The following is a 56159-nucleotide window of genomic DNA, read 5'->3' as shown; positions in this document are numbered from 1 at the left end:
CGGGTTGTGAACGGGCTGTGATTTCACGATTGTCGGAATTCCCGCGACGTACACGAGAATCTTCAAGCCTAGGGGGCCGATGCCAAGCCCGCGCAGAACGCCGGTAGAGAATATGGATCGCGCGCGTTTCCGCTGGGCAAAGGGCCGGCTGTTTTCTGAAAGGTGTGCAGAACCCGATCCGAGGCGGCGGTCAGGTCGTCTTTGGGGGTGTCCTACCGCCCGGTGGTCACGCTCCGTCGCGTCACGTTCGCGTGGCCCGGGGCGGTGGCAGAGCGATGATCTGCGCTTCCAGGGGGTCCGCCGGGACGGCCGCGCGCTGGTCCTCGGCGAGCTGGATCAGGCGGGCGGAGGTGTCGGCGAACAGCAGCAGCTGGCGGGCGATGGACGGGCTGAACGGTTCCGCGCCCGGCTGGCCGAGGACGGCGAGCACGCCGCGCGTGGCCTCGCCGGTGTCCAGCGGCAGGATCAGGATCGGACCTGCCGGCAGGGCGCTGAGCGTCTGGTCGGCGACGATCCGCGCGGACAGGGCCCGGCGGGAGCTGAACGCCCGGCCGAGCATCGATCGGCCCCGCCGTACGGTCAGCCCGTGTACCTGCTCGCGGCCGACGCCGACCGCGACGTCGATCCGCAGGATGAGGGCGTCGTCGGCGGGCAGGGCGATGAAGGCCAGCGGGACGCCCGCCATGACGCGGGCCTGCTCCGCCACCAGGGTCAGCAGTCCGGGCAGGGTGATCCCGTTCAGCACCGCCGCCATCAGGTCGAACGACGCGGCCAGGCGCCGGTTGTTCTGCGCGCTCCGCGGCTCGTTCGGCGGCCCCCAGCCGCTGATCGCCAGATCGTCAGTGTTCATGTCGTCATCCCGCTCTCCTCGTCCGCCGGGCGTCGGCCCGGTATCGGCCCGGCCGAGTTCGGCGCCGGACGGGTCCGCCCGTCGCGTTGGATCGCCCGCGTGGCCGCCGACGCCCGCGGTCAAGCCGCGGCCGACCGTGCGCCCGGGCCGGCGGTCCGCGCCGCGGCCACGGAGGAGCGGACGGTGAAGACGCGGAGGAGTCCGGTGGCCCGCAGCAGCCCCTCCATCCGGGGGCGCGGGGCGGCGAGGACCATGGTCCCGCCCTTGGCCTCCGTCCGGCGGCGTGCGCCGGCGAGCATGGCCAGCCCGGACTCGTCGCAGCGCGTGACGCCGGCCAGGTCGATGATCACGTACGCGCCGGCGTCACGCAGCGCGACGTACAGGCGTTCCCGGAGCGGCGTGGTCGAGGCGGCGTCGAGGTCGCCGCTGAGGGTGATGACGGTCTGGTCGGCGAGCCGTTCGCTGGTCAGCCCGGCCTTGTGCGAGACGTTCCCGGTGAGGGGACGGACCTCGGCGGTTCGGGTGGGCTGCTGTTGCGGCGTCATTGCGCCGGACCTATCTGGCCCCGAAGAGGACCGAGTATCGAGAAACAGGGGGACGCGGGCTTGGCCACCCGCATCGAGAAACCCTCGTCACGATGAGTCTACGCTCTCGCCTTGCCATCGCTCCATGACCGCGGAGCCCGTGCCGCCTGCCGGGGTGACCTGCGCATCCCGGCCGCCTTCCGGCGATGACCGGCCGGCGCCGTCAGCGCCCGGCATGGCAGGCCGATCAACTCCGGGTGCGCACATTGTGTGACGTATAATCGCGGGTGTCAGGGGCATTTCGCGCGCGGGCCGCCATGCCGGCGCCGTCCCCGGCGGTACACGATCCGGTTCCGCACGGACCGAGAACGGGGCCCATCCATGGCCCGCGACACCGGACAGCTCGTCTACCCGCCCCCCACGACCACGCCACCCGAACTCAAGGTGCCGCCGGCGCCACGGCTTCGCCTGGCCCCCGGCCAGGCGGGACGCGGGGTCATGGACGGTGGCTGGTGGCCGAGATCCCGCGACGCCGTTGCCGAACTCACCGACCTGCTGACCGCGCTGACCGGGGTGGGCGAGCCGCCGGCCGCGGCCACCCGCGTGACCATCGACTTCGACGACTGGGACGAGGTCCCGCTCCGCATCACCGTCCTCGGCCGCGAGGTCGGCGTGGGCTGGCTGGCCTACCGCGACCACATGGTCGCGATCACCCGCGGGCGTGCGACCCCGACCCTGCTTCTCGTCGTCCCGCCCGGAGCGCCGCCGTCGTCGGCGGAGGCCGCTCTGGCCAGATCAGCGGACGAGGCCGGTGACACGTTGCCGCAGGAGATCCTCGCCTCCTGCGACATCTCGCCCCGCCGCGGCTGAGCCGCCCGGCATCGACGACCGCGCCGGTGCCGCACCTGTGAAGAGTCCTCGCGACCTCGCCGCCGTCCCCGGTGGGGGCCTGCCGGCCGCCGCGCGGCCGGATCCGGTGCCCCGGGCGCGTCACCGGCCCGAAGCGTGACCCGTGCCCAGGGTGTCCGGGCGGAGCTGAAGGGAATGGGCCTGGTGTCCGATCCGGGGGGTGATGATGGCCGGACAGGTGGACGATCGACCGGGTACGACCCATGACCGTCTGGTGGAGGCGATGAACTCCGGGGTCCTCGCCACCGACGAGTCCGGCCGGGTCACGGCGTGGAATCCGCGGGCGCAGCAGCTTCTCGGCCACACCCGTGACGAGGTGCTGGGTAGGCCGGTGCACCGGCTTCTGCACCGGGACGCCGAGGGCCACGTCCCGCCCGAACGGGACTGCCGCCTCATGCGTGCGCTCCGCACCGGCGTCCCCGACCACGGGGACGCCGACAGATTCGCCCATCGCGACGGGCGGCTGGTGATGTGCTCGTGGTCGTCGGCGCCGATCTACGCCGGCGATCCGGACGGGCCGGGGGCGGGGCCGCCGGCCGGGCTGGTCCTGGTGTTCCAGGACGCCGCCGACCGGGTCGCGGTCGAGCGCGAGCGGCGCGACCGGCTGGCCCAGGTGCGGCGGGCCAACTCCCGGCTGAGGCTGGTCGCCGAGATCACGACGGTGCTGGCGTCCACCCTCAACGAGGAGGAGCTGCTGCGGCGGCTCGTCCGGCTGGTCGTGCCCGCGCTCGGTGACTGGGCCGAGGTCGACCTGCTGATCCCCGACGGCCGCGTCGAGCGGGTCACCACGACGCACCGCGAACTGTCCGCCGCCGACATCGCCGGGCTGGAGGGGCCGCTCCCGCCGCTACCGCGCATGCCACAGGGTCCGCTGGCGCGGGTGCTGCGCGGCGGTGGCACGGTCGTGGTCGGCGCCGGGGCCGACGTGCGCTCCGACGAACCGCTGGACGCGGCCCGGCACGAACTCTTCCAGGTCATGGACGCCCATAGCGCGATCATCACCCCGCTCGCCGCCCGCGGCGAGACCTACGGCGCGCTGACGCTGGGCTACTCGCGTCCGGGACACGGCTACGGGCCCGACGACAGGCTCGTCGTGGAGGACGTCGCGCGCCGCACGGGCCTGGTCCTGGCGAACGCCCGCCTGTACGCCGAGCAGCGCAACACGGCCGAGGCGATGCAGCGCAACCTGCTCACGCCGCTGCCGCAGCCGGGCGAGCTGCGGCTGGAGGCCAGATACGTGCCCGCGGCGCAGGTCAGCTGGGTCGGCGGCGACTGGTACGACGCGTTCGCGCTGCCCGACGGCGGCACCGGGCTGGTCATCGGCGACATCGAGGGCCACGACCTGCCCGCCGCGGCCCGCATGGCCCAGGTCCGCAACATGCTCAGGGCCCTGGCGTGGGACATGGCCGAGCCGCCCAGCGCCGTGCTGGCACGCCTGGACGGCGTCATGGCCGCCGTCAGCGATGCCGAACTCGCCACCGCGGTGTTCGGCCGCGTCGAAGAACAGCCGGGCGGGCGATGGCACCTGCGCTGGTGCAACGCCGGCCATCCACCGCCCCTGCTGATCACCCGCGACGGCGGTACGCAGTTCCTGGACGAGCACGGGGTCCTGCTCGGCGACCCCGACCTCACCGGGACCCGCCCCGACGGCACCCGTGACCTCCCGCCGTCCTCGACCCTCCTGCTCTACACCGACGGCCTCGTCGAGACCCGCGACTCCGACCTGTCCGACCGTCTCACCAGCCTCCGCCGCCACGGTTCCCACCTCGCCCAGCTCCCCTTGCCGGACTTCTGCGACAAGCTCCTGGAGCGGGTGGAGCCCAGCGGCGAGGACGATGTCGCGCTGCTGGCCGTCCGCATCCCGGACTGACGTCCCCGCGCGCCGTGCGCCGCCGTGCCGAGCAGTTCACAGGGAAGGCGTACTCCGGGGTCAGTCCGCCGTGGAGCCCGGGGTGACCTGGTCGGGTGTGGTGAGCCAGCCGAGTCGTGCGGAGATGGCGCGTGCGCAGCTGACGATGGCGGCGACCTGGCCGGAGTCGTCGTCGGCGCGCCACAGGACCGACCAGGGGTAGTAGGACGCCGGGTCGGTGAGCGGCCGCCACAGGGTGCCGGCCAGCGCGCCGACGCACGAGGACGGCACGCAGTACAGGCAGCGCCCCTGGGCGACCAGGTCGGCGGCGGCGCGGATGCTCTCGACCGTCCCCGCGTACACCGTCGGTGTGAACCCGGCGGCCCGGCACAGTTCGACCGTGAACTGGTTGAACTCCGGGGCTCGGACCTCCTCGGCGAGCAGCAGCGGTTCCCGGGCCAGGTCGGCGACCGGCACCGCGTCCAGGCCGGCGAAACGGTGTCCGCGCGGGATCAGGACGCCGAGCGGGTCGTGCCGGAACACCTGCGAGGCGATCCGGGGCGGGGCGAGCGCGGCGCGGCCGATGCCGACGTCCAGCCGGCCGCCGGCGAGCAGCTGGTACTGCTCGGGCACGCCCGCCTCGATCTGGTGGACGACCAGGCCGGGGTGGCGCGCCTGCGCCTCCTGGAGGATCTGCGGCATCGAGTCGTAGCTCGCGTCAATGATCCCCACACGCAGGGCGGGCGCCGCGCTGCCGGCGTTCCGGGCGGCCGCGACGGCCCGGTCCACATGCGCGAGGATCTGCCGGGCCTCGACCAGGAACGCCGTGCCGGCGGCGGTCAGCGCGACATGGTGCGTGCTGCGTTCCAGCAGCCGGACCCCCAGCTCACGCTCCAGCCGCTGGATCTGCTGGCTCAACGCCGACTGCACGATGTGCTCCTGCGCCGCGGCGCGGCCGAAGTGCAGCTCGTCGGCGACGGTCACGAAGTAGCGCAGCTGTCGCAACTCCACGACCGGCACCTCCCGCACGAGAGCATACGGACGCGGCCGATCGGCAGGAACCCTCCGCCGGCCCGCGCGGGTTATGGGCGCTGGTGATGGGTTCCGCTCGCCTTGACGGTTTCCGGCCGGCGGCGGCGGCGGTTGACTCGGCGATACCGGATCCGGGATCCACCGGCCGGACACGGAGATCGCCGGGAGGGCGGCGGAGAGGAGCACCTGCGATGGGCACTGACCGCCGCGACGGACATCTCCAGATGGCATCCGTCTTCCCGCTCGGCCCGAACGGATCGGCGCCGCGTTGCGAGCACCTCGACGGGCTGGCGCCGGTGACCCCGCGGTCGGACCGCTGCACGGGGTGCCGAGCGCTCGGCGCCGCCTGGACGAGGTTGCAGGTCTGCCTGAACTGCGGCTGGGTGGCATGCTCCGACGACTCACCCGGCCGGCACGGCCGAGCGCACTACCAGGAGACCGACCATCCCGTCGCCGGCGCCCTGGAGCCCGGATCCGCGTGGAGATGGTGCTACGTCCACCGGCGCGAGGTCTGACCCGCCCGGCGGGCCGCCGCGGGCATCGTCGATCAGGTCGTGCCGGGCCGGCCGATTCCAGGCCGCCCCCGGTCCGTGGCCGGGACGGCGCCGCAGGGGGCCAGCACGATCGCCCCTGTAGGACCGCGTGGACACGCTGGAGCGCCGTCCCGGACGGCCACGGACGGTTCGGCGGAGAAGCGGTGCCGCCGGACAGGCGGCGGCGTCGACGGAGCCGCACGTGAATCCGGTGCGGCGCCGGTGACGTGCTCGGCGATCAGGACGTCCTCCGATCCGGAGCGGGACGGCTGATCCGGAGCGGGACGGCCGAGCCAGGGCCGTCCGCCGCGGTGAGGGACTGCTCTCCGTGCATCGGACGGCCCCGGTGGATCAGCGCGGCCCCAGCAGTGACCGGCCACCGTCGAGCCAAGCCCGGTGACCTCTCCGGGGACACAGGCGATCGGCGAACGGCTCATCACGATGGCTGATCGGCGGCCCGGCGGGACGCCGCCGGGTCCGCGGACGGGCGGCGTGCGCGTACACTGCGGGCGTCCGGCAATGACGGCACCGCGCTCGCGGTCGACCCGCACTCCGGCGACCCCGGCCGCCGGAGCGGTCCTCCTCATCTGATCTTCGCAACGCTCGGAGACCGCATGCCCGCCCGAAGCCATGCCGGAGGGGACGCCTCATTCCCCCACCGCCTCGATGTCCTGACCGCCAAGTGAACGGCGGCGGAACGCCAACCTGGCCGACGCTGGGAATCACCGCGCGGTCGGGCAAGGAGAACGAGCGCCGGCAGCCGATCCACCCGCTGCACCTCGAACGCCTCGACCCCGCCCTCCGCTCGCGCGTCCATCTCGAACGCGGATACGGCGAACGATTCGGTGTCCCGGACGAGCAGCTGGCGCCGCTTGTCGCCGGGTTCCTCTCCCGCGATGAGCTCATCGCCCGCTGCGACGTCGTCCTGATCCTCAAACCCCAGCCCGGCGACCTCAAGCAGATGCGCCCGGGGCAGACCCTGTGGGGCTGGCCGCACTGCGTCCAGGACCCGGAGATCACCCAGCTCGCCATCGACGGGCGGCTGACGCTCATCGCGTTCGAGGCGATGAACCACTGGACGTCCGACGGCGGGTTCGCCCTGCACGTCTTCCACAAGAACAACGAGCTCGCCGGGTACTGCTCAGTGCTGCACGCCCTCGCGCTGACCGGCGCCACCGGCGCCTACGGGCGGCGGAGACGCGCCGCCGTCATCAGCTTCGGCGCGACCGGGCGCGGCGCGGTCACCGCCCTGAACGCGCACGGCGTCCACGACGTGGACATCCTGACGCAACGCGGCGTGAGCGCGGTCGGCTCGCCGATCCACTCGGCCCGGATCGTCCACTTCGATCGCCACCCCGAGGACCCGGCGCGCACCCGCGTCCTCACCGACGACGGCATGGTCCCGGCCGCCGAGTACCTCGCCCGGCACGACATCATCGTCAACTGCGTCCTCCAGGACCCCGGCAAACCCCTCATGTTCGCCGCCACCGACGACCTGCCGCTCTTCCCCTCAGGCGCCCTTGTCGTCGACGTGTCCTGCGACGCTGGGATGGGTTTCGAGTGGGCCCTCCCGACCTCGTTCGACGACCCCATGTACACGGTCGGCGGCAACGTCCGCCACTACGGCGTGGACCACAGCCCGTCCTACCTGTGGGACTCCGCGACCTGGGAGATCAGCGAGGCGCTGCTGCCCCATCTGCGCACGGTCCTCGACGGCCCCCCGGACCGCAGGACCGGCGAGATCATCGAGCGGGCCGTGGAGATCCGCGACGGCGTCGTCCAGAACCCCGACATCCTGTCCTTCCAGCACCGCTCGCCCACCTACCCGCACTCCCGGCTCTGACGGCCGCTCTTCGTGCGCTCGGCGGCTGACTAGCGGTCGCGGGCGTCGCGGATCAGGTCGCGGACGCGGTCGACCATGGCGGCCATCGGGCCCGCGAGCATGTTCTTGGTAGCGGTCTCGGTGCCCGGGTGCGGATGTGTGGGGGCGGTCGCCTCGGCGGCGCGGACGGCGGCGGCCAGGCCCTTCAGCTGCGCGGGAGTGAACTGGTCCTTGAGCCGGTCGAACTCGTAGCGTTCCTCGGCGCGTGCGTGGGTCAGGACGTCGAGGCGCAGCTGGTCGATCGATTTGAGAAACGCCGGGTCGCCGGTGTCCATGCCGTCCAGTTCCGACAGGACCTCCTTGGCCTCGCGCTCTTCGGCGAGGCGGTCGTCCACGATGCCGTCGCCGCCGGGGAGCCGTCGCGCCATCGGGTGGATGATCTCCTCCTCGGCGGTCTCGTGGACGGCCAGGAGCCGCCTCAGCTCCGCGAAGGCGTCCTTGCGGGCCTGCCCGTCGGAGTTCATCACCTGGTCGAACAGGTCGCGGATCCGGCCGTGCTGGGCGCGCAGCAGGTCGATCACGTCCTCGGTGGTCCGGGCGTCGGTGGGTGTGGTCTGCATGGGCCCTCCTGGTCGTCATGGCCGGCGCCGGCGCCGGGCCGGTCCGCGGGATCGCGACGCGGCGCCCATTACCCGCCGTCCGGTACCCGCCGTCCGGGCGGCTAAGCGAGCCGGATGCCAGGCGTCCGCAAGGATCGTGTCCACGATCCGGAAAGCGTGTGCGGAATCGAGATGCGGGGGTAGGGGCCGGATCCGCCGAGATGATCCGACCCACAAGGAGGGCGAGCCCGGTGGCGTTCAACCCGCTCGAACACCGCGGTATCCCGCTCGACGACCAGCTGCGCAACTGGAGCCAGCTGGACGTCGCACCCGTCGACCCCGACCATTCCGATCCCTACACCCGCTGCCGGATCATCACGATGAACGGCATCGAGGTGGAGGCGATCATGTTCAGCCACCACTTCAACCGGGTCTGCCCCGACATCGAGGTCAAGCAGCAGCTCGCGAGGGTGCGCTTCATCGAGCAGCAGCAGCAGAAGGTCGTGAACTGGCTGCTCCCCGGGCAGGCGTCGGTGCTGGAGACGACCATCGCCTACGAGCAGGTCGCGGTCGACCTGACCGGCTGGGTCGCGCGGCAGGAACCCGACCCCTACCTCAAACAGGCCTACCAGTTCGGCCTGCTGGAGGACTTCGACCACCTGTACCGGTACGCCAACCTGTACGAGATGATCGAGCACCGCAAGGCCGAGAAGATCGTCGACCAGCTCACCGAGGTCACCCCGGGACGGCCGACGCGGCTGCACCACCGCGACCCCGTCGACAACATCCGCGAGCCGTACGACCGGGAGGCGGCGGCGCCGATCTCGAAGCTGCACGCGCTGACGATCATGTCGGCCGAGCAGCAGACGATGAACTTCTACATGAACGTCGGCCCGATGTACATGGAGCCGATCGCGCGGCAGCTCTACCAGGAGATCGGCTTGGTGGAGGAGGAGCACGTCACGCACTACGAGTCGCTGGTCGACCCGGGCGAGACGTGGTGGGAACGGCTGGTCAACCACGAGTACAACGAGTGCTACCTGTACTACTCGTTCATGCAGACCGAGTCCGACCCGCGCGTCAAGGGGATCTGGGAGCTGCATCTGAACATGGAGCTGGAGCACCTGCGGATCGCCTGTGACCTGATGCGCCGCCACGACGGCCGCGACCCCGAGTCGGTGCTGGCCCGGGAGCTGCCCGAACCGGTCACCTTCGAGCCGAACAAGCAGCTCGTCCGCGAGCTGCTGGCCACCCAGATCGACTGGACCACCCTCGGCACCGGCTACGTCCAGGAGGCGCACCGCAGGTTCGAGGAGTACCAGGACAAGATCAACGCTGAGCGCCCGCCGTCGGAGCAGATCATCGACGACCACCGCGACAAGTTCGGCGACGAGTACCGCCTGGAGACCGAGGGGCCCCACCCCGTCGAGAGTCTCCGCGACAGGCCAAGGACGTAGATCCGGCGGACCTCCGGGCCGGGCCGCCCCGGCCGGCGATCCCGGCCGCCCTCGCGCGGACCGCGCGGCCGCCGTTTAGACCGGTGGGACCGGGTATCGGCCGCGCATGGGGGAATCCCGTTCCCGGAAGCTTCTGGGCATCTACCTGAACGACCATCTCGCGGCGGCGGCCGGTGGTGTGGGCCTGGCCCGCAGGGTCGCGCAAGGCCATCGCGGCTCGGCCAACGCGGAGCAGATCGAGCGGCTCGCCGACGACATCGCCGCCGACCGGGGCGCCCTGCTGGCGATCCTGAAGTCGCTCGGGCTGCCGGCCCGCCGCTACAAGAGCCTGGCGGTGTGGACGGCCGAGAAGGCAGGGCGCCTCAAACTCAACGGCGGCCTTCTCCGCCGCTCACCACTGAGCGACGTCGTGGAGTTGGAGGCGCTGACCCTGGCGGTCGAAGGGAAGAGCGCCGGATGGCGGACGCTGCTCGCCATCGCCGACCGGGAACCGGGTCTCGACCCGGAGCGGTTGCGGACGCTTCAGGCACGCGCGAAAGCTCAGCTCACCCTCCTGGAACAGCTCCGCACAGCCGCCGTCAAGGACGCGTTCGGCGAGGAGAGAGCCGCGGAATCCGGCGGCTTGGAGCGCTGAGCCGGGCGGGCCCGAGCCGCCATGGGGGAGGAATCGGGCGAATGGGGCGCGGGTGAGCGGGTACCGGATTTCGGACGCCCCCGAAATCACGGAGGAGACATGACCGTTGGACACGCTCTGGCCGAGCGGTCCGCGAAGCCCGCGCGGGAGACGACGCCCACGCTGCCCACCGCGCGCGGGCCGGTGTCGCGGGCAGTGGTGGAGGCGCTGGCGGCGGGCCCACCGGCGGAGACACCGCTGTTCGCCGACGCGATGCGCGCCATCCCGTCCGCCGACCCCTACGGGGAGGATCTGCAACTGGCCCTGCACACGTGTTTCGAGCTGCACTACCGAGGTTTCGCCGGAGTAGACCCCGACTGGGAATGGGACCCGGGCCTGTTGCGGCTGCGCGGCGCGATGGAAGCGGTCTTCCTGGACGCCCTGCGCCGCGACACCGCGCCGGGCGAAGACGTGGACGGAGCGCTGGAGGAACTGCTGGTCGAACCGGTCGACGGCCGCGGCGTCACCCACCACCTCCGGGACCACGGGGAACGGTGGCAGTTGCTGGAGCACGCGGCGCACCGCTCGGTGTACCACCTGAAGGAGGCCGACCCGCACGCGTTCGTCGTCCCGCGGCTGCACGGCCGTGCCAAGACCGCGCTGGTGGCGGTGGAGAACGACGAATTCGGCGGCGGACGCCCGGAGATGATCCATCAGGGCCTTTACGCCGACCTCCTCGACGACCTGGGCCTGGACTCGTCCTACGGCGCCTACGTGGACGCCGCGCCGGCGGTGACGCTGGCGACGGTCACGATGATGTCGCTGTTCGGCCTCCGCCGATCGCTGCGGGGCGCGCTCGTCGGGCATTTCGCGGCCGCGGAGATCACCACGGCGCCGTCCGCCCGGCGGATGGCGCGGGCCATGGAACGCCTGGACGGCGGCCCGCGGGCCCGCCTGTTCTACACCGAGCACATCGAGGCGGACGCCGTCCACGAGCAGGTGCTCCGCCACGACGTGGTCGGCGGGCTCCTCGCCGGCGAGCCGGGGCTGGCATCCGACGTGGTGTTCGGGCTGCGTGCCACGACCCTGCTGGAGGACCGGTTCGGCCGCCACCTCATGGACTGCTGGCGTTCGGGCCGCACGTCGCTGCGCCGCCGGCTCGACGCGGGGACGGTGGGCCGGTGATGCTCCTGTGCCCGCCCGGGGTGTACCGGCCCCAGACCGACACGCGCCTGCTGGCGGGGGCGTTGCGCCAGGTGGGCGTCCCAGCGGGTGCGCGGGTGCTGGAACTCGGCACCGGGTCCGGCGCGGTCGCGGTGACCGCGGCGCGCGCCGGCTGCGAGGTCGTCGCGGTGGACGTGTCCGCGCGGGCCGTGCTGACGGCGCGGCTCAACGCGCTGCTGCGCGGCGTCCCGATACGCGTGCTGCGCGGCGACCTGTTCGCGCCGGTGGCGGACGAGGTGTTCGACGTGATCGTCGCCAACCCCCCGTACGTTCCCGGCGACGCCGACCCGTCGGCGGCCCGGGGCCGGGCACGCGCCTGGGAGGCCGGCCCGACCGGCCGGGCCGTCCTGGACCGGATCTGCAGCGCGGCCCCGCGCCACCTGACCCCGTCGGGGACGCTTCTCGTGGTCCATTCGGCCCTGAGCGGAGTGGCGACCACGCTGGTCACGCTGCGCCGGGCCGGGATGCGGGCACAGGTGATCGCGCGGCACCGGGAGCCGTTCGGCCCGGTGATGCACGGCCGGGCCGAGACACTGACGGCGCGCGGTCTGCTGCGTCCAGGACAGGGGCACGAGGACCTGGTCGTGGTGCGCGCCGACCGGACGGAGGCGAGGCGGGACCATGGACGCGGACGCCGGGCGGCCTGACCCCGGCCCGGGAAGCCGGGAGCCGCGGCGGGTGCGGATCGTCCCGGGCGGTCCTGTGCTGGTCGAAGGCCCGGTCGAGATCGTCCTGGACGACGGCACGACGGTGACGTCGAACCGCTTCCAGGTAGCCCTCTGCACCTGCCGCCGCAGCCACGCCTACCCGTTCTGCGACACCAGCCACCGCCGCCGCACCCGCCCCCGGACTGGCGACGAATGAGCGGAGCGAGCGGTTCGTCCTAGGGGGCGTCGATGTAGGTGCGGATTTCGGCGGCGACCTTGCCGGGGGAGTCGAGGGTGGGGAAGTGGGTCGGGCCGTTCAACGTGCGGTACTCGAACCACGGGTGTTCGCTCTGGAAGTCGATGTGCGCCTGTTCGTAGGAGCGAGTGGCCGGCTGGGAGAACAGGTGCTTGACCGGGCGGTGCTCGCTCAGCCCGGCCATCCGCTGGAGGGGGGAGCCGAACTCGGCGTAGGCGCCGGCGATCACGCGGCAGGAGCGGGCCCACATCTCGAAGTCGAAGCCGGACATCTCCTCGTCGAGGTGGCGTTGGACGCGTTCGTGCTGATGGCCGTTGAGCCACACGTCGTACAGGCCCTGGCGGGCTTCGATCCAGCGGCCGGGATCCTGGATGGCGGCGAGCCCGGCGGCGAAGCCGGGCGACGGCGGCGTCATCAGCCAGTCGACGACGACCAGGCGGGGCACGCGAGCCGTGCCGGTCCGTTCGGCGATCTCCAGGTTGGCCCAGCCGCCGTGCGAGTGCGAGACGGGCAGGAACCGGTCCACGTGCAGTGCGTCGAGGACGGCGAGGGTGTCGGCGGCCTGTTCGGCGTAACCGAACTCGTCCACGGGTGAGCGGTCCTCGCCGTGGCCGCGCCAGTCCACGCACAGGACGCGCAGGTCTTCGGCGAGGTGGGGGACGAGCCGGTCGAACAGCCGGTGGTCGTGGCACCAGCCGCTCAGCAGGACGACGACCGGCGCGTCCGGCGGGCCCTGATCCTGGTAGGTGATCGGGTGGCCCGCGACGTGGACGGTCTTGAGGTCGGTCATGTCTTCCTTTCAGCGGGGCGCCCCGGCGAAGCGTCCCACGCCGGTCGGAATGGTCAGGGCCGCGCGCATGCGGGACGCGCCGAGGCGCGGCAGGAGACGGCTCCCCCTGAGCAGGGACGAGCGTGCGGCGTCGGGCAGGTTGTTCAGGTGGCCGAGGCGGTGGGACCAGCGCTGGGTGTGCTCGATGGTCGGGCGCTCGGTGTACTCCCAGTCGCGCAGCAGCTGGTCGACGGGCGCGGACGGGTCGCTGAGAGCGTCGGCCAGGCCGAGGGCGCTCATCATCGCGCAGCCGCCGCCCTGGCCGAGGTAGGGCGGCTGGGCGTGCGCCGCGTCGCCGAGGAACGCGAGCCTGCCCATCGACCAGCGGGTGAGCGTGAGGAACTGGAAGGTGTCCCAGCGTCCGCCGGCGTCGGCGCAGGCGCCGAGCAGCGCCTCCAGGTGGGGGAAGGACCGGATCCAGGACGCGGTGTCGACCGGGATCCGGCTGGCGGGGCGGTCGTCCTCGTCGGCGACGAGGGCGACGTAGAGGCTGGTCTCGCTGCCGGGGGTGTAGAGGACGCGGCGGCGCCCGCTGAAGTACTCGATGTAGTTGCCCTGGTCGGCCGCCGGCACGAACTCCGCGGAGCGGGGGACGGTCAGCCGGGTCGCGCCCTGCTTGATGGCGGCGCGGGAGGCCACGATGTCGTACTGGCGGCGGATGCGGGAGTTGACCCCGTCGGCGGCGAGGACGGCGTCGGCGCGGGCCGTCTCGCCGGACCGCAGCAGGACGCGGCCGTCCGGGGTCGCCTCGACGGCCTCGGAGCCGGTGCGGATCTCCACGCCGGCCTTGCGCGCCCCGCCGATGAGGGTGCCGATCAGGTGGTCCCGCATGATGGTGAGGACCCGCGGCTGCCCGGGCCCGTTGATCGGCAGCTCCTCGACGGTGCGGTTTCGGTGGTCGCGGGTTTCGAGCGCGGCGCCGACATGGGCGCCGGCCGCGGCCTCCTCGTACAGGCCGAGCGCCTCCAGGGTGGCGAGGCCGTTGCCCCAGACGTAGATACCGGCGCCGATCGCGCGGATCTCCGGCTCGCGCTCGTGCAGCCGGACCGACCAGCCGCGCTGGGCCAGCGCGGTGGCGGCGGTGAGCCCGGCGAGACCCGCTCCGATCACTTCCGCGGTCCTGGTCGGTGGCACGGTTCGCGTTCCTTCCGGTCGGCGGGTGAGGTGGACGGTGGTCAGGCCGGGAGGCCGTCGGCGTAGGCGTCGCTGAAGTTGCGGCTGGCCATGCGCTCGGCGGCGCCGAACCACCCGGCGATCTCGCCGGCGCCGCGCTCGGGCAGCTTCGCGTGGCCCTCGTTGATCCGGTCGAGCGCCGCGTTCGCCCGCGCGCGGACGGCCGCCAGGTCCTGTCCGACGAGCGTCCCGTTGCGCTTGCGGAAGGCGCCGTCCACCAGGACCGTGTCGACGTCGGCGGCCGTGGACTGCAGGACGACCGTGCCCGCCATGTGGCTCGGCCGCACCAGGTCCATCCGCGGCTTGACGACGATCACGTCGGCCTTCTTGCCGGGGGTCAGCGACCCGATGCGGTCCTGGAGCCCGAGGGTGTGCGCGCCGTTGACGGTCGCCCATTCGAGCGCGTCGCGGGTGGTGAGGTCGATCGTCCACGGCATGGTGCCGGTGGCGTGGACCTTCGCGTTGTCGAGCATGCGCTGCGTCTGGAGGCCGAGGCGCATCTGCGAGAACAGGTCGCCCGAGCCGACGCACACGATGTCGGTGGACACGCCGGGGCGCAGGCCGTGGTCCATCGCGGCGCGGAAGGGCGGGATCCCCATGCCCATCTGCATCTCGGTCTCGGGCGCGATGGTGACCCGCTGGTCGTGCCGGGCCATCAGCCGCCATTCCTGCTCGTCCAGCGCCGGGCAGTGGATGTGCACGTGCCCGGGGATCAGCAGGCCGTGGTCGGCGAGCTCGCGCAGCCCCTTCAGCAGGATGGACGTCGTCGCCGCCGCGGTGTGCGAGGCGCGCAGCACGCCCAGCTCGCGGGCCAGCCGGATCTCCGCCGCGATCTCGCCGAACGGCAGGATGCCGAAGTCGGTGAGCAGCATCCCCATCGTGACCAGCGCGTCGTCGGCGGACAGCCGCTCGCGGCGCAGCCGGGCGGCGTCCTTGAGCCGGTCGCCGTGCGAGGCGAACGCGCGCGGGAACTCGTAGGCCTGCATCCCGTAGTTGTAGACGGCGCGGATCCCGGCGGCCTGCAGCGCGTCGACGTTGGCGTCGGCGTGCTCGGGCGTGTTGACGCAGTCGTTGCAGTCCATGATCGTCGTGACGCCGGCGTCCAGCGCCTCCAGCGCGCCGACCGTGGACGCCGCGCCGAGGTCGGCGGCCTCCAGGAAGGAGCCGGTGCCGTAGAAGGTGCCGGCGAGGAACTCCGGCAGCGACTCGTCGGCGGAGACGGCCCGCATCAGCGCCATCCAGGTGTGCCGGTGGCTGTCGATCATGCCGGGGAGCACGATCCCGCCGGACGCGTCGACGATCTCGGCGTCGACGGTCTGGAACTCCGCCGCGTCCCGCGCGACCGCCGTGATCCTGTCGTCCTCGATCAGGACCGCGCCGCCCGGCAGGTCGCCGAGGCCCGGATCCATCGTGATGACATGCCCGCCGGTGATCACCATACGTGAGACGCTCATGAGCTGACCTCCGGAAACGTGGTCCTTGGGTGTCCATATCTTGAGCACACCGGAGCGGGCGATGCCCAATGCCGGTTACGGAGGGTGCTATATCCGGACCGTCATAGCGCTAGGTCAGCCGACGTGACCGCGGTCACGAAACGCCCTGCTCGACGGCGGCCAGCAGGGCGCGGGCGGCGCGCTCGGAGATCACGTCGCAGTACTTGGCGCGCAGGTCGGTGAGCGCGGCCTCCGCCTGGACGGCGTCGCGGTCGGCGCAGGCGTCCGCGACGACGCGGGCCGCCAGGTCGCTCTGAATCAGGTCCACGGCGGTCGCACGCACGCAGCCGCTGGTGGACGCGCCGCACAACAGGACGGTGTCGACCCCGCCCGCCGGCCGCCGCGTTCTGCCGCGACGCGCAAGCAGTGTGGCCGTTCCTGCGCCCCGCCCTGGACGAACGAGTCCTCGCGGGCGCCGCCCGCTTGGACCTGCCCACCGACCCGGCCGCGCTGGCGCCCCTCGTCCCCGCCGACCGCCTGGCGAGGCTCGCCGACGCCCTGGTCCGCGTCGATCTCGACAAGGACCTCGCAGCCCGCGTCCTGGCCGACGCGCCCTGACCCAGCCGAGTTCGATGGCTCACCAGCGGAGCGGGCCGCTCAGAAGGGCGGCGGACCACTTCCGACCAGCGAGATGACGTCGGACCATGCTGCCGAGCCGCCGAGCTGGACCTGTCCTTCACGGCCGTCCGGAAGCCTCAGCGTACGGTCGTGGAGACCGGTGGCGTCGAAGTCGCCGATGGTCGCGGTCCCGGACCACTCCCGCTGCTTGGCGCGCAGATCGACGTAGACCTCGACCTCGTCTCCGTCACTGCTGATCAGGGTGGCCGGCCCCCGGTAGCGGCTCACGCTCGGGTCGTCTCAGGAAGGCAGGTGTGGAAGGTCGTCATGAAGACGCACCCTAGCCCCCGGTGCCGACGTTCTCGTCGCAGGTCGTGTCGTGAACGGCAGGACGAGGCGGGACGGGTGGGCCGCGTCGCGGTAGATCTTGTGGGTGACGGGGCGGCCCACCGGGAGGTGGAAGGCGTCCGGCAGCAGCGCGTTGTGCGCGTCGGCGAGCGGCTCGTTGTTCGACAGCTCCACGACCAGGCGGTGGCCGGGCCGGAACGTCGCCGCGAACGGCTAGAGCCGCAGAACGTACTCCTCGATCTTCCCGGGTTCGACGGGGACGGCGCGGGTGTGCGGGTGATACGGGTCGCCCTCGGTGGTGCGCTCGTCGAGTTCGCGATGCGACGCCTTGAGGTAGCCGGTCGAGTTCGACGCCGTAGGCGGCCCCTTCCGCGCGGCGGTACGGGTGCCCGAGGTACAGGTGCTCCGGGCGGATCTCGTCACACAGGTGTCGCGGTAGGCGGCCGGGTCCTCGTACCCGGGGAATCCGTTGCCGCGCCGTGGACCTGGACCGCGTCGCCGACGAACACGGTGACGTCCCCGCCGAGGGAGAGGGTCTCGCCGCCCTTGAGCAGCGTGGTCGGCTCCATCTCGCCGGAGATGACCGCCTCCGCCGCCGCCGTCTGCTTCGCCTCGCCCTCGGGGTCGCGCAGATACTTCTGCCGGACGTCCAGGTAGTCCTGCACGTGGGCGCGGCGCGAGCGCAGCAGCGGCGCGTCGGCCTCGTGGATCACGACCTCCGCGCGGCGGCCGGTGAGCTCCCACAGGGCGTGCGCGCCGCCGACGGATGGACCCTGACGTCGTGCGTCCCGGCGCTCGACCACGTCGCGCGCACCTGGACCCGGGGGAGCCGGGGCATCGACCGCGACGAGATGCTGGACGTCCTCACCGAGAACTGGTTCGGCACGATCGGCCGCCACTGACCCGCGCTCGTCCCGCCCTGGCTGGTCAGGGCCGCGCCGCGTCGAACAGCAGCTGGCGCAGCCACGCCATGAGGTGATGATCGCCGAGATGCGGGTTCCAGACCATGTCGATGCCCAGCCCGGGAAGAGCGAACGGGAACTCCTCGATCCGCAGGTCGAGCAGCGTCCGCATCTCGGCGGCGACCCGGTAGCGCAGCAGCGCGACGCCGCCCGCCCGGCCGACCAGGTACGGGACGAGCAGGAAGTCGGAGATCAGCCGGCCGACGCGGTAGCCGACCCCCTTCTCGTCGAGCACCGAGTACGGGAAGACGCGCCGCTCGGTGTCCACGACGACATGGGGCTGCGTGGTCAGCAGGTCGAGCGCGCTCGCCTCCGGCGGCGTGTCCGCCGAGGCCACCACCACGATGCGGTCGTCGTACAGGCGCTCGCGCGGGTGCACCGACGCGAACCCCTCGGAGATCAGGACGACGTCGACGCCGTGCTCGGTGAACGTGGACTCGGTCGGCACCGTGATCGTGCGCAGCCGGAGCGTCGCGTTCGGGGCCCGCTCCGCCACCAGCCGCCCGAGCCGCCCGCCCAGCACGAAGGCCGTGCTGGAGGTCATCGCGACCGTGATGACGCGGCGGTCGGTCGCGGGATCGAAGGTGGGGAAGTCGACCACGCCCGCCGCCTGCTGGAGCGTCGCCCGCAACGGCGGGATGAGCTCGATCGCGCGCGGGGTCAGCGTGACGGCGTTCCCCTCCCGGACGAGGAGGTCGTCGCGGAACAGACGTCTCATGCGCGCCAGCGCATGGCTCATCGCGGACTGGGTGAGCCCGACCCGCTCGGCCGCCCTGGTCACCGAGCGCTCCTCCAGCACCGCGAGGAGCGGCACCAGCAGGTTGAGGTTGACCGACGCCAGCCGGTCCAACCCTGAACTCGTCCCGCCCGTGGACTCGTCACCCATCGCGACGAACTCTACGTGGCGGCTCGGCCCACGCGGCGTAGCCGGGGGATCGGGCCCCGGTGGTTCAGCGCCACCGCCACACCGGAGCCGTCGTCGTGGGAGAAGCGCATCAGGGCCGGACCGCCGGGCCCTCCCTCCACGAACGCCGGCGCTCCGTCCACCGGGAGGCGGCCGACCGCCTTGAGGCCGAGGCCGAACTGCTCGGTCCAGAAATACGGCTCGAACCGGAGCGGGAGGTGCCTCGTCCCCGCGCACGAGAGCGGCCGCGGCCACCTTCGCCTGCTCGATCGCGCTGCTCCACAGCGGGCTGTGCCGCGGCCCGTACGGCGTCGGGAACGCCGCCACGTCCCCGGCCGCCGCGATGTCAGGACGCGGGAGCCCGCGACTCCCGTGTTGGGCACATCGCCGACCGCGGACACCACCACCTCGGCCTCGATCACACCACCGCCGTTCAGCACGACCCGAGCGCACCCCGCGTTCCGTTCGAGCCGTGCGGCACCGGTCTCCACGATGGCAAGCCCGCGCTCCAAAGCGGCCTTGACCAGGACGCCGGCCAGATACCGCCCGAGATGCGCGATCAGCGGGCGCCCCTCGGAGACGAGCGTGACCGCGCAGCCCGCCGCCAGGCAGGCCGACGCGATCTCCATGCCGAGCGGGCCGCCGCCGCCTCCTCGCACAGGTCGTGCCTCTCGCAGCGCGGACGGTCGAGGACGATCTTCATACGGGGACCACTTCCAGGACGGGGAGCTCGTCGATGCTCCGGGTGATGTTGCTCGGCACCCGCACCTCGGGTCCGACGACGAGCCGCTCGACGCGGCGCGCCAGAGCCTCGATGACCGCGTGGGCCTCAAGGCGCGCCAGCCCCTGACCGGCGCACCCGTGCGGGCCGTGGCCGAACGACAGGTGATCGATCGGGTTCCGCTCGACCAGGAACTCCGCCGGCTCCGCATAGTGGCGCGGAACCCGGTTCCCGGCCCCGAACAGGATGGCGACCTGCGCCCCCTTCCGGGACCACCACGCCGTCGATCTCCACGTCCCGGGTCGTCCGGAAGAACGGATAAGGGTCGATGAGCACCCGGTCGTCGAACAGGTCGAGGTCGGAGACGGGAGCGCCTGAGCCGGTCATCGGTCACCTCGTTGGGTCATTCGGTGACCAAGTGAAACCGGCGAACTGTCATCAGGTGAATGCATGTTCGGCATAGGGATTCATGAATCGCGTGCATGGGCTTAGCCATCGGTGGTCCGGGTGCCTTCGGGCGGGGTGAGGGGGCGCCGGGTGCGATGAGTGCAGGTCCGAGTGGCGAGCTGCGAAAATGGCACGGATGTCAGTTCCGCGTCGGCTACGGAAACGGCACCGGGCGGCCGTCGCCGAGGGGTCGCTTGGCCGGTGGCGTTTTTGCACGTCGTAGCGTCAGTTCGGATCAGAACCCCGGTTCGCGCATGGGCGTCGAGTGCGGCCTGGAAGGAGCGCTGGGGGCGTCGTGGGCGGACGGGTGCGGCCCGGCGGCGACCACTCTGAGATTCTCGACAGAGGCGCTGCGTGCATGTCAATGAAGTTGACATGCCAAGATAATAGATTGATATAGTCGGGCAAAAGGGGCCCACTGAATTTGATCAGTGACGAGACATTATCAGAGAGTAACGGTTTTCGGCTATCCAGCACGGGGGAATCATGCTCTTTCGCATGCTCGGTCCACTGGAAGTCCTGTCCGACGGTAAATCACTCTCAGTCCGAGGTGCTCGCCAAAGGGCGACTCTCGGCTACTTGCTTCTGCAGGCCAACCAGGTAGTTCCCACCAGCTTGCTGCTGGACGCGCTGTGGGGCTCCAAAGAGCCGCCCAGGACGGCGCGCAAGATACTACAGAACGCGATATGGGGGCTACGCGCTGCCCTGTCGTTCGATAATTGTACCACCGGGGGCGTGGAGTTGATCACCCAGCCGCCCGGGTACACCATGCGGGTCGACCCAGAAGAGATAGATCTTCACATTTTCCGGCGGCTGATGGCCGAAGGTCAGAGCCGGTTGGCGGCCGGCGCGCCGAAAGAGGCCGCTTCCACACTTCGTGAGGCGCTCGCGCTCTGGCGCGGTCCCGTACTCGCCGACGTGGTCGAGAGTGGAATCACCTGGCCGGAACTGGCCTCCCTGCAAAAGGCGCGACTCGACGCGAAAGAAGACTACTTTCAGGCCGAGTTGGAATGCGGCGAGCACCATCCCGTACTTCGCGAATTAGAGGTGTTCGTAGAGTCCGAGCCGCTGCGCGAACGTGCGGCGGCGCAGCTCATGGTCGCCCTCTACCGGTGCGGGCGCCAGGCCGACGCGCTGGGGGTCTACAACCGGGTCCGGTCCGCCCTCGTCGAGGAACTCGGTCTCGAACCCGGCCCGGAACTGCAGCAGCTCCAGCAGCGGATTCTCACCCACGACCGCAAGCTCGAAGCCCCCTCGGTGAATCCGCAGGTCGAGATCGTGACCCGCCCGGAGGCACCGGCCGGGGCGATCCCTCTTGAGGCGACGCCCGCCGCGGTCAGGCCGGCGATCGTGGAGCAGTGGAGCGTTTCGCCGCTCGCGCTGGCTTCCGCCGCGGCCCCGGCCACGGATCCCGTCGCGACCGCCGGCGAGGAACTCGCGGGGCTGCGGCGCGGACGCGGCGGGCTGGTGTCCAAGCGGCAGCACATCAGCGTGCTCCTGGTGAGCGCCGAGTCGGGCGCCGTCGCCCACGAGGCGCGGGACCGGGCGGCCGAGGAGATCTCCCCCCACGTGTGGGAGAAGATCGAGAGCTTCGGCGGGACCGTCGTCAGCGCGATCGGCTCCATCTCGCTGGGGTTGTTCAACAGGTCGCCCGATCGGGAGGTCAACGCGGAACTGACCGTCCACACGGCGACGGCGATCCGTTCGCTTCTCGGCGCCGCGGGCGCCTGGACGCCGGCCGCTCCGGCCGCGTCCGCCGAACCGGCCGTCCGGGTTGCGGTGGCGTCCGGCGAGGCCGTCCTGTGGTACGCACCCGACGACCTGTCCGTCCCGTCCCTGGTGACCGGCTCCCTCATGGACGAATGCCATGACCTGCTGTCCCGGATTCCGCCGGGTGACCTGCGGGTCTGTGCCACCACCCACCGGCTGACCAGGTCGCGCATCGCCTACCAGGTGGTCGGCGGGGCGGCCTCCGGCTGGCAGGTCCGGCAGGATCCGTGGGCCGCCGCCGAGATCCACGACGCGGCCCCCTCGCCCGCCACGAACTTCGACATCGAGCTGAACGTGCTGCGCGGCCTGCTGGAACGTACCCGGCAGCGTTCCACCCCGCACTTCGTCACGCTGCTCGGCGAGCACGACATCACCAACCACTGGATCCTGGAGCGGCTCCGGCAGTTCATCATCGAGCAGTCGCCGGGGTCGACGCGGGTGCTGTTCACCACCGTCGAACCGGCGACCAGGAACAACCCGCTGAGCTCGCTGGCGGGGATCCTCGCCTCCTACTGCGGGATACTCCCGCACGAGCCGAGCGAGGTGGCGCTCTACAAGCTCGCCGCGACGATCCGCGGGCTGGTCGATTCCGAGGATGTCGCGCTCCGGCTCCTGGCGCGGCTCAGCGTGTTCGTCGCCCCGGAGCAGTACCCGCTGCACGAGATCGACGTGGAGGAGATCTTCGACTCCTGGCGGAAGTTCCTGCGGACCGCCGCGCGCCGCCATCCGGTGGTGGTTGTCCTGCGTGACCTGCACCGCGCCGACGAGAGCCTGCTGCGTCTCATCGAGACGCTGCCCAGCGAGATGGGCTCGGTGCCGCTGCTCGTCATCGTCGGGGCCAGGCGGGAACTGCTCAAGCGGCGGCCCGAGTGGTCGGGCGGGAAGGACCACGCGACCACCATCTGCCTGATGGCGGGCGAGCTCTGCCAGATCTCCGCCTAGGGACGCGCCAGGCCGCCGAGCTCACCGGGCCAGCACTTCCCGGTGGCCTCGGCGGCCTGGTTCTTGTGAAGGACGAGGCTAGGCGGCGCCCATGAGGCGCGGCCCGTCCTCGTCACGCAGTACGGCGCAGACGTCCCTGAGCGCCGACTCCAGCCGGGTGATCTCCTCGTCGCTCAGCTGGAGCGACGGTTCGAGCCGGAGGGTGTTGGCCGCGCTGCCGGTCGGGAACGTGCGGATGCGGTGCTCCCGCAGGACGTGGCCGGCGACGGCGTAGCCGAGGAAGCCGTTGCGGACCAGGTCCTGGATGATCGGCGACGTCGAGTCCGGCCGGTCGTGGAACTCCACGCCCAGCATGAGGCCCATGCCGCGGACGTCCTTGACCACGTCGGGGAACGCCTCGCGGACCGTGCCGAGCATCGCCGACAGCCTGCGTCCCCGCTCCTCGATGACGCGGTAGGCGGCGCCGCCGCCGGCCTCCAGCAGCTCCAGCACCTTGAGCGCGACGAGGCTGGAGAACGCGTCCTTGGCGAAGGTCGAGCTGTGCACGAGCTCGAACTCCTTGCGGTAGCGGGACGCGCGCACCAGGGCGACCGAGGTCTTGGCGATGCCTCCGCCGAGGCTCTTGGCGAGCGTGTAGTAGTCGCCGCGCAGCCCGACGCGGGTGCTCGCGAGGAAGGCGCCCGTCCGGCCCATCCCGCTCTGGATCTCGTCGACGATGAGCGGGCAGCCGATGGAGTCACAGACGCGCCGCGCCTCCTTGCCGAACTCCGGCGGCACCACGTTGATCCCGCCCTCGCCCTGGATCGGCTCGAGGACGAAGGCGCAGAAGATCGGGAAGTCGCGTTCGACGACCGTGACGAGACCGTTCGCGATCGTCAGGTCGAACAGGACGCCCCGTTCGGCGTCGACGGCCTCCTGGATCGCCTCCGGCCGGTCGAGCGGCAGGAACCGGGCCTGCGCGGCGAGCGCCTCGAACGGCACGCGGAACGCCTCGTTGTGGGTGAGCTGGACACTGCCGACGAGCTTCCCGTGGAAGGCCTTCTCGGCCACCAGGAACAGGGGTGCCCTGGCCAGCTGCCTGGAGTTCCAGTCGTCGAGCTGCGCCACGAGCCGCTCCAGCCGCTCCCGCCGGTCGGTGACGCCGTCCGGCCGGGCGATCGGGGCCGCGAGGTCGAAGGCGTCGTCCGGGACGATCGCGTCGCCGGCGCCCACGGCGGCGCGGACCTGCCCGGCATGGTCGGCGATCTCCCCGGCGAGCGCCGCGAGGGTGAGATGACGATCGAACTCGGCGTGCTTGATCGCCGCCTCGATCGCCTCGGCCCCGGTGCTGGCGAAGATGGCGAAGTAGGGTTCGTCGTCGCCGAGCTCGCGCCGCAGGACGGCGTTCAGCGCCGCGGCCAGCCGGCCGGCGTGGGGGCTGTCGGAGAACTGCGCGTGCACGGGAATCCGCGCCGCGAGCAGGTCCCGGGCGTACGCCACGATCTCGGGGTGGTTGTGTCCGAGGATCAGTGATCCGAAGCCGCCCACCAGGTCCAGTACGGGCACCTCCCTTCCGTCCCCGTCGAGGCGGTGGAGCGTGGTCCCTTCGGCCCGGACGTACTCGACGTTGAGCCCCACCGAGGCCAGGACGTGCGCGAGGTGCGGTTCGGCGAGCCCGCTCTCGGCCGCTGCCGTCTCCATGTCGTCCTCCTATTCCGCGGGGGCGCTGAGGCGCTGCCCGAGCCCGCCGTCGACCGGAAGCTTGACGGCCGTGGTGAACGTGGCGTCGAAGGCCAGGAAGAGCGCCGCCCGCGCGACCTCCTCCGCGGTCCCGTGCCGCCGCATGGGCGTGATCGCGTTGCCCGTCTCGGCGAAGGCCGCCTTCCACTCGGCCGGGGCGTCGATGCCCATGGTGGGCGTGTCGATGAACCCCGGGCTGACCGCGTTGACGCGGATCCCGCGGGGCAGCAGCTCGGCGGCGAGGACCTGGGCGAACGACCACAGCGCCGACTTGGTGCCCGCGTACACGCTCATGCCGGGCACGCCGCCGGTGTCGGCGACCGAGCTGGTGAAGACGATCGCGCCGCCGGCGCGCAGCGACGGCAGCAGCCGCTGCACCGTGAAGAAGGCGCCCTTGGCGTTGACGTCGAAGTGCCGGTCGTAGGTGGCCTCGGTGACCTCGGCGAACGGCTCCAGCTTGGCGTAGCCGTGGTTGACGAACAGCGCGTCGATCTCGCCCAGCCTGTCCTGGACCAGCCCGCCCAGCTCCTGGATGTCGGACATGCTCGTCACGTCGGACCGGACCGCGTGCGCCCGCAGCCCGCCGAGCTCGCCGCGTGCCGCCTCGACCCTCTTCTCGTCCCGTCCGGTGACCAGTACTTCGGCGCCTTCGGCGAGCATCGCCTTCGCCATCGCGAGCCCCATGCCGTGGGTCCCGCCGATGACGACGGCCTTCTTGTTTGCGTAGGTGGCCATGGCCCCCTCCATGAGATGGCTGGTGGATCCCCCGCCGGTGCGTCACCGCCGGAGGGTTGCGTCAGGCGGCGGCGAATCCCCGCTCGTCCTGGCGGCGCAGTACCTCGCACGTGCCCCGCAGCGCCGCCTCCAGCGCCGCGATCTCGTCGTCGGTCACGTGGACGGACGGCTCGAACCGCAGGGTGTACATGGCGCTCGCCGTGCTGAAGGTCCGGATGCCGTGTTCGTTCAGCAGGTAGCCGGCGATGCCGAAGCCGATGACGCCGTTCAGGCTCTGTGCCCTGATGACGGCGGACGCGCTGTCGGACTGGTCGTGGAACTCAAGGCCCAGCATCAGGCCCCGGCCCCGCACGTCCTTGACCACGTCGGGGAAGTCGGCGCGGACCGCCTCCAGCGCCGCCCGCAGCCGCGCGCCCCGCTCCTCGGCGAGCCGGTAGGCCCGGCCGCCGCCGGCCTCCAGCATCTCGATCACCTTGCGGGCGATGAGCGAGGAGAAGGCGTCCTTGCCGAAGGTGGAGCTGTGGATGAGCTCCACCTCGTGGCGGTAGCGGCTCTTGCGCACCAGCACGATGCCCGTCTTGGCGATCCCGCCGCCCAGGCTCTTGGCGAGGACGATGTAGTCGCCGCGCAGGCCGATGTGCGAGGCGGCGAAGAAGGCACCGGAACGGCCCATGCCGCTCTGGATCTCGTCGCAGACGAGCGGGCAGCCGAGCGCGTCGCAGACCTTCTCGATCTCCCGGGCGAACTCCGCGGTGAGGGGCCTGATGCCCGCCTCGCCGCGGATCGGCTCGACGAAGAAGGCGCCGAAGACGGGGAAGTCGCGCTCCACGATCTGGATCTCGCGGCCGGCGACGACGATCTGCAGGAGGCTGTCCCGCTCGTCCTCGACGACCTTCGCCAGGACGTCGGGCCGGTCGGCGGGGACGAACCGGGCCTGCGCCGACAACGCCTTGAAGGGGGTGCGGAACATCTCGTTGTGGGTGAGCTGGATGCTGCTGACCAGCTTGCCGTGGAAGGCCCCCTCCAACGTGAGGAACAGCGGCGGCCGGCCCGCGCGCTCCTCGTTGTGCCGCCGGACCGCCGCGACGAGGGCCTCGTAGCCGGCGGGCCCCGGGACACGGTCGCCCGCGCTCACCCTGGCCAGGTCGTAGGCGTCCGCCGCGATGACCGCCCCGCGGTCGCGCACGGCGGAACGGGCACTGTCGATGCCCGCCTCGATGCCGTGCAGCGACTCGGAGATCCGCTGCCGCCGGCTGAACTCGGCGTGCTTGATGACGATCTCCACGGCCTCGGCCCCGGTGTTGCCGAAGAGCGCGTGGTAGTCCTCGTCGGTCCCGAACTCCCGGCGGATGATCTTGTTGAGGGCGACCGCGAGGTCGTTGGTGTGCGAGTGCCGCGCCAGCTGCGTGTGCACCGGGACCCGGGCGTCGAGGATCTCCTTGGCCCGCGCCAGGATCTCGGGGTTGTTGTGGCCGAAGATCAGGGAGCCGAAGCCGCACGCGAAGTCGGTGACGGCGACCTCCCGTCCGTCCTCGGCGCGCCGGTACAGCGTGTTGCCCTCCGCGCGGACGTACTCGACATCGAGCCCGAACTCGCAGAGCATCTCGCACAGGGCCGCGTCCGCCAGCACCGGTTCAGCGACGGTGTTCAATTGGTCTCCAATCTCAGGGGCGATCAGGGGCGTGCCCGGCGCCGCGCGGTGGGGCGGCCGGCGCCGGGGCACTTTCCGGCGATGGCGGTTCAGGCGCCGGCGGGGTCCGGCCCGAGCACGACCGGAAGGGTGCGGTGGCCGTTGGAGATGAACGACTCCAGCGGGAGGATCTCCCCGGCCGGACGTCCGAGGCTCAGCCGGGGGAAGCGGGCGAACAGCGCGGGCAGCGCGATCGCCGCCTCGAGCCGGGCGAGCGGCGCGCCGAGGCAGTGGTGCACGCCGTGCCCGAACGCGAGGTGCTCGCGCCGGGTGGGACGGGTGACGTCGAAGCCGTCGGCGGTGTCGCCGTGCCGTTCGGGGTCGCGGCCGGCGGCACCGAAGCCGATGATCATCGCGTCGCCCTTGGCGATGGTGACGTCGCCGGCCTCGATGTCCTCGACCGCGTAGCGCATCGGCAGGTTCGCCAGCGGTGCCTCCAGCCGCAGGACCTCCTCGATCACGTCCTCCCAGGCGGCCGTGCCGGCGCGCATCAGGTCGAACTGGTCGGGGTGGGTGAGCAGCGCGAAGACCGCGTGGTCGATGAGGTTCACGGTCGTCTCGTGCCCGGCGGTGAACATCAGCAGGACGGTGTCGACCAGCTCCCGCTCGCTGAGCCGCGCGTCCCCCTCGCGGACCGCGATCAGGTCGCTGACCAGGTCGTCGCCCGGCGACTCCCGCTTGACCGCGACGAGCTCGGCGAGCAGGTCGTAGATCCGGCGCTCGTTCTCCCGCGCGTCTTCGGCGGACGCCGCCGTCTGGAAGATGGCGTGCACCATCCCCAGCAGCGCGCCCCGCATCGTGTCGGGGATCCCCAGCAGCTCGGAGATCACCTGGGTCGGCAGCGGGTAGGCGAACTCCTGGCGCAGGTCCACCGGCAGGCCGCGCGGCTCGGCGGCCAGCTTGTCCAGCAGCTCGGTGGTGATCGCCTCGATGCGCGGCCGCAGCGCCGCCGTCCGGCGCGCGGTGAACGCCTTGGCCACCAGCTTGCGCAGGCGGGCGTGCTCGTCGCCGTAGGCGGTGATCATGTTGCGGTCGGCGACCCAGATCGCCAGCGGCCAGCTGCGCGCCAGCTCGCCCTCGCCGTTCTCCCACGCGGGCCAGTGCCGGTAGGTGTCGCGGGACACTCGGGGATCGGTCAGCAGCTGCTTGGTCAGCTCGTAGCCGGTGATGGCCCACACGACCACCCCGCCGGGGAGCTCCACACGCGTTGCCGGACCCCGCGCGCGGAGCCGGGCGCCCTCGCCGTGGATGTCACGGCCTGAAGGATCCATGAGATAGGGAGGATGCTGGGCACTCATCAGTACTCCGTCAGGGTCGCAGGCCGGATTGGGCGGCGCTTTCGGGTCTTTCGAGCCTAAGGACGGCCGCTCACTGGCCACTCACGGAACGATCTCGGGGCGGTGAGAGCCCCCGAGACCGCGCGATGGGCACGCTCCGATCAGCGGATCGAGGTCTCCAGCAGCGCCTCGTCGAACCGCATCGTGCGGCCGCGCTCGAAGGCGGTGCGGTAGGCGTCCTCGTCCAGGTGCTCGCGGACGGCACCGGTGATGCGGTCCACGTCGCCGCGTTCGGCGGGGGGAAGCGGCATGCGCACCGAGTCCCTGGCCGCGGCCGCCGCACCCAGCAGCAGCGCGGCGTGGGCGTGACGGCCCGCGAGGGCGTGCGCCCCCGCCAGGCCCTCCAGCGCCAGCGCCATGGCCCGCGCGTCCCCGGTGTTGCGCGCGGCGGCCCAGCCCTCCAGGTGCAGTTGCAGGGACGTCACCGCGTCGCCGCGCAGTTCGGCGATGAACCCGAGTTCGGCCAGCACCAGCGCGCGGCCGGGTTCGAAGTTCAGCTGGGTGAGCCACTCCAGGACGTGGAGCAGATGGGTCTCGGCGACGTCGAGCCGCCCCTCCCGCCGGGCGCCGAGGCCGAGCCCGACCTCGGCGTGGATCTCGCCCGGCTTGAAACTGTGCTCCGCCGCCACCCGCAGGGAGTCCTGGTGGAACTCGCGGGCCCTGGCATGGTCACCGGCCAGCATCGCCAGGCTGCCCAGCCCGCACAGGATGTCGGAGACCTGCGACCACATGCCGAGTTCCTCGGCGATGCGCAGCCCCTCCTGGAACAGCCGGTCCGCCCGGTCGTAGTCGCCGTTCATCTGGGCGAGCGAGGCCAGCGGCTCGATGGTCTGCAGCCGTCCCCACAGGTCGCCGAGCTCGCCGAAGATCTCCGCGCTCCAGTGGCCGTCGCGCTCCAGCGTGACCAGATCCCCCCGCACGTGGGCCTGGTTGGCGCGGACGCTCAGGGCCGCGGCGACACCCCACTGGTCGTCCAGCTCGTGGAAGCCCTCCAGGGCCCGCCCGATCAGTTCCTCGCTGGCGGCCTGGTCACCGACGCCGAACAGCGCGAAACCGAGGAACCACAGCGCCCGGACCTGCGCGCGGCGGCTCTCGACGTCCTCGGGCGGGTTCGCGGTGTCCCCGGGCAGGTTCGCGGTGACCCGGCTCCACACCGCCTGGTCGACGGTGTCGCCGACCAGGACGGCGAAGCCCGCCTGCCACGCCTCGGCCTGGGCCCGTACCGAGGCTGCCGCCGCGGCGTCCTCCGGCGGGGTCCCGTCCTCGATCGCCAGGGCCGACTGGAACGACCTCTCGGCCTCCCGCAACCGGCCGCGCAGGAACCAGTACCAGGCCGCCGCGTTGGACAACCGCAGCGCGAGCGAGCCCATGCCGTGGTGGAGCGCGTTCTCCAGCGCCCGCCGGACGTTCGCGGCCTCGGCGTCCAGCCGCTCCAGCCACTCGCGCTGGTCACTGCTCGACAGGTGCGACGCGGCGCGTTCCAGCAGCTCGATGTGGTACCGGCAGTGCCTGAGGCGCACGCGTTCGCTCTCGCCGGCCTCCTGCAGGCGCGCGAGGCTGTAGTCCGCGACGGACTCCAGCAGCCGGTACCGGGGACCGTCGGCGTGGTCGGCCATGACGACCAGCGAGCGGTCGACCAGCCGGGCGAGCAGGCCGAGCACGTCCTCGGCACGGACGCCGTCACCGGCGCAGACGATCTCCGCCGCGCCCAGCGTGCAGCCCTCGGCGTGCACGGCGAGCCGGCGCAGCACCGCGCGCTCGGGCTCGGTCAGCAGCTCCCAGCTCCAGTCGATCATCGCGCGCAGCGTCTGCTGGCGGGGCGGGGCACCGCGGTATCCGCTGGCCAGCAGCTGGAACCGGTCGTCCAGCCGGGCGATCAGGCCGGGCACGCCGAGCGCCCGGACCCGGGTGGCCGCCAGCTCCAGCGCCAGCGGGATGCCGTCCAGCCGCCGGCAGATCACGGCGATGTCGCGGGCGTTGCCGGCGTCCAGCCGGAACCCCGGCGACGCGGCGGCGGCCCGCGCCACGAACAGCCGCGCGGCACTGGAGCGTTCGACGGCCGCCGGGTCGGACTCGGCCGCGGGCTCGGGGACCTCCAGCGGCGCGACCGGCCAGATCGCCTCGCCGGAGATGCCCAGCGACTCCTGGCTGGTGGCCAGGACGCGCAGTTCGGGGGCGCGCCGCAGCAGCACCGACACCAGGTCGGCCACCGCGTCGATCACATGCTCGCAGCTGTCGAGCACCAGCAGCAGCCGCTTGTCGCGCACCGCCTCGGCGAGCCGCTCGTTCACCGGGGCGGTGGGGCCGAGGGCCCCGATGGACGCCGGTCCGCTCTCCTCCCGGATGCCGAGCACCGTCATGACCGTCTCGGCGACCGAGGCTTCCGCGCCGGCGACGCCGTCGTTGCCCAGCGCCGCCAGCTCGGCCAGCCAGGTGCCGTCCGGGTAGGTGTCCACCAGGCGCGCCGCGGTCTCCAGCGCGAGCCGGGTCTTGCCCACACCGCCCGGACCGGTCAGGGTCACCAGGCGCGCCGCGGGCAGCAGCGCCTTCACCGTCGCGACCGCCTCGTCCCTGCCGACCAGCTCGGTGACCGGGACGGGCAGGTTCGTCTGCGGGCGCGGCGGCGCGGGCTCGGCGTCCAGCGCCGGGTCCTGGGTCAGGACGGCCTGCCGCAGCGCGGCCAGTTCGGGACCGGGATCGAGCCCCAGCTCCTCGGCCAGCCGGGCCCGTAGATCGTCGTACTGGGCCAGGGCCTCGCCGGTCCGGCCGGCCCGGTAGAGGGCGCGCATCTGCAGCCCGCGCAGCCGCTCGCGCAGCGGGTGCCGTTCGACCAGCTCGCTCAGCTCGCCCGCCACCGCCGCGTGCTCGCCGAGCTCTAACCGGGCCTCGGCGTGCTCCTCCTCGGCGTCCAGCCGCTCCTCGTCCAGGCGCGCGATCGTCGCCCGGACGAACTCCTCGTCCTCGAAACCGGCGAACGCCTGCCCGCGCCACAGCGCGAGCGCGTCCGCCAGCAGGGACGCCTTCCTGCGCGGGTCGTCGGTCCTGCGGGCCAGCGCCGTCAGCTCGGCGAAACGGCCGAGATCGACGGCGCCCTCGCCGGTGCGCAGCAGGTAGCCGTTCCCCTGGAACACCACCATGTCCCGGCCGCCGGGCTCGGCCTCCTCCAGGGCGCGGCGCAGCTGCCAGACCTTGGTCTGCAGGACGGCGGCGGCGTTGTCGGAAGGCTCCTCGCCCCACAGGTCGGCGATCAGGCGCGCCGCGGGCACCGGACGGCCCTCGTGCGCGAGCAGGTCGACCAGCAGCGCACGGGTCTTGAGGCCCGGCACCTTGACCGGACGTCCGTCCGACGTCCACACCGCGAGCGGCCCGAGCACCCCGAAACGCATGGTCGTCACCGTAGGGCCGGTGCCGGGCGACGCCAAGAGTCCACCGAGACCCGACCGAGAGAGCCCCGACGCATGCTGGGCTCTGCCCTGCCATCCGGCAGGGCACCGGACGAGCGCGAAAGAGTCCTCGAGTGCCTGACAACAGCCGTCTGCGCCTGGCGGTCATCGTCGGCAGTCAGCACGACGACCGCATCGGACCCCCGCCGGCCCGCTGGCTCGCCGAGCAGGCCCGCCGGCACGCGAGCCTGGAGATCGAGGTGATCGATCTGGCGGAGGCCGCGCTGCCCGCGGCTCCCGCGGGCGACGAGCCGCTCCCGTCGCGGGTACGGGCGATGGCCGCCAGCCTGGCGGCGGCCGACGCCTTCGTCGTGGTGGCCGAGGAGCTCCACGGTGAGGTCCCCGTCTCCCTCAAGAGCGCCATCGCGTGGTTCCAGGACGAGTGGAAGGCCAAGCCGATCACCTTCGTGTCCTGCGGCTGCCCCACGGCCGGCCGGGACGCCTCCGAACAGGTGCGTCACATGTTCACCGAGGTCTACGCCGTCGCCCTTCGCCATTCGATCAACCTTCCCCGCGACTGGCGCGAGATCAGCGGCTACAGCCCACCCAAGACTTCCACGGGGCCGCACGCCTCCGTCAAGGCGGTTCTCGAACCGCTGATCTGGTGGGCACGCGCGCTGCGCGAGGCGAGGTCCGCGCGGCCCTGCGAAGTCTGACGCCCGGGAGCCGTTCGCGCCGCACCGATCCATCCGAACCACGAAAGAGGTCTCCATGACGATAGAAACCGAGGAAGAGGAGGGCCTGCGGGCCGGTCCGCGAGAGTGGCTCGGACTGTTCGTCCTGACCCTGCCGACCATCCTGCTGGCCCTGGACGCGACCGTGCTGAACCTCGCGGTTCCGGAAATCAGCGCGGACCTGCGGCCCACCAGCGCCGAGCTGCTGTGGATCGCCGACATCTACGGCTTCATGATCGCCGGTTTCCTGGTGACGATGGGCACGCTCGGCGACCGGATAGGCCGCCGCCGGCTGCTCCTGATCGGAGCGCTCGGATTCGGTGCCGCCTCGGTGCTGGCGGCCACGGCCACCAGCCCGGAGATACTGATCCTCGCCCGCGCGCTGCTCGGCGTCACCGGCGCGACGCTGATGCCGTCCACGCTGGCCCTCATCACCAACATGTTCAAGGATCCGCGGCAACGCGGCGTTGCCATCAGCGTGTGGGTGACCTGCTTCTCGGTCGGCATCGCCGTCGGCCCGGTCCTGGGCGGCGCCCTGCTGGAGTGGTTCTGGTGGGGTTCGGTGTTCCTGCTGGGCGTGCCGGTGATGGTCGTGCTGCTGGTGGCCGCGCCGCTGCTGCTGCCGGAGTACCGCGACGACGATGCGGGCCGGATCGACCTCGCCAGCGTCGTGCTGTCCCTGGCGACGGTGCTGCCGGTCATCTACGGCGTCAAGCGGCTGGCCGAGCACGGCGCCGACGGGCTGTCGCTCGGGACCATCGTCGTCGGCGCCGTCGTCGGTGTCGTGTTCGTGATGCGGCAGACCAAGCTGGCCGACCCGCTGCTGGACCTGCGCCTGTTCAGGAACCGCGCGTTCAGCGCCTCGCTGCTGGTCCTGCTGTTCGGCCTCGGCATCATGGGCGGCCTCTACCTGTTCATCGCCCAGTACCTGCAGCTGGTGGAGGGCCTGTCGCCGATCAAGGCCGGCCTGTGGCTGCTGCCCGCGGCCCTCGCCCTGATCGTCGCGTCCTCGCTGACGCCGGCGCTGGTCCGCCGGGTGCGGCCCGGCTTCCTCGTCGGCGGCGCCCTGATCCTCTCGGTCGCCGGCTACGCGCTGATCACCCAGGTGGACAGCGTCGACGGGCTGCCGATGCTGGTCACCGGCTTCGTGCTCGTCTACACCGGCATCGGTCCCATGATGGTGCTCGGCACCGACCTGGTCGTCGGCTCGGCGCCCCCGGAGAAGGCCGGATCCGCCGCCGCGATGTCGGAGACGGGGATGGAGTTCGGCATCGCCCTGGGCATCGCCGGGCTGGGCAGCATCGTGACCACCGTCTACCGGGACGAGATCGCCGGCTCGCTGCCCGCCGGGGTTCCGGCCGCGGCGTCCGAGAGCGCCCGCGACACGCTCGCCGGTGCCGCGGAGGTGGCGCGCTCGCTGCCCGGCCAGCAGGGCGCGCAGGTGGTGGAGGCGGCGCGCGAGGCGTTCACCGGCGGCCTGAACCTCGCCAGCGGCGTCGGCGGCGCCATCGTGGCGGTCCTGGCCGTCGCCGCCATGGTGCTGCTCCGGCACGTTCCGACCTCCGACGAGTCCGGCGAGGCGGGCGAGGAGGAGGACGGCGCGGCCGCCATCGGCGGAGAGGCCACCGCCATAGGCGGCGAGATGCCCTCGACCACCCAATGAGATAGGCCGGGGACACGCCCCCGACCGGCCGCGGATCGAGACCGCGGCCGGGGTGCCCCGAGACGGACCGCGCGACCACGGTTCGGCGAGATCGGCCGGGTCGCGCGGTCCGTTGCCGCGTCCGGAAGCGTTCGGCCTCACGAGGGCTCCGAGTCAGTTGCCGCGCTGCGCGTCCTGCAGGACGAGGTCCGCCGCGTACTCACCGATCATGACGGCGGGCGCGTGGGTGTGGCCGCGGGTGATGCTCGGCATGACGGACGCGTCCGCCACCCGCAGCCCCGGCACCCCCCGGACGCGCAGCCGCGGATCGACGGTGGCCCGCTCGTCGCCGGCGCGTCCCATGCGGCAGGTTCCGACCGGGTGGAACATCGTCTGCGCGTGCGCCCGGACGGCCTCGGCGACGGCGCCGTCGTCCACCGCCGACGCCGGAGCGTTCATGGGCCCCGCCACCAGCGGCCGGAGCGCCCGCGTCTCGAAGAGGCGCCGCGCGAACCGGACGCCGGTGACCATCGTCGCCAGGTCGTCCTCGGACGTCAGGTACCCGGGATCGATGCGCGGCGCGCTCGCGGGGTCGGCGCCGGCGAGGGTGAGGCGGCCACGGCTGCGCGGCTGGAGCAGGACCACGGTGACGGTGAGCCCGGGGGCACCCTCGGGCGCGTCGTCGGTGAACGCGACCGGCGACCAGATCAGTTCGAGGTCGGGAGCGCCGCCGCCGGTGCTGCTGAGGAACGCCACCGCCTCGGCCACGTTGGAGGTCAGCGGTCCGAGCCGCTGCCGCTCGTAGCGGCGGCGGTTGGCCGGGGTGTCCGCGCCCGCCAGCCGGACCCGCCCGGTGGCCCTCATCGCCAGGTCCAGGGCCACGTGGTCGTGCAGCTCCAGGCCCACACCGGGAAGGTCGACCACCTGCTGGACGCCGGCCCGGCGCTCGAATGCGAACTCGTGGCCACCCACCATGTCGACGACCACACGATATTCATCGGCGCCGTCCATGGCGCGAGTTCCGGTTCCGGCGACGACGGCCTGCTCTTTTTCAGAAGCCAATACACCCGGACCGGTAACGCGACTCCATGACCGCATCCGAGGGCCGAGCGCGCGACCGGGCATGGTGCGCCGGCCCCGGCGTGCTCGGTGGAGGCTCGATGAGCGGTGGGCGAATGTGGTGCTGAACTGCATGATCGTCCGTTCGGTACAGCAGGCTGTACCGGTGATTGGGTAGCCTCCAGGGATTCGGGGTTCTGCGGGTTCCGCGAGTCTTGTCGCCATGAGCCGACAAGGGATCGCGGCGCCGCGCGGGCGGCCCGGGAAGAATCCGCCATCGCGTCAGTTACTGAGGGCCGGCGCGGTGTTCGGTGCGCTGCTCGTCGCCGCCGCGATCGTCGGCCCGCCGCCGAACGTGCGGGCCGAAGTTCCGTGCCGTGACAACGACGGTTTCTGGTGCCTCCACGGAAAGCCGGACCCGGCGGACGGCGGCGGCCTCAAGAAGCCCGAGGCCTCCCCGGGCCTTCCGCTGCCGTCCCTGGCGCCGCGATTGCCGAGCGCGCCGCCGGTCGCCGTGGCCGCGACCGAACCCGCCGCCGATCGGTCCGACCTGCTGGTGACGGACACCGGCGCGGATGCCGTCGCTCACGCCGGTACGCCCACGGCCGGGAGGAGCTGACGTGCGGGAGAGGATCTCCGTCGCGGTGCACGCGCCCGACCCCATCACCTACGACGGCGTGGTCGGCGGGCTGCGCGCCCGGCCCGAGCTGACGCTGGTCGGCGAGGCCGAAGCCGTGGTCGTCGTGGTCGTCGCCGAGACCGTGGACGAGCAGGTCAAGACGGTGCTGCGGCGGTTGTCGCGGTCGGTCGGGGCGCGTCCGGTCCTGATCGTCGGCGACCTCAAGGAGGCGCACCTGCTGGAGGTCGTGGAGTGCGGCGTGGTGGCGCTGCTGTGGCGGCGCGAGGCACGGCCGGACGGCATCGTCCGGGCCGTCGTCGCGGCGGCGGGCGGCCACGGCAGCCTGCCTCCCGACCTGCAGGGTCGCCTGCTGAAGCAGGTCGGCCGCATCCAGCGCGGTGTGACCGCCCAGGGCCTGGCCGCCGGGCTGGCCGACCGGGAACGCGAAGTGCTCCGCCTCATCGCGGAAGGTCTCGACACCTCCGAGATCGCCGGGAAGCTCGCCTACTCGGAGCGGACCGTCAAGAACGTCCTGCACGGCCTGATGACCCGGCTGCAGCTGCGCAACCGCGCCCACGCCGTCGCCTACGCCCTGCGGGAGGGCTACATCTGATGCTCCACGAAGTGGACGACGCGCTGCGGACCCTGCTGCGGACGCGCGCTCTCGCCGGCGGCGACGTGCAGCTGGCCTTCGAGGCGCCGAACCGCGAGTGGGCGGCGCGGCGCAACCACCCGACGATCAACGTCTACCTCTACGACGTCCGCGAGGACATGGGGCGGCGGGAGCACGGGCGGATCCGCGTCCACGACGGGGAAGGACGCGTGACCGGGTACCAGCGGCCGCCCCGCACCTACCGCGTCTCCTACCTGGTCAGCGCCTGGACCAAGCAGCCCGAGGACGAGCACCGGCTGCTGTCGGCCGTGCTCGGCTGTCTGCTGCGGCACGACACGCTGCCCGCGGAGACGCTGCCCGCCCACGGGCTGCTGGCCTCGGCGGGGACGGGCGTCCCCGTCACCGTGGGCGTGCCGCCGGCGGAGCCGCGGGCGATCACCGATCTCTGGTCGGCGCTCGGCGGCGAGCTGAAGCCGTCGCTGGACGTCGTCGTGCTCGCGCCGTTCCCCGAGCCGCCGGATTCCGGCGCCAGGCCGCCGGTCACGGAGGTGGAGGTGAAGGTGCGCGAGAGAGCGGCCGCGGTGGTGGAGACGCGCCGGAGGTCGCGGGCGTGACCGACTCGGCGGGTTACCTGCTGGCCCGGATCGAGCTGCTGCGCGCCCGCGTGCAGCGGCTGGTCGGGGAGCGGTCCGCGGCGGATCCGACCGCCGGGGACGAGTACCGCGGGCTCTACGTCCCGGACGGCACGGCCCGGCGGCTCGCCGCCGGGCCCGGCCCCGAGCCCGCGGGCGACCCGGACTACGAGCGGGCCCTCGCCGACCTGGCGGAGGCCGCCGGCGCCGGGACGCGCCTGCACCGGCTCGCCGGGGCGTTCGGCCTCACCGGCCTCGACGTGGAGATCCTGCTCACCGCGCTCGCCCCCGATCTGGACCGCTCGTTCGAGGCGCTGTACGGCTACCTCAACGACGACGTGAGCCGCCGCCGCGCCACCGCCGGGCTCGCCCTGGACCTGTGGGGCGTGCCCGTGACGTCGGCGCCTGGCCGCGCCCGGTTCGCGGCGGGGTCGCCGCTGGTCGCGGGGAGGCTCGTCGTCATGCAGGACGCCGACCGCCCCTTTCCGAGCCGCGGGCTGGTCGTCCCCGACCGGGTCGCCGCGTTCCTGCTCGGCGACGACGCCCTCGACGGCGAGCTGACCGGCGCGGTGCGCCTCGATGACGCGCGGCCGGACGGCGGCAAGCGCGCGTCATCGGGGCCCGCCGGGCTGGCCGGGCGGCTGCGGGAGGGCGGCTCCCCGCTGGTCTACCTGCACGAGGCCCGGCCCGGCGCGGGCGTCGCGGCGGCCCGCACCGCCGCGGTGTCCGCCGGGCTGCCCGTGCTGGCGGCCGATCCGGAGCGGCTGACGGCGGAGCTGGTTCCGTCCGTCCTGCGGGAGGCGACGATGCGGGGCGCGGCGGTCGTGGCGGGCCCGTTCCCGGACGGCGGCCCCCTGCTGCGGGCCTTCGCGGACGCGTCCGCGAAGGTTCCGGTGCTGCTGGCGGGGCCGCAGCCGTTCGACCCGGGGTGGAGCGAGTCGCAGCCGCTCGTCCTGGACGTCCCGGCGCAGGATCATGCCGCCGGCGTCTGGCGCGCGGAACTCCCGGACCCGGACGGCCTCGGCTTCGACCTCGACGCCGCCACCGCCGGCTACCGGTTCTCCGCCGACCAGGTTCGCCGGGCGGTGCGGGCCGCGCTCGACCACGCCGCGCTGGACGGCGTCCCCCTGTCGGCGGCGCACCTGCACCGCGGGGCGCGGCTGCAGAACGCGGGCGGCCTGCACAAGCACGCCAGGCGGATCGTGCCCGCCGTCGGCTGGGGCGACCTGGTCCTGCCCGCCGAGCCGGCCGGGCGGCTGCGCGAGCTCGTCCAGCGCGCCCGGCACCGCGACCGGGTGCTCGGCGAATGGCGGCTGCGCAGCGGCGGCGGCCGGGGCCGCGGCGTGGTCGCGATGTTCGCCGGGGAGTCGGGCACCGGCAAGACCATGGCCGCCGAGGTGCTCGCCGCCGAGCTCGGCCTGGAGCTGTACGTCGTCGAGCTGCCCGCCGTGGTCGACAAGTACGTCGGCGAGACGGAGAAGAACCTGGAGCGGATCTTCACCGAGGCGGACCGGATGGACGCCGTGCTGCTGTTCGACGAGGCGGACGCGGTGTTCGGCAAGCGCTCGGACGTCAAGGACTCCCACGACAGGTACGCCAACCTGGAGAGCGCCTACCTGCTGCAGCGGCTGGAGTCGTTCGGCGGGATCGCCGTCCTCACCACGAACCTGCGCGCCAACATCGACGACGCCTTCACCCGGCGCCTCGACCTGGTCATCGACTTCCCGTTCCCCGACCCGGCGCAGCGCCGGGCGCTGTGGGAGCACTGCCTGGCGCCGCCCGTCCCGGTGGACGGCGGCGCCGACCTCGACCGGTGCGCGCGGGAGTTCGAGCTGGCGGGCGGGGCGATCCGCAGCGCGGCCGTCACGGCCGGGTATCTGGCCGCCGCGGCCGGACGCCCGGTCTCCATGGACGACCTCCTCGCCGGAGCGCGCCGCGAGTACCGCAAGCTGGGCCGGCTGCTGCCCGGCGACATCCCCCCGCCCGCCGTGTAGCCCACCCGTCAGGTTTCATCGCGGGTCGTAGGGGATGCGCATCGCCGAGATCATTTCCTGGTCCGTCGGCACGTTGGAGCGCACCTCGATCGGGGAACCGCCCGACCTGACCCAGAACCCGACGCTCAGCTTCCCGCCGTCGATGTCGCGGAACTCCTCGCCCTCGGCGAATTCCAGGCCGACCTCCTCGGTGTACTTCTGCCATTCCTGGTTCGGTTCGAGTTCGAAGGCCTTGAAGACCTCGCGGCGCTGGAGCACCTCTTTGTCGCCGTCGAAGTTCCAGTCGAAGATGACGGAGATGCTCGCGTCGGGGTCGCCGTTGGAACGGACCCAGAAGTCGAAGGTCGTCTTGCTGCCCGGCTTGTAGGCGTCCTTCATGCCGCAGAGGGTGTACCGGACCGAGCTCCACGTGCACTTCCACTCGTCGCCCACTTCCTCGAAACCGGGGCTCTTGACGGGAAAGGGCCAGATGGCGGGCTCCGCGTCCGGGTCCGGCGGGTCGGGCCACGGCGAGGACTTGCTGAGGTAGAGGAGCCGGTGCCCGGGACCGCCGAGCGGACGCTCTCCCGTGTCGCCCTCGGGCTCGACGCCGCCCCCGCCGGACGGGACGGCCGGGGCCTGCCGCGGCTCCTGGTCGGGGGCCGGGGCCTGCTTCTGGCCTTCCGGGTGGGCGAGCGGGTTCCCGACCGGGACCATCCCGCCGTCGCGCGCCTTCGAGCCGAAGTCGGGCTTGAAGGTGAACCACGCGATCGTGAACGCGAAGGCGAACGCCACCAGCATCCCCATGAAGCCGAGCAGCCAGCGCGGCATGACCGCCCGCTGGACGAAGACGCCCTCGACCTCGACCGGCTCCGTCCCGGAGCGCATCACGTTCACGGTGTAGGGGTGCGACTCGCGCTGCCCGAACCAGGCGATGGAACCCGGCCTGACACGTCCCCGCACCCACGCGGCCCGGCCCGGCTCCACCTGCACGTTGGCGGGATGGAGCTCGAAGCCGAGCTGCCCGCTGTTGTCCTTGCCGGTCAGCGATGCGGTGAGCCGGGTGTTGCCGAGGTTGTCCACCGCGAACCTGGGCTTGCCCCGGAACCGTCCGCGCACCGTGTGCGGCAGCAGCTCGGCCCGCACCTCGGTGAACGGCGTGACCGTCAGCTGCCCTTCCACGACGGTCTTGTCACCCGGCTGCTCGGCCGGGACGACCTCCACCGCGAACGGGTGGCCGCCGGCCGTCGCGTCCGGGGTGCGCGGTGGCCGGAAGGTGATCTCGGCCGTGCCGGTCGTCCCCGGGTAGAGGCGCAGCGCCCGCGGCTCAACCCCGGCCCACACCGCGGGCGCGCCGGCGACCGCGATGCGGTACTCCTCCACCAGATCGGTCGTGTTGCGAAGCTTCAGCGTCACGGTCGCGGCGGCACCGGGATCGACGGTGGCGGACGCCGGATCAAGAGAACTCCAGATACTCACCACCCGGACGCTAGGCCGCCGCCATCGCCACGAGAACGGCCGACGGTGCACCCCCGGGTGCAAGCCTCTCTGCCCCTGACGACACGCGGCACATGGCTGCCACCGGAATCCGCGCGCTAGTGGGGAAGCGGCTTGCTGAGAAGGGCCTTGCTTTCGGCGTCGACGTCCGTTTCCGTCTTTCCGGCCGGGTCGGTCAGGAGCAGGCCTTGGCCATTGTCGAATCCGGTCGCCGGCCCGCTCTGGTTGTCGATGGCGTGGAGCGCCTCATGCATGATCAGGTGCATGCCGGACGGGGAGCGCGGGTCGTAGTTCCCGCGGCGGAAGGCGATGTCCGACCCCGAGGTGAACGCCTCCGCGTGGAGCGACTCGGCGGCCTCGTGCGCGCTCGCGTCGGTGTGCACGCGGACATGGCCAAGGGAGGCACCGGTGCGTGCCTCGATCTCGGTGCGAACGGGCTCGTCCAGGGGCCGTCCCGGCGATCGCAGTACCTTCTCGACCCGTTGCCGCTGGACGGCCGGTGCGTGCTCGTCGAAGTCCGGCTCGCCGGAGCCCTGGTCCGTCAGGCGCTGGGCGGAGAGCATCCGCGCCACCGCGGCGTTCCCGACCAGCCGCTGCAACGCCACGACCGACCCCGGGGACGGCGCGCCCCCCGGAACGACCCTCGGCACGGCCTCACCGGCACGAGCCCGCTTGCCGTCCGGTGCCCGGCGGCCCTTGCCGTCGCCCGGCCGATCCTTCTGCTGCTCACGCACAGCGCGCTCCCTCCCACAGGTGCCGACGTCATCCCAAACTGGAGCAGGCGTCGCCCCCTGTGAAGGAACCCAAGGACAAACAACCCGACACCAGAACCTGCCCGGACGGACAGCCCGCACTTCGCCACACGGCGATCGTGCCCACTCGGGCAGCGATCGGTGCCCCCGCGATCGCGCCTTCCACCGCGTTCGTTCTATGCGTCCGTCCTTACTTGACGGCCCTCGGAATTGCCTGAACGGCCCTCACATTTCCATCGAGGCCGGAGTTGGCTACTGACCAAATCCAGTCGATTTCTGATGGGTCTCCATCGGAAAGGGGATGTGCAGTGAGAATTCTCGGTATCGACCTGTCCGGCGCCGCTCGGGCGCCGCTCGGCCGCGCCTGCGCGCGGGTCGGCGCGGCCGCCGCCGGAGTGGTCATCGCCGCGGGCCTGCTCCAGGCGCCCGCCGTCGCCCGGATCACACCGGCCACCTACACCTACGGCTACGAGACGGGGTTCCAGGGGTGGGTCCCGAAGACCGACCAGAACACCGGTACGCCCGAATGCTCCCCGCATGATTCGGCGGTGGCGCTGTCCGGCGCCAAGGCGCGGGACGGCGTGCGCAGCGTGGATCTGCAGGCCCACGGCGAGAACGACTGCGGCCTGCTCTGGCTCGACCGCACGTTCAACGTCGGTACGACGGCCCCGGTGCGGCTCGACCTGTCGTTGTGGGTCTGGACCGCGGACTCCTCGGTCGGCCCCGGCGGCGTGAACGACGTGGTGGCCCGGGCGGGCGCCGCCTGCGAGACCGACCCGTACCAGGAGGTCGACCGCGAGCAGACCTGGATCGGATGGCCGGAGATCGGGTCGCTGGGCCACGGCGACGGAATCCCCGGCTGGTACGAGTACCGCTACCAGGCCACCGTGACGCCGGATTCGAGCGGCCGGGTCTGCGTCTCCCAGGGCATGCAGATCGTCTCGACCTTCGCCTTCATCAAGCACTACTACCTCGACACGACCACCGTCACGTTCTCCTAGCCATTGCCGCGCCAGTCCTGATCGCGGCGGTAGCGCGTACGCCGCCGGGCTTAGGGGCCACTCCGGAATCGCCCCCGGAGTGGCCCTTTCGCGTGGAAGGGGCCGCCGAACCCGCCGATCGCCCACCGGCCGCCCACCGACCGACCGCCCGGCGAACGGGTGGCGTTCCGGGCAGCGGAGGGTGCCCTCCGGACGGGTCGGACGGACGTTCCGGGCGTCGCGGCCGGGCGGCAGGGTTTCGGTAGGTCCAAGCCGTCCTAACGGGGAGTAGCAGCCAATGCCCACGTATCTGTCGCCCGGCGTCTACGTCGAGGAGGTGGCCAGCGGATCCCGCCCGATCGAGGGGGTCGGGACGTCGGTGGGCGCCTTCGTCGGGTTCGCTCCGGAGGGCCCGCTGAACGAGCCGGTGCTCGTCACGAACTGGTCGCAGTACGTGGCCGCGTTCGGGGACTTCACCGAAGGCTGCTTCCTCGCCCACGCCGTGTACGGGTTCTTCAACAACGGCGGCACCACCTGCTACGTGGTCCGCGTGGGCGGGACGGCACAGGACGGCGGGAGCGGCGCGCCCAGGGAACTGGCCGCGCCCACCCCCGCCCGCCTCGGCGGGTTCAGCGTCGCGGCCGTCCCTTCCTCGGCGGCCGGGACGCTGGAGGTGGAGGTCGCCGACATCGACGGCGGCGACAAGGGCGGGGAGAAGGCCGACGACCGGTTCAAGCTGGTCGTCAAGGTCGATGGCACGGTGGCGGAGAGCTTCAACGTGTCGACCAAGAAGAACACCCGCAACTACGCCGTCACGCAGGTGAAGGAGCGCTCGAAGCTCATCACCCTGGGCGAGGCCGCGGCGGCCGGGCAGCCGGCGAGGCCGGACAACCAGAGCGTGACGCTGGCCGTCCCGGCCGCACCGCCCGCGCCCACCGCGGACGGTGCGGCGATCACGCCCGAGCACTACCTCGGCGACACCGCGGACCGCACCGGCTTCGGCGGCCTGGAGGCCCTCGACGCGGTCACCATGGTCGCCGCGCCGGACCTGATGAGCGCCTACCAGCGCGGCGCCATCGACCTGGAGGGCGTCAAGGCCGTCCAGCTCGGCATGATCGCGCACTGCGAGCTGATGGGCGACCGGGTCGCGATCCTCGACCCGCCGCCCGGGCTGAACGCCCGCGAGATCCACGAGTGGCGGCAGGACGCCGCCGGGTACGACTCGCGCTACGCCGCCCTCTACTACCCGTGGATCAAGGTCTTCGACCCGTCGTCCGGGCAGACCGGGCTGGTCCCGCCGAGCGGCCACATGGCCGGCGTCTGGGCCCGCAGCGACGCCGAGCGCGGTGTGCACAAGGCCCCGGCCAACGAGGTCGTCCGCGGCGCCGTGGACCTCGGCCTCCAGGTCACCAAGGGCGAGCAGGACCTGCTCAACCCGGTCGGCGTGAACTGCATCCGCTCGTTCCCCGGCCGCGGCGTGCGGGTGTGGGGCGCGCGGACGCTGGCGTCGGACCCGGCCTGGCGGTACCTGAACGTCCGCCGCTACTTCAACTACCTGGAGGAGTCGATCCTGATCGGCACCCAGTGGGTGGTGTTCGAACCGAACGACCACGACCTGTGGGCGCGGATCCGCCGCAACATCTCCGCCTTCCTGGTCACCGAGTGGCGGGACGGGGCGCTGTTCGGCGCCACCGAGGAGCAGGCCTTCTACGTCAAGTGCGACGAGGAGACCAACCCGCCCGAGTCGGTCGACCTCGGCCGCGTGGTCTGCGAGATCGGCGTCGCGCCGGTCAAGCCCGCCGAATTCGTGATCTTCCGGGTGGCGCAGATCTCCGGCGGCGGGGAGCTGGAGGAATAGGCCGTCTCCGCGACGGCATACGGCATTTGAACAGAAGGGGAGATCATGGCTTTCGACAAACAGGATTCCGCGGCGGCGCACAATTTCGGATTGCAGATCGACGGCGTGATGGTCGAATATCTGCAGAAGGTCAGCGGGCTCGGCCAGAAGCAGGACGTGATCGAGTTCAAGCAGAACTCGGCCCAGGGCAAGCCGACCACCGGGAAGCTTCCCGGCGTTCCGCAGGCCGGAGAGTGCCAGGTCGTGCGCGCCACGACGGGCAGCAAGGTGTTCTCCGACTGGATCAAGAAGTCGTTCGAGGGCGACATGAGCTCGGCCCGCAAGAACGCGACGATCATCCAGATGGACTACCAGAACAATCCCGTCCGGCGCTTCAACCTGCGCAACGCCTGGTGCAGCGACCAGCAGTTCGACGATCTGGAGGCCGGCAGCACCTCGGCGGTCACCGAGACGATCACCATCACCTACGAAGAGATGAAGATCGAAGAGAGCTGATGCGCCGTTCAGCCCCCACCGTGGACGCGGTCCGGATGCGGACCGAGTTCACCTTCGAACTCCCGCGCGGGTACGTCGACGAGAGCGGGACCGTCCACCGCGAAGGCGCGATGCGCCTGGCCACGGCCAAGGACGAGCTGATCCCGTTGCAGGACGTGCGCGTCCGGGAGAACCCGCCCTACCTCTCGGTGGTGCTGCTCGCCCGGGTGATCACCCGGCTGGGAGCCCTTCCACAGGTGCATGACGGTGTCGTGGAAGGCATGTTCGCCTCCGATCTGGCGTTCCTGCAGGACTTCTACCGCCAGATCAACGCCGAGGGCCACACGCTGGCGATCGTGGCCTGCCCTTCCTGCGCGGAATCCTTCGAGGTGGATCTCGCCGGGAGCCGCCTGGGGGAATCATGACGTACCCGCCGGACGCCCTGCATCGGGAGATCGCGTACATCGCGTACCACTTCCACTGGTCCCGCGAGGAGATCCTGGACCTGGAGCATCCGGACCGGCGCCGGTACGTCACCCAGATCGCCTCCCTGGTGAGCGGCTGACCGATGGGAATCCGCGACCTGTTCTCCCGCCGCCGTCACCGACCGGCGGCGGATCCCGACGCCCCGGGAGGGACGCACGGGACCGATGGTGGCTGGCATACGGCGCCGCCAATGGGCCGTCCGTCCACAATGGGCACGATCGCCGACCCCGCCTTCGGCGCGGCCCTGGCCACCTGGCAGGCCCCGTCCCTCGCGGGAGAGATCGCCCGCCAGATCAACTTGGACGGCCCAGGCGGCATCCTCGGAAACCCGCTCCGACCTGCGGGAACGCCCCAGCCCCTGCACGCGGAGCCGCCACCCATACCCGCAGCGGCTCCGCCCCCGGAAACCGCCCCGGAGCCGCCACGGCATTCGTCCCCCTTGACGGCCGCCCACGGCGTGGCCCACCCGCCCCGCAAGATCCGCGCGCTTGACCCCCGCCCCTCGAAACACCGCCCGGCCCGGCACGACGAGCCAAGCCCACCAGCGGACATCCCACCGGACGACGCCGCACCCGGCGTTCCCGACACCGCCGCTCCCCGCAACACCAGCGCACCGGCACCCGCATCGCGGAGCGCCGCACGCCCCATGCAGCGCAAGATGACTCCCGGAGCCGCGCGCACTCCCAGTGCGGCGCACCCCGCACGCCGCGCGGCTCCGGCCACTCCTCCGCCCCCCAAGGCGGAGAGCGGCCCGGCGGAAAGCGGTCGGGGGGAGGACGGACCACCACCGTCCTTCGGACCGCAATCAACCGCCGGGCCGCAGCCCCCCACCGCACCACAACCTCCTGCCGCGCCGGAGCTTTCTGCCGCGCCGGAGCCCTCCACCGCACCGCAGGCTTCTGCCGCGCCGCCGCCTTCCGCCGGGCCGCCGCCCTCCACCGCGCCGGAGCCTTCTGCCGGGCCGCCGCCCTCCGTCGCGCCGCAGCCTCCTGCTGGGCCGCAGCTCTCCGCTGCGCCGCCGCCTTCCGTCGCGCCGCCGCCCTTCGTCGCGCCGCCGCCTTCCGCTGGGCCGCGGTCTCCGGCTGGGCCGAGGTCATCTCGTCCGGCGGCCGGGCAGGGCGGGGGGACGCCCGCAAAGCCCCCCGCCGCGCCGCCGCCCACTTCTGCAGGCGGGACCTCGCGCACCGTCGCGGACCCGGCGCCCGAGACGGCCCCACCGCCCCGGACGCACCCGGCGAGGCCCAGCGCTGGGCTGCAGGCGGACGATCCCGCGCCCGCGTCGCCATCCACGCAGGCGGAGGCGAAGGCGGCGCCTGGAGCCGAGGACGCGGCCGAGGACGCGCCCGCCGGGCAGACGAAGGCCCGGCCCGAGCGCACGGCGCCCTCCGCGTCCAAGCCCTTGCCGCCTGTGCGGCGTGCCGGGCTGGGCGCACCGTTGCCCACCTCGTCGGCAGCCGGGCCCCCGGTCCAGCGCAAAGTCGCTCCCACTCCGCCCACGCCTGCGCGCGGCGGTGCTGAGCCCCCTGGAGGGGCACCGGCTGAGAAGCCTGCGCGTCCGCCGTCCGGAACCTCGCCGACCGGTGAGGCCCGTCCGATTCAGCGGAAGGGCGAGGCGTCGGCGACGGGGATCGCCCCTCCCGCGCCGACTGCGGAGCCGTCCCTACCTCCATCCGCGCCGCTGACGGAGACCTCAACGGCGCGACACGCGGAACCAAGTGCTCCTCCACGCGTCGGCTCCGACCGGCCGGAAGCGTCTCCACCGCAGGCCCGGGCCGACCAGTCCGCGCCTCCGTCCCCTGGCACCGCCCACGCGGTTCAGCGCCGGGCGGCGAAACCGTCCGGCGAAGGTGCGGCCTCGCGGATTCTCCCGCCGGCCGCCGGAGTGACGCGGCGGGCGGGCCTGGGTGCGCCGGTCCGGCGGCCCGCGGCAGGACCGGAAGCGATCGCCGCCTCACCTCCGACCCCGCCGGGGCTGGCCCTCACGCCCGTCCCGCACTCGCCTCATCACCCCGCCCCGGGCCCGACCCCGCCCGTGTCCCCGCCGCGCGCTCCGGCTCCGGGGACCACGCCGTCCGCGTCTCCACCCCGCGATCCGGTCTCGGGCACGAGCCCGCCCGGATCTCCGCAACCTGTCTCGGGCACGGGTGCTACGGATTCGGGTGTCGGTCCGCCCACGTCTCCGCCACGTGGTTCGGTTTCAGGTGCCGATTCTTCTGTGCCCTTGGCGCAGGGTTCCGGGGCGGGTGCTGGTTCGCGTGTGTCTCCGGCGCGTCGTTCGGGAAGGGGTTCCCGTCCGTCCATGCCTTTGCATGGTGAGCGTCGGGCCGTTGGTGGGGTGGACGAGGGCGGGCCGCGGCGCGCGGGTGTCGTCCGTCCGGTCTGGCGGACGGATGGTGTCGTCGTTCAGCGAAGTGTTCGGACGGCTGATCGCCGCGGTTCGGGTGCGGTGGTGTCTCCCGTTCCCCCGCGGCGGGTCGAGGTCGTCGGCGCGGCTCGGCCGGTCGCCCCTGCGCGGACGCCGGTTCAGCGTGTGGCGGTGAACCCGACCTTCGCCGCGTCATCTGTCCCGGTCGGCGGGGCGCCCGGAGGCGAACCGGCACTGCCGGTGCAGCGCCGGATGCCGGTGCCGGAGCGGCCGCTGGACATGGATCTGGAGCCGCGGCTCCCGGATCCGCCGGCGCCGCGACGGCGGGCGCCCCAGGCCGGGCGGACGCCCCAGAGCGCCCCGCCTCAGACCGCCCCGCCTCAGACCGCCCCGCCTCAGACCGCCCCGCCTCAGACCGCGCCGACCCGGGCCACGGCGACGGACCCCGTCGCGCGCCCGGTCGCGGGGCGCCGCGATGAAGGACGGCCGGACGCGCGCCGGCCCGAAGAGATGGACGTGGACGAGCTGGCCCGCCAGCTGCTGGGTCCGCTCGCGCGGTTGCTGCGTGCGGAGCTGCGGATGGACCGGGAGCGGGTCGGGCGCCTGCGCGACCCGCGGAACTACTGAACGGAGTGCACGATGCCCAAAGAGGATCCCGGGACGACGATCTGCTTCCGGCTCACCATCGACGGGGAGAGCCTGGGGGACTTCAACGGGTGCGACGGCCTCGCCGCCCAGGTGGACATCGAGCAGCGGGAGGAGGGCGGCAACAACGGGCACGTGTGGCAGCTGCCCTCCCGGGTGCGGCACTCCAACGTCCGGCTGACCAGGCCGATCACGAAGGAGACCGTCAAGGTGACGACCTGGATCTCCGCGGTCTCCACCGGGATCAGGCGGCCGACGGCGGAGATCGAGGCGCTGCGGCTCGACGGGTCGGTGGTGGCGCGCTGGAAGCTGCTCGAGGTCGTGCCGGTGAGCTGGACGGGGCCGACGCTGGATCCCGAGAGCCCGGCGGTCGCGACTGAAGTGCTGGAGATCGCGCACCACGGGTTCATGAGCTGATGAAGGGGAAGACGAGCCACGTCCGGGCGAAGCTCAGCATCCATGACCCGCCGGCGGGCAAGGGGACGAAGCCGGGCGGGCTCATCAAGGCGCTCAAGTTCCAGTTCAACCCGGCGGCGCTGGAGCTGACCAAGTCCGCCAACTGGCGCTCCAGCCCGGCGGTCGCGACCCGGGCCGGGGCGGAGGTGGAGTTCCTCGGCACCGAGCAGCAGAGCCTCGATGTGGAGATCTTCCTCGACTCCTCGGACGAGCCGGGAAACGGCAAGGTGCGCGACCAGGTGGAGGCGCTGTTCTCGTGCCTGCGGGCGGCGCCGTCGAGCCTGCCGAACCGGGCGTCGCCGCCGTGGGTCCTGTTCGAATGGGGCGAGTTCACCACCGTGCGGTTCGTCGCGTATGTGCGGCAGGTGAGCGCGTCCTACACGCTGTTCAGCTCCACGGGGGTGCCGATCCGCGCGACGTGCAGGGTCTCGCTTGAGGAGATCCCGCAGGACACGCCCAAGCAGAACCCGACGTCGGGGGCGCTGACCGCGCGCAGCGTCCACCGGCTGGTGGCGGGCGACACGCTGCAGTCGCTGGCGTGGCGCGAGTACGGCGACGCGATGGCCTGGCGGGTGATCGCCGAGGCGAACGAGATCGATGACCCGATGCGGCTGGCGCCGGGACGGGAGCTGCTGCTCCCCGCCGCCGACGAGATCCGGGCCTAGAGGGGGAATCGTGAGCTACACCAACGAGCTGCAGGTGACCGTCGGCCGCCACAGGCTGCCGAGCGAACTCGAGTCGAAGCTCGTCGAGGCGTGGGTGGACACCAGCGTGAACCTGCCCGCCTCTTTCCTGCTGACGTTCCGCGACAAGGAGCGGGTCCTGCTGGCGGACCTCGGGGCGACGCTCGGGTCCAAGGTGGTGCTGCGCGCCCTGGTCGTCGGTGCGGACGGGGGCGGGCCACTGTTCACCGGGGAGGTCACCGCGCTGGAGGTCGACTCCGACCGCACCGGGAAGTACACGATCGTGCGGGGCCATGATCCGGGGCACCGGCTCCTGCGCAACCGGCGGGTCGTGGGCTACAAGGAGATGACCGCCTCGGACATCGCCCGGAAGCTGGCCTCGCGGAACGGGTTGAAGGTCGACCGGATCGACCGGACCCCGATGAAGTACGACATGATCACGCAGGCGAACGTCACCGACTGGGAGTTCCTGACCAGGCTGGCCCAGGAGAACGGTGTCGAGCTCTACTTCTCGCCTGAGGGGAAGTTCCGGTTCGTCGAGCCGAAACCGGCGAAGAGCGCCCCCGGCAAGGGCGCCAAGGCCGGGTCCAGCCCGTACGTCCTGCGGTTCGGGGCCAACCTGCTGCGCCTGCGGGCCGGGGTCACCGCCTCGGACCAGCCGAGCACGGTACAGGTGCGCGGCTGGGACCCCAAGCGCAAACGGGAGTTCGCCGAGCCCGAGCCCGCGGCGGCCGCCGAGAGCCCCGAACTGTCCATCGGGCTGACCGGCGCCGCGGTGACCAAGGCGTTCGGGAAGGCCGAGCTGGTCGAGACCGGCGTGCCCTACGAGACGCAGGCGCAGGCCCGGGCGGCCGCGAAGGCGCTCGCCGCGGACGTCGGCTCCGCCCTCGCCGAGCTGGAGGCCGAGGTGCACGGCGACCCGAGGCTGCGCCCCGGGCTTCCGGTCGCGGTGAACGATGTCGGCCGGCCCTTCGAGGGCAAGTACACCGTCACCTCCGCCCGCCACATGTTCATGAGCGGGGAGGAGTACGTGACACGGCTGACGGTGTCCGGACGCCAGGACCGCTCGCTGTTCGGGCTGGCCTCCGGGGGCTCCGCGGCGCCCGCGCCGAGGCTGCCCGGGGTGGTGTCCGCACTCGTCACCGACAACGACGACCCGGAGCGCGAGGGCCGCGTCAGGCTGCGCTTCCCCTGGCTGGACAAGGACTACGTCAGCGACTGGGCGCGGGTCGTGCAGTTCGGCGGGAAGGGCGGCGGCGGGCTCCTCATGCCCGAGGTGAACGACGAGGTGCTGGTCGCGTTCGACCGGGGCGCCCTGGACCACCCCTACGTCATCGGCGGGCTCTACAACGGCGTCGACCGGCCGCCCAGATACCAGCGGATGCCGGTGGTCGCGCCGCGGCCGGGCGGAAAGGTCAACTGGCGCAGCGTGGCCTCGCGCACCGGCAACCGGATCGAGCTGCTGGACGCCCCAGGCCGGCAGGGCGTCACGATCTCCAGCGGCGACGACCTGATGTCGGTCACGCTGCGGGAGACCGGCACCCGGCTCGCCGTCACGAGCAACGGCTCCGTCGACATCTCCGGGGCCCGGGCGGTGATGGTCAGCGGCGGGGTCGTGACGGTCGACGCGCGGACGAGGCTCGATCTCCGGGCGCCGAACGTCGCCGTCACCGGGGCGAGCATCGCGCTCACCGGCGTGGTCCAGGTCCAGGGCAACCTCAACGTCAACGGGCTGATCACGCAGAACTTCAAGCCGGTCATGGTCATTCCTTGAGCGGGGTGCGGTGATGGGGGAGCAGTTCGTCGGCGCGGGCTGGGGGTTCCCGATGCGGGTCAGCGCGTCCGGCGGGATCGTCCTGGTCACCGGGGAGCGGGAGATCGAGGAGGCGATACGGCTGGTGCTGGCGACGGCGCCGGGCGAGCGCCCGACGCGGCCGGAGTTCGGCTGCGCGATCCACGACCTGGTGTTCGCGCCCGTCAACGAGGAGACCACGGGCCGCATCGCCTACGAGGTGCGCGGCAGCCTGGACCGCTGGGAGCCGCGCATCGAGGTCTCCGACGTGCGGGTGAGCGTGTCGCCCGACGACGGGTCGGTGCTGTTCATCGACGTCCGCTACGAGGTCCGCGGCACCAACAACCCGCGCAACCTGGTCTTCCCGTTCTACGTGATCCCGTCGCACGAGGAGCCGCCGCCCGGGGAGCCGCCGCCCGGGGAGCCGCCGCCCGGGGAGCCGCCGCCCGGGGATCCGGCAACCGGCGGCGGCGTCCCGCAGTACGCCGTCCCGTCTTCTCCCGAGAGCGAAGGCTGATGCCCCTTTCCGCGCCCAACCTCGACGACCGGCGCTTCCAGCAGTTCGTCGACGACGCCAAGCGCTACATCCAGCGGCGCTGCCCGGAGTGGACGGACCACAACGTCTCCGACCCGGGCGTGACGCTGATCGAGGCCGTCGCGCACATGGTCGACCAGCTCGTGTACCGGCTGAACCGGGTGCCGGACAAGAACCATGTGGCGTTCCTCGACCTGCTCGGCATCACGCTGCTGCCGCCCGCCGCCGCCCGCACCGATGTGACGTTCTGGCTGTCGGCGCCGCAGGAGGAGGACGTCGTGCTGCCCGCCGGGGTGGAGGTCGCGACGCGGCGCACCGAGCACGAGGACGCCGTCGTGTTCGCCACCGAGCGCGACCTGCGGGTCGTGCCGTGCGAGCTGGCCGCGGTCGCGGTGCAGCCCGAGGGCGGGACGACGGCCGACCACACCGCCGACGTCCGGGGCGGGCAGGACTTCGCGTGCTTCTCCGCCGCGCCCCGTCCGGGGGACGTGCTCGCGCTCGGGCTGTCGGCGGCGGTCCCGTCGTGCGCGGTGCTGATCCGGCTGGACAGCCGGGTCGACGGCGTCGGCGTCGACCCGCGGCAGCCGCCGCTGCGCTGGGAGGCGTGGACGGGCGAGGGCTGGCGGGAGTGCGAGGTCGCCTCCGACGGGACCGGCGGCCTGAACCGGTCCGGTGAGGTGGTCCTGCACGTGCCGGACGGGCACGTCATGTCCCGGCTCGGCGCCCAGGAGGCGGGCTGGCTGCGCTGCCGGGTGACGGAGCCGCTGCCCGGCCAGCCGTTCTATTCGGTGTCGCCGACCATCAGGCAGGCGGAGGCCGCGACCGTCGGCGGCACGACCGGGGCCGTCCACGCCGAGACGATCCGGGACGAGGCGCTCGGCGAGGCGGCGGGCGTCCCGGGAGAGCGGTTCCGGACGGAGCACGCCCCCGTGGTGGCCGGCGACCCCTCGCTCGTGCTGGAGTCGTCCGAGGGCGGCGGCTGGCGGGAATGGGAGGCCGTCGAGCACTTCGCCGCGTCCGGGCCCGCCGACCACCACTTCCGGCTCGACGCGGCGACCGGCGAGATCGCGTTCGGCCCGGCGGTCCGCACGCCGGACGGCGGGCTGCGGCAGTACGGCGCCGTCCCGGACAAGGGCGCGGTGCTGCGCGCGCGCCGGTACCGGACGGGCGGCGGCCGCGCCGGCAACGTGGCGCGCGGGGCGCTGAGCGTGCTGCGCACGTCCGTCCCGTACGTCACGCAGGTCGAGAACCGGGAGGCCGCGCGCGGCGGGGTCGACGCCGAGACCCTGGAGGAGGCCAAACGGCGTACGCCTGTCGCGCTGCGCGCCCAGGACCGTGCGGTGACCGCGCGCGACTACGAGGAACTGGCCCGCCGCGCCGCGCCCGACACCGCCCGGATCCGCTGCCTGCCGGTGGACGAGGCGGGCACCGGCGCGGTCCGGGTCCTGGTGGTGCCGCAGGCGGTGCCCGACCCGGGCGGGCGGCTCCGGTTCGAGCAGCTCGTCCCCGGCGACGACCTGCTGCGCCGGGTCACCCGCTACCTGGACGACCGGCGCCCGATCGGGATACGGCTGGCCGTGGGCCCGCCGTTCTACCAGGGCGTCACGGTCGTCGCGACGGTGCACGCGTTCGCCGCCGCCGAGGGCGAGGCCGTCCGCCGCGCGGCGCTGGACGCGCTGTACGCCCACCTCGACCCGCTGACCGGCGGCTCCGACGGCCGGGGCTGGCGGTTCGGGCGCCCGCTGCAGGCGGGCGAGGTCTTCGCCGTGCTGCAGCGCGTGCCCGGGGTCGAGCTGGTCGACGAGGTGCGCCTGCACGCCGCCGACCCGCTGACCGGCAAGCGCGGCGACGCGTCCGACCGGATCGACCTGGACGCCTCCGCCCTGGTGTTCTCCTACGACCACAAGGTCCGGGTGCTCGGAGGGGCGTCATGAGGGGCGCCGTCGACGGGCCGCGGTCGCCGCATCCGCTCGGTCCGCGGCTGCCCTCGGTGTTCGCGGACGACGACCTCGCCCAGCGCTTCGTGGCCGGTCTCGACGACCTCCTCGCCCCGCTGCTGACGGTGCTCGACAACCTGGAGGCGTACTTCTCGCCCGCGCTGGCCCCGCTCGACTTCGTCGGCTGGCTGGCCGGCTGGGTAGGCGCCGAGCTGCACGGCGACGAGACGGAGCCGCAGGCCCGCGCCGCCGTCGCGAAGGCGACGGGGCTGCACCGGCTGCGCGGCACCCGGCACGGCGTCGCCGCGGCGGTCCTGATGGCGTTCGGCGAGACGCCGGAGATCGTCGAGAGCGGCGGCGCGGCCTGGTCGGAACGTCCGCTCGGGGCGTTCCCGGGCGAGCCGGAGCCGCGCCTTGAGGTGTTCCTGCGGGTCGCGAACCCGTCCCGGGTGGACGAGCGGCGGCTGGACGCGCTCGTCGCGGCCGTCCGTCCGGCTCACATCCCCTACGCCGTGCACGTTCTGAAGAAGGGAACAGGGCAGTGACCTCGACCGGAGTTTGCGTCGACTGCGGGGCCACCGGTCAGGGCGGCTCGTTCTGCGACCGCTGCGGCGCCGTGCTGAACTGGACACCGCCACGCGGCACCCCCCGGCCGGCCCCGGCGGAGCAACGCTCCGAGCAGCGCCCCGGACGCCCCGGCACACCCGGCGGCCGTCCCGTGCCCCCGCCCGACGTTCCGCAGGATCGTCGCGTCGCTCCGCTGCCGCAGAATCCGCCACCGGCGCAAGAACCGCCCCCCGCGCAGGGCCGGCCACCCGCGCAGGAGGGGCCACCCGCGTGGGGGGAGCCGCCGCCCGCGCAGGACGAGCGCGCCCGGCGGCTGCTGATCCCGGTGGCTCCGGAGAACCGGCCCGCTCCCGTCCCCCAAGGGCCGACGCCTGTCCTGCCGGGCCGTCCGGAGGCGGCCCGGCCGCATGTGCGAACGGGGCGGGCGGACATGTCCGGCGGTGTCCCCTGCCCCTGGTGCGACACCCCGAACCCGCCCGGCCGGCACTTCTGCCGCCAGTGCGCGATGCGGCTGACCGCCGCCGGCAAGGACGGGTTCCGCACCCGCACCTGGTGGCAGCGGATCTTCCACGGCGAACGGGACGGGGAGGCGCCCTGGGCGGAGGAGCGGCCGAGGCTGCGCCGCGGCCCCGGCAACCTGCTGACCGTCGTAGCGCTGGTCATGGCGGGCGTCGCGCTGGCCGTGACGGTCGCGGTGAAGGCCGACGACGTGGCCGGCGGGGTCGTCGACCACTTCGTCAAGCGGGCACCCGTACCGCCGAACGGGACGACGGCGTCGCACTCCGACCCGAACCACGGACCCAAGCTCGCGATGGACGGCCTCAGCAACACCTTCTGGGGCACCGGACTCGGGGGCGGCGGCCAGGGCGCCTTCCTGGAGGCGTCGTTCTCCCAGCCCCGCCGCCTGCTCAACGTGATCATCACTTCGGGGATCTCGAAGCAGCCCGACCAGTACGCCACCCAGGGCCGCCCGCAGATCCTGGACGCGACGGTCTTCTCCTCCGATGGGAAGAGCAGGACCACGGCGCTGCGGCTCGACGACGCCCCGGGCCCGCAGAAGCTCAAGCTCCGCGGCGACAACGCCGTGCGGGTCAGGCTGACGATACGTTCCGCCTACGGGGCCGCCCCCGACCGGCAGGTCTGCATAGCGGAGGTGGAGTTCTTCACCCGGTCCACCGTCAAGACCCTGTGATGGGGTCAGACCTTGCAGTTGGCGTTCAGGTAGCGCAGGACGGCGGTGACGCGCCGGTCCGCCGTACTGTCGGGGTCGAGGTTGAGCTTGGCGAAGATGTTGCGGATGTGCTTGTGGACGGCTCCCTCGGTGACGACGAGCCGTCCGGCGATGGCGGTGTTGCCCAGGCCCTCGGCCATCAGGGCGAGCACCTCCAGCTCCCGGGGCGTCAGGCCGTCCAGCGTGCTGCCGGCGCTGGAGCGCTTGAGCAGCTGCGCGACGACCTCGGGGTCGATGGCCGTGCCCCCGCCCGCGACCCGGTGCAGCGCGTCGAGGAACTCCTCGACGCGTCCGACCCGCTCCTTGAGCAGGTAGCCGATCCGGTGGCCGCCGGCGTGGAGCAGCACGGTCGCGAACGCCTGCTCGACGTAGGCCGACAGCACGAGCACGGCCAGATCCGGATGGCGCCGCCGCGCCTCGACCGCGGCCCTGATGCCCTCGTCGGTGTGGGTCGGCGGCATCCGGACGTCGACGATGGCGATGTCGGGACGGTACTCGTCGACGGCCGCCAGGAACGCGTCCGCGTTCTCGGCGGTGGCCACCACGTCCAGCGACTCCGCGCGCAGCAGCAGCGCCAGCCCCTCGCGCAACAGGGGGTCGTCCTCGGCGATCACGATCCGCATGGGAGCTCCACATCGAGGGTCGTCGGCCCGCCGGGCGGGCTGGTCAGGGTGAGGTGGCCGTCGTGCGCCTCGATCCGGCCGCGGATCCCGGCGATGCCCGAACCGCCGCCCGCGTCGGCGCCGCCGACGCCGTCGTCCTCGATCCTCAGCCGCAGGTGGGCGCCCTGGCGGCGCACGGTCACCTGGGCGCGCCGCGCCCGGCTGTGCCGGGAGACGTTGGTGAGCGCCTCGGCCGTGACGAAGTACGCGGTCGCCTCGACGGAGGCGGCGCACCTGCCCGGCACGTCGACGTCCACCTGGCAGGGGACGCCGCAGTTCGCGGCGAGCCCTGCCAGCGCGCCGGCGAGGCCGCGGTCGTCCAGGACGGGCGGCAGGATGCCGCGCACGACCGTGCGGAGCTCGGCCAGCGCCTGCTCGGCCGCGTCCTGGGCGCGCTCCAGCATGACGAGCGCGCCCGCCGGGTCGCGGTCGAGCGCGCGGCGGGTGGCGCCGAGCAGCACGGTGACGCCGACCAGCCGGTTCTGCGCGCCGTCGTGCAGGGAGCGCTCGATGCGCCGCAGCTCCGTCGCGTGGGCGTCCAGCGCGGCGGCGCGGGTGGCCGACAGCTCGGCGACCCGCAGCGACAGGTCGGTGTCGGACGTGGCCGCCAGGAGCCGCCGTCCCGGCCACGCCTGCAGCCG

57 protein-coding genes (1 of these 57 cut by a window edge) are annotated in these 56159 nt (G+C 72.7%); 32 read left to right on the top strand and 25 right to left on the bottom strand.

What is annotated here, in order from left to right; translation table 11 throughout:
- Positions 1 to 241: 241 nt before the first annotated feature.
- Together ACH34S_RS25700 and ACH34S_RS25695 are read right to left on the bottom strand one after the other, a co-directional pair.
- Positions 242 to 850 carry a GAF domain-containing protein gene (locus ACH34S_RS25700; protein WP_395955346.1) on the bottom strand — a complete coding sequence of 203 codons (609 nt, stop codon included), beginning with the start codon at positions 848 to 850 and terminating at the stop codon, positions 242 to 244.
- Between the two features lie 119 nt (positions 851 to 969).
- Entirely contained in the window at positions 970 to 1395 is a 426-nt protein-coding gene (locus ACH34S_RS25695) for an STAS domain-containing protein (RefSeq protein ID WP_395955345.1), read from the bottom strand.
- Positions 1396 to 1755: 360 nt separating this feature from the next.
- Here ACH34S_RS25695 and ACH34S_RS25690 point away from each other — a divergent pair, with 360 nt between their 5' ends.
- Positions 1756 to 2244 carry a DUF5994 family protein gene (locus ACH34S_RS25690; protein WP_395955344.1) on the top strand — a complete coding sequence of 163 codons (489 nt, stop codon included), beginning with the start codon at positions 1756 to 1758 and terminating at the stop codon, positions 2242 to 2244.
- 202 nt (positions 2245 to 2446) lie between these two features.
- The gene (locus ACH34S_RS25685; RefSeq protein ID WP_395955504.1) at positions 2447 to 4153 is read left to right on the top strand and encodes a SpoIIE family protein phosphatase; all 1707 of its coding nucleotides are present in this window, start codon (positions 2447 to 2449) and stop codon (positions 4151 to 4153) included.
- 60 nt (positions 4154 to 4213) lie between these two features.
- Here ACH34S_RS25685 and ACH34S_RS25680 read toward each other — a convergent pair whose 3' ends face one another.
- Positions 4214 to 5143 carry a LysR family transcriptional regulator gene (locus tag ACH34S_RS25680; RefSeq protein ID WP_395955342.1) on the bottom strand — a complete coding sequence of 310 codons (930 nt, stop codon included), beginning with the start codon at positions 5141 to 5143 and terminating at the stop codon, positions 4214 to 4216.
- Between the two features lie 212 nt (positions 5144 to 5355).
- On the opposite strand from ACH34S_RS25680, the gene ACH34S_RS25675 reads away from it, so the two are divergent.
- Positions 5356 to 5679: a UBP-type zinc finger domain-containing protein gene (locus ACH34S_RS25675; RefSeq protein ID WP_395955341.1), complete on the top strand. Its 324-nt coding sequence runs from the start codon at positions 5356 to 5358 to the stop codon at positions 5677 to 5679.
- A 700-nt stretch (positions 5680 to 6379) separates the two neighbouring features.
- Positions 6380 to 7540 (top strand): N(5)-(carboxyethyl)ornithine synthase, encoded by a 1161-nt coding sequence (locus ACH34S_RS25670; protein WP_395955340.1) that lies wholly within the window; start codon positions 6380 to 6382, stop codon positions 7538 to 7540.
- Between the two features lie 29 nt (positions 7541 to 7569).
- Here ACH34S_RS25670 and ACH34S_RS25665 read toward each other — a convergent pair whose 3' ends face one another.
- Positions 7570 to 8139: a hemerythrin domain-containing protein gene (locus ACH34S_RS25665; RefSeq protein ID WP_395955338.1), complete on the bottom strand. Its 570-nt coding sequence runs from the start codon at positions 8137 to 8139 to the stop codon at positions 7570 to 7572.
- A 230-nt stretch (positions 8140 to 8369) separates the two neighbouring features.
- Here ACH34S_RS25665 and ACH34S_RS25660 point away from each other — a divergent pair, with 230 nt between their 5' ends.
- From ACH34S_RS25660 to ACH34S_RS25640, 5 genes are all read left to right on the top strand, one after another.
- The gene (locus ACH34S_RS25660) at positions 8370 to 9575 is read left to right on the top strand and encodes a hypothetical protein (protein ID WP_395955337.1); all 1206 of its coding nucleotides are present in this window, start codon (positions 8370 to 8372) and stop codon (positions 9573 to 9575) included.
- 106 nt (positions 9576 to 9681) lie between these two features.
- Positions 9682 to 10209, top strand: coding sequence for a hypothetical protein (locus ACH34S_RS25655; RefSeq protein WP_395955336.1), 528 nt, complete (start codon positions 9682 to 9684; stop codon positions 10207 to 10209).
- 99 nt (positions 10210 to 10308) lie between these two features.
- Entirely contained in the window at positions 10309 to 11373 is a 1065-nt protein-coding gene (locus ACH34S_RS25650) for an iron-containing redox enzyme family protein (RefSeq protein ID WP_395955335.1), read from the top strand.
- Positions 11373 to 12059, top strand: coding sequence for a HemK2/MTQ2 family protein methyltransferase (locus ACH34S_RS25645; protein WP_395955503.1), 687 nt, complete (start codon positions 11373 to 11375; stop codon positions 12057 to 12059). Before ACH34S_RS25650 ends, ACH34S_RS25645 begins: the two co-directional genes overlap by 1 nt.
- Positions 12034 to 12276, top strand: a complete 243-nt coding sequence (locus ACH34S_RS25640) for a CDGSH iron-sulfur domain-containing protein (RefSeq protein WP_395955334.1) — start codon at positions 12034 to 12036, stop codon at positions 12274 to 12276. The genes ACH34S_RS25645 and ACH34S_RS25640 overlap by 26 nt, the downstream gene beginning before the upstream one ends.
- Before the next feature lie 19 nt (positions 12277 to 12295).
- Here the strand turns inward: ACH34S_RS25640 and ACH34S_RS25635 are convergent, their stop codons facing one another.
- From ACH34S_RS25635 to ACH34S_RS25620, 4 genes are all read right to left on the bottom strand, one after another.
- Complete coding sequence (locus ACH34S_RS25635) at positions 12296 to 13105, bottom strand: alpha/beta fold hydrolase (protein WP_395955333.1); 810 nt, start codon at positions 13103 to 13105, stop codon at positions 12296 to 12298.
- 9 nt (positions 13106 to 13114) lie between these two features.
- Complete coding sequence (locus ACH34S_RS25630; protein ID WP_395955331.1) at positions 13115 to 14278, bottom strand: FAD-dependent oxidoreductase; 1164 nt, start codon at positions 14276 to 14278, stop codon at positions 13115 to 13117.
- Positions 14279 to 14319: 41 nt separating this feature from the next.
- Entirely contained in the window at positions 14320 to 15771 is a 1452-nt protein-coding gene (locus ACH34S_RS25625; RefSeq protein ID WP_395955330.1) for an amidohydrolase family protein, read from the bottom strand.
- A 133-nt stretch (positions 15772 to 15904) separates the two neighbouring features.
- Positions 15905 to 16177, bottom strand: coding sequence for a cysteine hydrolase family protein (locus ACH34S_RS25620; protein ID WP_395955502.1), 273 nt, complete (start codon positions 16175 to 16177; stop codon positions 15905 to 15907).
- Between ACH34S_RS25620 and ACH34S_RS25615 the strand changes: the two genes are divergently transcribed.
- On the top strand, positions 16177 to 16368 hold the full coding sequence (locus tag ACH34S_RS25615; protein ID WP_395955329.1) for a hypothetical protein: 192 nt from the start codon (positions 16177 to 16179) through the stop codon (positions 16366 to 16368). The two genes, ACH34S_RS25620 and ACH34S_RS25615, sit on opposite strands and share 1 nt — an antisense overlap.
- 39 nt (positions 16369 to 16407) lie before the next feature.
- Here ACH34S_RS25615 and ACH34S_RS25610 read toward each other — a convergent pair whose 3' ends face one another.
- From ACH34S_RS25610 to ACH34S_RS25595, 4 genes are read right to left on the bottom strand one after another with little or no spacing between them, the layout of a single operon-like run.
- Positions 16408 to 16656, bottom strand: coding sequence for a hypothetical protein (locus ACH34S_RS25610; protein WP_395955328.1), 249 nt, complete (start codon positions 16654 to 16656; stop codon positions 16408 to 16410).
- Between the two features lie 12 nt (positions 16657 to 16668).
- Positions 16669 to 16890, bottom strand: a complete 222-nt coding sequence (locus ACH34S_RS25605; RefSeq protein ID WP_395955327.1) for a hypothetical protein — start codon at positions 16888 to 16890, stop codon at positions 16669 to 16671.
- 39 nt (positions 16891 to 16929) lie between these two features.
- Positions 16930 to 17139 carry a hypothetical protein gene (locus ACH34S_RS25600; RefSeq protein ID WP_395955326.1) on the bottom strand — a complete coding sequence of 70 codons (210 nt, stop codon included), beginning with the start codon at positions 17137 to 17139 and terminating at the stop codon, positions 16930 to 16932.
- Positions 17136 to 17429 (bottom strand): hypothetical protein, encoded by a 294-nt coding sequence (locus tag ACH34S_RS25595; protein WP_395955325.1) that lies wholly within the window; start codon positions 17427 to 17429, stop codon positions 17136 to 17138. Before ACH34S_RS25595 ends, ACH34S_RS25600 begins: the two co-directional genes overlap by 4 nt.
- Between ACH34S_RS25595 and ACH34S_RS25590 the strand changes: the two genes are divergently transcribed.
- Positions 17421 to 17618: a hypothetical protein gene (locus tag ACH34S_RS25590; protein ID WP_395955324.1), complete on the top strand. Its 198-nt coding sequence runs from the start codon at positions 17421 to 17423 to the stop codon at positions 17616 to 17618. The genes ACH34S_RS25595 and ACH34S_RS25590 overlap by 9 nt on opposite strands.
- Positions 17619 to 17643: 25 nt before the next feature.
- On the opposite strand, the gene ACH34S_RS25585 is transcribed toward ACH34S_RS25590, so the two are convergent.
- Genes ACH34S_RS25585 through ACH34S_RS25575 form a run of 3 tightly spaced genes read right to left on the bottom strand, consistent with a single transcriptional unit; the run spans position 17644 to position 19548 of the window.
- Positions 17644 to 18564 (bottom strand): LysR family transcriptional regulator, encoded by a 921-nt coding sequence (locus tag ACH34S_RS25585; protein WP_395955323.1) that lies wholly within the window; start codon positions 18562 to 18564, stop codon positions 17644 to 17646.
- Between the two features lie 11 nt (positions 18565 to 18575).
- Positions 18576 to 19241, bottom strand: coding sequence for an FAD-dependent oxidoreductase (locus ACH34S_RS25580; protein ID WP_395955322.1), 666 nt, complete (start codon positions 19239 to 19241; stop codon positions 18576 to 18578).
- Between the two features lie 40 nt (positions 19242 to 19281).
- Entirely contained in the window at positions 19282 to 19548 is a 267-nt protein-coding gene (locus ACH34S_RS25575) for a cytochrome P450 (protein ID WP_395955501.1), read from the bottom strand.
- Positions 19549 to 20485: 937 nt separating this feature from the next.
- Here ACH34S_RS25575 and ACH34S_RS25570 point away from each other — a divergent pair.
- Positions 20486 to 22462 carry a BTAD domain-containing putative transcriptional regulator gene (locus tag ACH34S_RS25570; RefSeq protein ID WP_395955321.1) on the top strand — a complete coding sequence of 659 codons (1977 nt, stop codon included), beginning with the start codon at positions 20486 to 20488 and terminating at the stop codon, positions 22460 to 22462.
- A gap of 78 nt (positions 22463 to 22540) precedes the next feature.
- Here the strand turns inward: ACH34S_RS25570 and ACH34S_RS25565 are convergent, their stop codons facing one another.
- From ACH34S_RS25565 to ACH34S_RS25545, 5 genes are all read right to left on the bottom strand, one after another.
- Positions 22541 to 24142 carry an aspartate aminotransferase family protein gene (locus ACH34S_RS25565; RefSeq protein WP_395955320.1) on the bottom strand — a complete coding sequence of 534 codons (1602 nt, stop codon included), beginning with the start codon at positions 24140 to 24142 and terminating at the stop codon, positions 22541 to 22543.
- Positions 24143 to 24151: 9 nt separating this feature from the next.
- Positions 24152 to 24916, bottom strand: coding sequence for an SDR family oxidoreductase (locus ACH34S_RS25560; RefSeq protein ID WP_395955319.1), 765 nt, complete (start codon positions 24914 to 24916; stop codon positions 24152 to 24154).
- A 61-nt stretch (positions 24917 to 24977) separates the two neighbouring features.
- On the bottom strand, positions 24978 to 26567 hold the full coding sequence (locus tag ACH34S_RS25555; RefSeq protein ID WP_395955318.1) for an aspartate aminotransferase family protein: 1590 nt from the start codon (positions 26565 to 26567) through the stop codon (positions 24978 to 24980).
- Positions 26568 to 26656: 89 nt separating this feature from the next.
- Positions 26657 to 27904, bottom strand: coding sequence for a cytochrome P450 (locus ACH34S_RS25550; protein WP_395955317.1), 1248 nt, complete (start codon positions 27902 to 27904; stop codon positions 26657 to 26659).
- 140 nt (positions 27905 to 28044) lie between these two features.
- Positions 28045 to 31329, bottom strand: coding sequence for a BTAD domain-containing putative transcriptional regulator (locus ACH34S_RS25545; protein WP_395955316.1), 3285 nt, complete (start codon positions 31327 to 31329; stop codon positions 28045 to 28047).
- A 131-nt stretch (positions 31330 to 31460) separates the two neighbouring features.
- Here ACH34S_RS25545 and ACH34S_RS25540 point away from each other — a divergent pair, with 131 nt between their 5' ends.
- Positions 31461 to 32042 carry an NAD(P)H-dependent oxidoreductase gene (locus ACH34S_RS25540; protein WP_395955315.1) on the top strand — a complete coding sequence of 194 codons (582 nt, stop codon included), beginning with the start codon at positions 31461 to 31463 and terminating at the stop codon, positions 32040 to 32042.
- Positions 32043 to 32097: 55 nt separating this feature from the next.
- Positions 32098 to 33723, top strand: a complete 1626-nt coding sequence (locus tag ACH34S_RS25535) for an MFS transporter (protein ID WP_395955314.1) — start codon at positions 32098 to 32100, stop codon at positions 33721 to 33723.
- 153 nt (positions 33724 to 33876) lie between these two features.
- Here the strand turns inward: ACH34S_RS25535 and ACH34S_RS25530 are convergent, their stop codons facing one another.
- Positions 33877 to 34566: a GMC family oxidoreductase gene (locus tag ACH34S_RS25530; protein ID WP_395955500.1), complete on the bottom strand. Its 690-nt coding sequence runs from the start codon at positions 34564 to 34566 to the stop codon at positions 33877 to 33879.
- Positions 34567 to 34584: 18 nt separating this feature from the next.
- Between ACH34S_RS25530 and ACH34S_RS25525 the strand changes: the two genes are divergently transcribed.
- The 5 genes from ACH34S_RS25525 to ACH34S_RS25505 all read left to right on the top strand — a co-directional run bounded on the left by ACH34S_RS25525 (position 34585) and on the right by ACH34S_RS25505 (position 38619).
- Positions 34585 to 34794, top strand: a complete 210-nt coding sequence (locus ACH34S_RS25525) for a flavin reductase family protein (RefSeq protein ID WP_395955313.1) — start codon at positions 34585 to 34587, stop codon at positions 34792 to 34794.
- 271 nt (positions 34795 to 35065) lie between these two features.
- Entirely contained in the window at positions 35066 to 35380 is a 315-nt protein-coding gene (locus tag ACH34S_RS25520) for a hypothetical protein (RefSeq protein ID WP_395955312.1), read from the top strand.
- 1 nt (position 35381) lies between these two features.
- Positions 35382 to 35993, top strand: coding sequence for a LuxR C-terminal-related transcriptional regulator (locus ACH34S_RS25515; protein WP_395955311.1), 612 nt, complete (start codon positions 35382 to 35384; stop codon positions 35991 to 35993).
- On the top strand, positions 35993 to 36607 hold the full coding sequence (locus ACH34S_RS25510) for a DUF4255 domain-containing protein (protein WP_395955310.1): 615 nt from the start codon (positions 35993 to 35995) through the stop codon (positions 36605 to 36607). Before ACH34S_RS25515 ends, ACH34S_RS25510 begins: the two co-directional genes overlap by 1 nt.
- A complete protein-coding gene (locus ACH34S_RS25505; protein WP_395955309.1) occupies positions 36604 to 38619 on the top strand; it encodes an ATP-binding protein in 2016 nt (671 codons plus the stop codon). Before ACH34S_RS25510 ends, ACH34S_RS25505 begins: the two co-directional genes overlap by 4 nt.
- Positions 38620 to 38634: 15 nt before the next feature.
- On the opposite strand, the gene ACH34S_RS25500 is transcribed toward ACH34S_RS25505, so the two are convergent.
- Both ACH34S_RS25500 and ACH34S_RS25495 read right to left on the bottom strand, forming a co-directional pair.
- Positions 38635 to 40077, bottom strand: a complete 1443-nt coding sequence (locus ACH34S_RS25500) for a hypothetical protein (protein WP_395955308.1) — start codon at positions 40075 to 40077, stop codon at positions 38635 to 38637.
- A 116-nt stretch (positions 40078 to 40193) separates the two neighbouring features.
- Positions 40194 to 40829, bottom strand: a complete 636-nt coding sequence (locus ACH34S_RS25495; RefSeq protein WP_395955307.1) for a DUF4157 domain-containing protein — start codon at positions 40827 to 40829, stop codon at positions 40194 to 40196.
- Between the two features lie 326 nt (positions 40830 to 41155).
- Between ACH34S_RS25495 and ACH34S_RS25490 the strand changes: the two genes are divergently transcribed.
- From ACH34S_RS25490 to ACH34S_RS25430, 13 genes are all read left to right on the top strand, one after another.
- Positions 41156 to 41848 carry a hypothetical protein gene (locus ACH34S_RS25490; protein WP_395955306.1) on the top strand — a complete coding sequence of 231 codons (693 nt, stop codon included), beginning with the start codon at positions 41156 to 41158 and terminating at the stop codon, positions 41846 to 41848.
- Between the two features lie 277 nt (positions 41849 to 42125).
- The gene (locus tag ACH34S_RS25485; protein ID WP_395955305.1) at positions 42126 to 43685 is read left to right on the top strand and encodes a phage tail sheath family protein; all 1560 of its coding nucleotides are present in this window, start codon (positions 42126 to 42128) and stop codon (positions 43683 to 43685) included.
- 45 nt (positions 43686 to 43730) lie between these two features.
- Positions 43731 to 44180 (top strand): phage tail protein, encoded by a 450-nt coding sequence (locus ACH34S_RS25480; RefSeq protein ID WP_395955304.1) that lies wholly within the window; start codon positions 43731 to 43733, stop codon positions 44178 to 44180.
- Positions 44180 to 44584, top strand: coding sequence for a hypothetical protein (locus tag ACH34S_RS25475; protein WP_395955303.1), 405 nt, complete (start codon positions 44180 to 44182; stop codon positions 44582 to 44584). Before ACH34S_RS25480 ends, ACH34S_RS25475 begins: the two co-directional genes overlap by 1 nt.
- The gene (locus ACH34S_RS25470) at positions 44581 to 44724 is read left to right on the top strand and encodes a DUF6760 family protein (RefSeq protein ID WP_171064714.1); all 144 of its coding nucleotides are present in this window, start codon (positions 44581 to 44583) and stop codon (positions 44722 to 44724) included. Before ACH34S_RS25475 ends, ACH34S_RS25470 begins: the two co-directional genes overlap by 4 nt.
- Positions 44725 to 47181: 2457 nt before the next feature.
- Positions 47182 to 47637: a hypothetical protein gene (locus ACH34S_RS25465; RefSeq protein ID WP_395955302.1), complete on the top strand. Its 456-nt coding sequence runs from the start codon at positions 47182 to 47184 to the stop codon at positions 47635 to 47637.
- Between the two features lie 12 nt (positions 47638 to 47649).
- Positions 47650 to 48072, top strand: a complete 423-nt coding sequence (locus tag ACH34S_RS25460; protein WP_395955301.1) for a phage tail protein — start codon at positions 47650 to 47652, stop codon at positions 48070 to 48072.
- Entirely contained in the window at positions 48072 to 48776 is a 705-nt protein-coding gene (locus tag ACH34S_RS25455) for a LysM peptidoglycan-binding domain-containing protein (RefSeq protein ID WP_395955300.1), read from the top strand. The genes ACH34S_RS25460 and ACH34S_RS25455 overlap by 1 nt, the downstream gene beginning before the upstream one ends.
- A 10-nt stretch (positions 48777 to 48786) precedes the next feature.
- Complete coding sequence (locus ACH34S_RS25450; RefSeq protein WP_395955299.1) at positions 48787 to 50568, top strand: VgrG-related protein; 1782 nt, start codon at positions 48787 to 48789, stop codon at positions 50566 to 50568.
- A gap of 13 nt (positions 50569 to 50581) precedes the next feature.
- A complete protein-coding gene (locus tag ACH34S_RS25445; RefSeq protein ID WP_395955298.1) occupies positions 50582 to 51103 on the top strand; it encodes a GPW/gp25 family protein in 522 nt (173 codons plus the stop codon).
- Positions 51103 to 53055 (top strand): putative baseplate assembly protein, encoded by a 1953-nt coding sequence (locus tag ACH34S_RS25440; protein WP_395955297.1) that lies wholly within the window; start codon positions 51103 to 51105, stop codon positions 53053 to 53055. Before ACH34S_RS25445 ends, ACH34S_RS25440 begins: the two co-directional genes overlap by 1 nt.
- Complete coding sequence (locus tag ACH34S_RS25435) at positions 53052 to 53603, top strand: phage tail protein (RefSeq protein WP_395955296.1); 552 nt, start codon at positions 53052 to 53054, stop codon at positions 53601 to 53603. The genes ACH34S_RS25440 and ACH34S_RS25435 overlap by 4 nt, the downstream gene beginning before the upstream one ends.
- Positions 53600 to 54817, top strand: a complete 1218-nt coding sequence (locus tag ACH34S_RS25430) for an NADase-type glycan-binding domain-containing protein (protein WP_395955295.1) — start codon at positions 53600 to 53602, stop codon at positions 54815 to 54817. Before ACH34S_RS25435 ends, ACH34S_RS25430 begins: the two co-directional genes overlap by 4 nt.
- A 5-nt stretch (positions 54818 to 54822) precedes the next feature.
- On the opposite strand, the gene ACH34S_RS25425 is transcribed toward ACH34S_RS25430, so the two are convergent.
- Positions 54823 to 55479: a response regulator gene (locus ACH34S_RS25425; RefSeq protein ID WP_395955294.1), complete on the bottom strand. Its 657-nt coding sequence runs from the start codon at positions 55477 to 55479 to the stop codon at positions 54823 to 54825.
- Positions 55467 to 56159, bottom strand: partial view of a sensor histidine kinase gene (locus ACH34S_RS25420; protein WP_395955293.1) — the 3' portion only. The gene runs 570 nt beyond the window's last position; only the last 693 of its 1263 coding nucleotides appear in the window; its start codon lies beyond the right edge, outside the window — the gene reads right to left on this strand; it ends in the stop codon at positions 55467 to 55469. The genes ACH34S_RS25425 and ACH34S_RS25420 overlap by 13 nt, the downstream gene beginning before the upstream one ends.

This window comes from Actinomadura sp. 3N508, assembly GCF_044326375.1.
In the GTDB taxonomy this organism is placed as follows: domain Bacteria; phylum Actinomycetota; class Actinomycetes; order Streptosporangiales; family Streptosporangiaceae; genus Spirillospora.
The sequence above is the reverse complement of the archived record's forward strand: the minus strand, read 5'-3'. Positions and strand labels throughout refer to the sequence as shown.

Coding starts and splice junctions, on each gene's coding strand:
- ACH34S_RS25700 (WP_395955346.1), bottom strand. CDS start 850: ATGAACACTGACGATCTGGCGATCAGCGGCTGGGGGCCGCCGAACGAG.
- ACH34S_RS25695 (WP_395955345.1), bottom strand. CDS start 1,395: ATGACGCCGCAACAGCAGCCCACCCGAACCGCCGAGGTCCGTCCCCTC.
- ACH34S_RS25690 (WP_395955344.1), top strand. CDS start 1,756: ATGGCCCGCGACACCGGACAGCTCGTCTACCCGCCCCCCACGACCACG.
- ACH34S_RS25685 (WP_395955504.1), top strand. CDS start 2,447: ATGATGGCCGGACAGGTGGACGATCGACCGGGTACGACCCATGACCGT.
- ACH34S_RS25675 (WP_395955341.1), top strand. CDS start 5,356: ATGGGCACTGACCGCCGCGACGGACATCTCCAGATGGCATCCGTCTTC.
- ACH34S_RS25665 (WP_395955338.1), bottom strand. CDS start 8,139: ATGCAGACCACACCCACCGACGCCCGGACCACCGAGGACGTGATCGAC.
- ACH34S_RS25655 (WP_395955336.1), top strand. CDS start 9,682: ATGGGGGAATCCCGTTCCCGGAAGCTTCTGGGCATCTACCTGAACGAC.
- ACH34S_RS25650 (WP_395955335.1), top strand. CDS start 10,309: ATGACCGTTGGACACGCTCTGGCCGAGCGGTCCGCGAAGCCCGCGCGG.
- ACH34S_RS25645 (WP_395955503.1), top strand. CDS start 11,373: ATGCTCCTGTGCCCGCCCGGGGTGTACCGGCCCCAGACCGACACGCGC.
- ACH34S_RS25640 (WP_395955334.1), top strand. CDS start 12,034: ATGGACGCGGACGCCGGGCGGCCTGACCCCGGCCCGGGAAGCCGGGAG.
- ACH34S_RS25635 (WP_395955333.1), bottom strand. CDS start 13,105: ATGACCGACCTCAAGACCGTCCACGTCGCGGGCCACCCGATCACCTAC.
- ACH34S_RS25625 (WP_395955330.1), bottom strand. CDS start 15,771: ATGAGCGTCTCACGTATGGTGATCACCGGCGGGCATGTCATCACGATG.
- ACH34S_RS25585 (WP_395955323.1), bottom strand. CDS start 18,564: ATGGGTGACGAGTCCACGGGCGGGACGAGTTCAGGGTTGGACCGGCTG.
- ACH34S_RS25565 (WP_395955320.1), bottom strand. CDS start 24,142: ATGGAGACGGCAGCGGCCGAGAGCGGGCTCGCCGAACCGCACCTCGCG.
- ACH34S_RS25560 (WP_395955319.1), bottom strand. CDS start 24,916: ATGGCCACCTACGCAAACAAGAAGGCCGTCGTCATCGGCGGGACCCAC.
- ACH34S_RS25550 (WP_395955317.1), bottom strand. CDS start 27,904: ATGAGTGCCCAGCATCCTCCCTATCTCATGGATCCTTCAGGCCGTGAC.
- ACH34S_RS25545 (WP_395955316.1), bottom strand. CDS start 31,329: ATGCGTTTCGGGGTGCTCGGGCCGCTCGCGGTGTGGACGTCGGACGGA.
- ACH34S_RS25535 (WP_395955314.1), top strand. CDS start 32,098: ATGACGATAGAAACCGAGGAAGAGGAGGGCCTGCGGGCCGGTCCGCGA.
- ACH34S_RS25530 (WP_395955500.1), bottom strand. CDS start 34,566: ATGAGGGCCACCGGGCGGGTCCGGCTGGCGGGCGCGGACACCCCGGCC.
- ACH34S_RS25510 (WP_395955310.1), top strand. CDS start 35,993: ATGCTCCACGAAGTGGACGACGCGCTGCGGACCCTGCTGCGGACGCGC.
- ACH34S_RS25485 (WP_395955305.1), top strand. CDS start 42,126: ATGCCCACGTATCTGTCGCCCGGCGTCTACGTCGAGGAGGTGGCCAGC.
- ACH34S_RS25480 (WP_395955304.1), top strand. CDS start 43,731: ATGGCTTTCGACAAACAGGATTCCGCGGCGGCGCACAATTTCGGATTG.
- ACH34S_RS25475 (WP_395955303.1), top strand. CDS start 44,180: ATGCGCCGTTCAGCCCCCACCGTGGACGCGGTCCGGATGCGGACCGAG.
- ACH34S_RS25470 (WP_171064714.1), top strand. CDS start 44,581: ATGACGTACCCGCCGGACGCCCTGCATCGGGAGATCGCGTACATCGCG.
- ACH34S_RS25460 (WP_395955301.1), top strand. CDS start 47,650: ATGCCCAAAGAGGATCCCGGGACGACGATCTGCTTCCGGCTCACCATC.
- ACH34S_RS25455 (WP_395955300.1), top strand. CDS start 48,072: ATGAAGGGGAAGACGAGCCACGTCCGGGCGAAGCTCAGCATCCATGAC.
- ACH34S_RS25445 (WP_395955298.1), top strand. CDS start 50,582: ATGGGGGAGCAGTTCGTCGGCGCGGGCTGGGGGTTCCCGATGCGGGTC.
- ACH34S_RS25440 (WP_395955297.1), top strand. CDS start 51,103: ATGCCCCTTTCCGCGCCCAACCTCGACGACCGGCGCTTCCAGCAGTTC.
- ACH34S_RS25435 (WP_395955296.1), top strand. CDS start 53,052: ATGAGGGGCGCCGTCGACGGGCCGCGGTCGCCGCATCCGCTCGGTCCG.
- ACH34S_RS25425 (WP_395955294.1), bottom strand. CDS start 55,479: ATGCGGATCGTGATCGCCGAGGACGACCCCCTGTTGCGCGAGGGGCTG.